This window comes from Nocardia sp. NPDC055053 (assembly GCF_053608285.1).
Genome location: NZ_JBSGVD010000021.1, coordinates 1 through 57,671 on the forward strand (window position 1 = coordinate 1; position 57,671 = coordinate 57,671).

At 69.8% G+C, this 57,671-nt stretch carries 40 protein-coding genes (1 of these 40 running past the window's edge); 17 read left to right on the forward strand and 23 right to left on the reverse strand.

All coding sequences use genetic code 11. The annotated features are described in order from the left end of the window. Window positions 1-37: 37 nt before the first annotated feature. Together ACWF82_RS21650 and ACWF82_RS21655 are read right to left on the reverse strand one after the other, a co-directional pair. The gene (locus tag ACWF82_RS21650; RefSeq protein ID WP_452503713.1) at window positions 38-1,843 is read right to left on the reverse strand and encodes an acetyl/propionyl/methylcrotonyl-CoA carboxylase subunit alpha; all 1,806 of its coding nucleotides are present in this window, start codon (window positions 1,841-1,843) and stop codon (window positions 38-40) included. 188 nt (window positions 1,844-2,031) lie between these two features. Continuing rightward, a complete protein-coding gene (locus ACWF82_RS21655) occupies window positions 2,032-2,922 on the reverse strand; it encodes a sulfurtransferase (protein WP_452503715.1) in 891 nt (296 codons plus the stop codon). Between the two features lie 153 nt (window positions 2,923-3,075). Here ACWF82_RS21655 and ACWF82_RS21660 point away from each other — a divergent pair, with 153 nt between their 5' ends. Next, window positions 3,076-3,849, forward strand: a complete 774-nt coding sequence (locus ACWF82_RS21660; protein ID WP_452503717.1) for a helix-turn-helix transcriptional regulator — start codon at window positions 3,076-3,078, stop codon at window positions 3,847-3,849. Here ACWF82_RS21660 and ACWF82_RS21665 read toward each other — a convergent pair. The 3 genes from ACWF82_RS21665 to ACWF82_RS21675 form a co-directional block, all read right to left on the reverse strand. After that, on the reverse strand, window positions 3,775-4,410 hold the full coding sequence (locus tag ACWF82_RS21665; RefSeq protein WP_452503719.1) for a Maf family protein: 636 nt from the start codon (window positions 4,408-4,410) through the stop codon (window positions 3,775-3,777). The two genes, ACWF82_RS21660 and ACWF82_RS21665, sit on opposite strands and share 75 nt — an antisense overlap. Window positions 4,411-4,414: 4 nt before the next feature. Continuing rightward, window positions 4,415-4,744, reverse strand: coding sequence for an acyl-CoA carboxylase epsilon subunit (locus ACWF82_RS21670; protein ID WP_452503721.1), 330 nt, complete (start codon window positions 4,742-4,744; stop codon window positions 4,415-4,417). 165 nt (window positions 4,745-4,909) lie between these two features. Continuing rightward, window positions 4,910-6,550: an acyl-CoA carboxylase subunit beta gene (locus ACWF82_RS21675; protein ID WP_452503723.1), complete on the reverse strand. Its 1,641-nt coding sequence runs from the start codon at window positions 6,548-6,550 to the stop codon at window positions 4,910-4,912. Window positions 6,551-6,674: 124 nt separating this feature from the next. On the opposite strand from ACWF82_RS21675, the gene ACWF82_RS21680 reads away from it, so the two are divergent. Further along, the gene (locus ACWF82_RS21680) at window positions 6,675-7,469 is read left to right on the forward strand and encodes a biotin--[acetyl-CoA-carboxylase] ligase (protein ID WP_452503724.1); all 795 of its coding nucleotides are present in this window, start codon (window positions 6,675-6,677) and stop codon (window positions 7,467-7,469) included. A gap of 129 nt (window positions 7,470-7,598) precedes the next feature. Here the strand turns inward: ACWF82_RS21680 and ACWF82_RS21685 are convergent, their stop codons facing one another. Continuing rightward, entirely contained in the window at window positions 7,599-8,567 is a 969-nt protein-coding gene (locus ACWF82_RS21685; protein ID WP_452503726.1) for an acyl-ACP desaturase, read from the reverse strand. Between the two features lie 128 nt (window positions 8,568-8,695). Between ACWF82_RS21685 and ACWF82_RS21690 the strand changes: the two genes are divergently transcribed. The 3 genes from ACWF82_RS21690 to ACWF82_RS21700 are packed head-to-tail and all read left to right on the forward strand — an operon-like array spanning window position 8,696 to window position 11,278. Further along, on the forward strand, window positions 8,696-9,226 hold the full coding sequence (locus ACWF82_RS21690) for a PH domain-containing protein (RefSeq protein WP_452503728.1): 531 nt from the start codon (window positions 8,696-8,698) through the stop codon (window positions 9,224-9,226). A gap of 40 nt (window positions 9,227-9,266) precedes the next feature. Next, the gene (locus tag ACWF82_RS21695) at window positions 9,267-9,962 is read left to right on the forward strand and encodes a response regulator transcription factor (protein ID WP_452503729.1); all 696 of its coding nucleotides are present in this window, start codon (window positions 9,267-9,269) and stop codon (window positions 9,960-9,962) included. A gap of 8 nt (window positions 9,963-9,970) precedes the next feature. Then, on the forward strand, window positions 9,971-11,278 hold the full coding sequence (locus ACWF82_RS21700) for a sensor histidine kinase (protein ID WP_452503731.1): 1,308 nt from the start codon (window positions 9,971-9,973) through the stop codon (window positions 11,276-11,278). A gap of 3 nt (window positions 11,279-11,281) precedes the next feature. Here ACWF82_RS21700 and ACWF82_RS21705 read toward each other — a convergent pair whose 3' ends face one another. Beyond that, window positions 11,282-11,830 (reverse strand): GtrA family protein, encoded by a 549-nt coding sequence (locus ACWF82_RS21705; protein WP_452503733.1) that lies wholly within the window; start codon window positions 11,828-11,830, stop codon window positions 11,282-11,284. 39 nt (window positions 11,831-11,869) lie between these two features. Between ACWF82_RS21705 and ACWF82_RS21710 the strand changes: the two genes are divergently transcribed. The 6 genes from ACWF82_RS21710 to ACWF82_RS21735 all read left to right on the forward strand — a co-directional run bounded on the left by ACWF82_RS21710 (window position 11,870) and on the right by ACWF82_RS21735 (window position 30,801). Continuing rightward, complete coding sequence (locus ACWF82_RS21710; protein WP_452503735.1) at window positions 11,870-13,093, forward strand: 5-(carboxyamino)imidazole ribonucleotide synthase; 1,224 nt, start codon at window positions 11,870-11,872, stop codon at window positions 13,091-13,093. A 152-nt stretch (window positions 13,094-13,245) separates the two neighbouring features. Further along, window positions 13,246-13,752, forward strand: a complete 507-nt coding sequence (gene purE / locus ACWF82_RS21715; protein ID WP_452503737.1) for a 5-(carboxyamino)imidazole ribonucleotide mutase — start codon at window positions 13,246-13,248, stop codon at window positions 13,750-13,752. A 43-nt stretch (window positions 13,753-13,795) separates the two neighbouring features. Continuing rightward, window positions 13,796-14,455 (forward strand): TetR family transcriptional regulator, encoded by a 660-nt coding sequence (locus ACWF82_RS21720; RefSeq protein WP_452503739.1) that lies wholly within the window; start codon window positions 13,796-13,798, stop codon window positions 14,453-14,455. Window positions 14,456-14,620: 165 nt separating this feature from the next. Then, the gene (locus ACWF82_RS21725) at window positions 14,621-15,778 is read left to right on the forward strand and encodes an acyl-CoA dehydrogenase (RefSeq protein WP_452503741.1); all 1,158 of its coding nucleotides are present in this window, start codon (window positions 14,621-14,623) and stop codon (window positions 15,776-15,778) included. A 531-nt stretch (window positions 15,779-16,309) separates the two neighbouring features. Further along, the gene (locus tag ACWF82_RS21730; RefSeq protein ID WP_452503743.1) at window positions 16,310-17,029 is read left to right on the forward strand and encodes a DUF6875 domain-containing protein; all 720 of its coding nucleotides are present in this window, start codon (window positions 16,310-16,312) and stop codon (window positions 17,027-17,029) included. Further along, window positions 17,026-30,801 (forward strand): amino acid adenylation domain-containing protein, encoded by a 13,776-nt coding sequence (locus tag ACWF82_RS21735; RefSeq protein WP_452503745.1) that lies wholly within the window; start codon window positions 17,026-17,028, stop codon window positions 30,799-30,801. The genes ACWF82_RS21730 and ACWF82_RS21735 overlap by 4 nt, the downstream gene beginning before the upstream one ends. On the opposite strand, the gene ACWF82_RS21740 is transcribed toward ACWF82_RS21735, so the two are convergent. Together ACWF82_RS21740 and ACWF82_RS21745 are read right to left on the reverse strand one after the other, a co-directional pair. Next, window positions 30,798-31,082 (reverse strand): GNAT family N-acetyltransferase, encoded by a 285-nt coding sequence (locus ACWF82_RS21740; RefSeq protein ID WP_452503747.1) that lies wholly within the window; start codon window positions 31,080-31,082, stop codon window positions 30,798-30,800. The genes ACWF82_RS21735 and ACWF82_RS21740 overlap by 4 nt on opposite strands. A gap of 37 nt (window positions 31,083-31,119) precedes the next feature. Beyond that, the gene (locus ACWF82_RS21745) at window positions 31,120-32,493 is read right to left on the reverse strand and encodes an FAD-binding oxidoreductase (protein WP_452503749.1); all 1,374 of its coding nucleotides are present in this window, start codon (window positions 32,491-32,493) and stop codon (window positions 31,120-31,122) included. Window positions 32,494-32,847: 354 nt separating this feature from the next. Here ACWF82_RS21745 and ACWF82_RS21750 point away from each other — a divergent pair, with 354 nt between their 5' ends. Both ACWF82_RS21750 and ACWF82_RS21755 read left to right on the forward strand, forming a co-directional pair. Next, a complete protein-coding gene (locus ACWF82_RS21750) occupies window positions 32,848-33,177 on the forward strand; it encodes a hypothetical protein (RefSeq protein ID WP_452503750.1) in 330 nt (109 codons plus the stop codon). Between the two features lie 96 nt (window positions 33,178-33,273). Further along, entirely contained in the window at window positions 33,274-33,747 is a 474-nt protein-coding gene (locus ACWF82_RS21755; RefSeq protein ID WP_452503878.1) for a GtrA family protein, read from the forward strand. Here ACWF82_RS21755 and ACWF82_RS21760 read toward each other — a convergent pair. From ACWF82_RS21760 to ACWF82_RS21770, 3 genes are read right to left on the reverse strand one after another with little or no spacing between them, the layout of a single operon-like run. Continuing rightward, a complete protein-coding gene (locus tag ACWF82_RS21760; RefSeq protein ID WP_452503752.1) occupies window positions 33,718-34,389 on the reverse strand; it encodes a Type 1 glutamine amidotransferase-like domain-containing protein in 672 nt (223 codons plus the stop codon). The genes ACWF82_RS21755 and ACWF82_RS21760 overlap by 30 nt on opposite strands. Beyond that, complete coding sequence (locus tag ACWF82_RS21765; RefSeq protein ID WP_452503754.1) at window positions 34,389-35,231, reverse strand: maleylpyruvate isomerase family mycothiol-dependent enzyme; 843 nt, start codon at window positions 35,229-35,231, stop codon at window positions 34,389-34,391. Before ACWF82_RS21765 ends, ACWF82_RS21760 begins: the two co-directional genes overlap by 1 nt. After that, window positions 35,228-35,680, reverse strand: a complete 453-nt coding sequence (locus tag ACWF82_RS21770) for an HIT family protein (protein ID WP_452503756.1) — start codon at window positions 35,678-35,680, stop codon at window positions 35,228-35,230. Before ACWF82_RS21770 ends, ACWF82_RS21765 begins: the two co-directional genes overlap by 4 nt. A 408-nt stretch (window positions 35,681-36,088) precedes the next feature. On the opposite strand from ACWF82_RS21770, the gene ACWF82_RS21775 reads away from it, so the two are divergent. The 3 genes from ACWF82_RS21775 to ACWF82_RS21785 are packed head-to-tail and all read left to right on the forward strand — an operon-like array spanning window position 36,089 to window position 38,948. Next, window positions 36,089-37,207, forward strand: a complete 1,119-nt coding sequence (locus ACWF82_RS21775; protein ID WP_452503758.1) for a Re/Si-specific NAD(P)(+) transhydrogenase subunit alpha — start codon at window positions 36,089-36,091, stop codon at window positions 37,205-37,207. Beyond that, the gene (locus tag ACWF82_RS21780) at window positions 37,207-37,509 is read left to right on the forward strand and encodes an NAD(P) transhydrogenase subunit alpha (protein WP_056818017.1); all 303 of its coding nucleotides are present in this window, start codon (window positions 37,207-37,209) and stop codon (window positions 37,507-37,509) included. Before ACWF82_RS21775 ends, ACWF82_RS21780 begins: the two co-directional genes overlap by 1 nt. 17 nt (window positions 37,510-37,526) lie before the next feature. After that, window positions 37,527-38,948, forward strand: a complete 1,422-nt coding sequence (locus tag ACWF82_RS21785) for an NAD(P)(+) transhydrogenase (Re/Si-specific) subunit beta (protein WP_452503880.1) — start codon at window positions 37,527-37,529, stop codon at window positions 38,946-38,948. Between the two features lie 63 nt (window positions 38,949-39,011). Here the strand turns inward: ACWF82_RS21785 and ACWF82_RS21790 are convergent, their stop codons facing one another. The 6 genes from ACWF82_RS21790 to ACWF82_RS21815 form a co-directional block, all read right to left on the reverse strand. Beyond that, on the reverse strand, window positions 39,012-39,755 hold the full coding sequence (locus tag ACWF82_RS21790) for a hypothetical protein (RefSeq protein ID WP_452503760.1): 744 nt from the start codon (window positions 39,753-39,755) through the stop codon (window positions 39,012-39,014). 170 nt (window positions 39,756-39,925) lie between these two features. Continuing rightward, window positions 39,926-40,924: an ABC transporter substrate-binding protein gene (locus tag ACWF82_RS21795; protein ID WP_452503762.1), complete on the reverse strand. Its 999-nt coding sequence runs from the start codon at window positions 40,922-40,924 to the stop codon at window positions 39,926-39,928. A gap of 35 nt (window positions 40,925-40,959) precedes the next feature. Continuing rightward, window positions 40,960-49,596 carry an amino acid adenylation domain-containing protein gene (locus tag ACWF82_RS21800; protein WP_452503764.1) on the reverse strand — a complete coding sequence of 2,879 codons (8,637 nt, stop codon included), beginning with the start codon at window positions 49,594-49,596 and terminating at the stop codon, window positions 40,960-40,962. A gap of 169 nt (window positions 49,597-49,765) precedes the next feature. Next, entirely contained in the window at window positions 49,766-50,422 is a 657-nt protein-coding gene (locus ACWF82_RS21805; protein WP_452503765.1) for an isochorismatase family protein, read from the reverse strand. Between the two features lie 30 nt (window positions 50,423-50,452). Next, entirely contained in the window at window positions 50,453-51,601 is a 1,149-nt protein-coding gene (locus ACWF82_RS21810) for an isochorismate synthase (RefSeq protein ID WP_452503767.1), read from the reverse strand. Then, a complete protein-coding gene (locus tag ACWF82_RS21815; RefSeq protein ID WP_452503769.1) occupies window positions 51,598-52,470 on the reverse strand; it encodes an SDR family oxidoreductase in 873 nt (290 codons plus the stop codon). The genes ACWF82_RS21810 and ACWF82_RS21815 overlap by 4 nt, the downstream gene beginning before the upstream one ends. 87 nt (window positions 52,471-52,557) lie before the next feature. Between ACWF82_RS21815 and ACWF82_RS21820 the strand changes: the two genes are divergently transcribed. Then, the gene (locus tag ACWF82_RS21820; RefSeq protein WP_452503771.1) at window positions 52,558-54,213 is read left to right on the forward strand and encodes a (2,3-dihydroxybenzoyl)adenylate synthase; all 1,656 of its coding nucleotides are present in this window, start codon (window positions 52,558-52,560) and stop codon (window positions 54,211-54,213) included. Window positions 54,214-54,253: 40 nt separating this feature from the next. Here ACWF82_RS21820 and ACWF82_RS21825 read toward each other — a convergent pair whose 3' ends face one another. The 5 genes in view from ACWF82_RS21825 to ACWF82_RS21845 are tightly spaced (at most 27 nt apart) and all read right to left on the reverse strand, a layout consistent with a single transcriptional unit that may run on beyond the window. Further along, entirely contained in the window at window positions 54,254-54,469 is a 216-nt protein-coding gene (locus ACWF82_RS21825) for a phosphopantetheine-binding protein (protein ID WP_452503773.1), read from the reverse strand. A gap of 5 nt (window positions 54,470-54,474) precedes the next feature. Next, complete coding sequence (locus ACWF82_RS21830) at window positions 54,475-55,314, reverse strand: siderophore-interacting protein (protein ID WP_452503775.1); 840 nt, start codon at window positions 55,312-55,314, stop codon at window positions 54,475-54,477. Next, window positions 55,311-56,537 carry an enterobactin transporter EntS gene (gene entS, locus ACWF82_RS21835; RefSeq protein ID WP_452503777.1) on the reverse strand — a complete coding sequence of 409 codons (1,227 nt, stop codon included), beginning with the start codon at window positions 56,535-56,537 and terminating at the stop codon, window positions 55,311-55,313. Before entS ends, ACWF82_RS21830 begins: the two co-directional genes overlap by 4 nt. Further along, window positions 56,534-57,547, reverse strand: coding sequence for an ABC transporter substrate-binding protein (locus ACWF82_RS21840; RefSeq protein WP_452503778.1), 1,014 nt, complete (start codon window positions 57,545-57,547; stop codon window positions 56,534-56,536). Before ACWF82_RS21840 ends, entS begins: the two co-directional genes overlap by 4 nt. A 27-nt stretch (window positions 57,548-57,574) precedes the next feature. Further along, window positions 57,575-57,671, reverse strand: the 3' portion of a protein-coding gene (locus ACWF82_RS21845; RefSeq protein ID WP_452503780.1) for an ABC transporter ATP-binding protein. It continues 716 nt past the right edge of the window; only the last 97 of its 813 coding nucleotides appear in the window; its start codon lies off the right edge, out of view — the gene reads right to left on this strand; it ends in the stop codon at window positions 57,575-57,577.

Genomic DNA, 57,671 nt, shown 5'->3' on the forward strand with positions numbered 1-57,671 from the left:
GGTCGAGATCGACCGGCGCCCGTCTACGTCGTACTTGCTACTTGATCTCCGCCAGGACGGTGCCCTGGGTGATCGCGGCGCCCGCCTCGACGGCCAGCCCGGTGACGACACCGGCCTTGTGCGCGTTGACCGGGTTCTCCATCTTCATGGCCTCGAGCACCACGATCAGGTCGCCCGCCTCGACGGTCTGGCCCTCTTCGACCGCGACCTTCACGACGGTGCCCTGCATGGGCGCGGTGACCGCGTCACCGGAGGCCGCACCGGCACCGGCGCCGCCACGCTTGCGCGCCTTCGGCTTCTTGCGGATGACGCCGGCGCCGTTACCGGCCGAACCGGCGGCACCGCCACCGAGGGTGAACTGACCGGGCAGCGACACCTCGACGCGACGGCCACCGACCTCGACGACGACCTTCTGCCGGGGCAGGTCCTCCTCGTCGTCCTCGGCGACGCCACCGGCCGTGTACGGCTCGACGGTGTTCTTCCACTCGGTTTCGATCCACTTGGTGTAGACGTCGAACTTCTCGCCGTCACCGATGAATGCCGGATCCTCGACGATCGCGCGGTGGAACGGGATGACCGTCGCCAGGCCCTCGACGTCGAACTCGGCCAGCGCGCGACGCGCACGCTGCAGCGCCTGGTCGCGGTTCTCGCCGGTGACGATCAGCTTGGCCAGCATCGAGTCGAACTGACCGCCGATGACGCTGCCCGCGACGACGCCGGAGTCGACGCGCACACCGGGGCCGGTGGGCTCGCGGTAGACGTTGACCGGGCCGGGCGCGGGCAGGAAGCCGCGACCGGCGTCCTCACCGTTGATCCGGAACTCGAAGGAGTGGCCACGCGGGGTGGGGTCTTCCTTGATCGAGAGCTCTTCGCCGTTGGCGATCGCGAACTGCTGACGCACCAGGTCGATGCCCGCGGTCTCCTCGGTGACCGGGTGCTCGACCTGCAGGCGGGTGTTCACCTCGAGGAACGACACGGTCTCGCCCTGCACCAGGTACTCCACGGTGCCCGCGCCGTAGTAGCCGGCCTCGCGGCAGATGCGCTTGGCGGAGTCGTGGATCTTGGCGCGGACCTCGTCGGACAGGAACGGCGCAGGCGCCTCCTCGACGAGCTTCTGGAAGCGACGCTGCAGCGAGCAGTCGCGGGTACCGGCGACGACGACGTTGCCGTGCTGGTCGGCGATGACCTGGGCCTCGACGTGGCGGGCCTTGTCCAGGTACTGCTCGACGAAGCACTCGCCGCGACCGAAGGCCGCGACGGCCTCACGGGTCGCCGACTCGAACAGCTCGGGGATCTCCTCGATGGTCTGGGCGACCTTCATGCCGCGGCCACCGCCACCGAAAGCGGCCTTGATGGCCACCGGGACGCCGTACTCCTTGGCGAACGCGACGACCTCGTCGGCGTTCTTGACCGGGTCCTTGGTGCCCGCGGCCATCGGCGCCTGCGCGCGCTCGGCGATGTGGCGCGCGGTGACCTTGTCGCCCAGGTCGCGGATGGACTGCGGCGAGGGGCCGATCCAGATGAGCCCGGCGTCGAGGACGGCCTGGGCGAAGTCGGCATTCTCGGAGAGGAAGCCGTAACCCGGGTGGATCGCGTCGGCGCCGGACTTGGCGGCGGCGTCGAGGATCTTGTCGAACACGAGGTACGACTCGGCCGAGGTCTGACCGCCGAGGGCGAACGCCTCGTCGGCGAGCTTCACGAAGGGAGCGTCGGCATCGGGCTCGGCGTACACCGCGACGCTGGTGATCCCCGCGTCCTTGGCAGCCCGGATCACGCGGACCGCGATCTCGCCGCGGTTAGCTACGAGTACCTTCGTGATCCGTGCGCTGGCATGGCTGGGCACTGAGCCTCCTGTGTGCAATCTTTGGTCGCTTCGGGGGACGGGTCGCCGTGTAGGCCCCGTGCCCGGTATCGACAACTTTCGTCTCGGGCGAGTGTAGGCAGTGTGCCAATTCGGCCCGAACTCGGCTAGCCCTACTGTCGAGTAGGTCGCAGGTCACACTACGCGGCGCCCTGTGATGTGAACATGTTTCAAATGATTCGGTTCGGAACACCCGGCTCGGCGCCCTGCGCGATCGGCAACCGCACCGAATTGCCCCATTCGATCCACGAGCCGTCGTAATTGCGCACCGACCTGCGGCCGAGCAGAAATGTCAGAACGAACCAGGTGTGGCTGGAGCGCTCGCCGACCCGGCTGTAGACGACCAGGTCCTCGGCGGGCAGCGCGCCGTAGACCTCGTCGAGTTCGGCCCTCGACCGGAAACGGCCGTCGCTGGTGCAGGCCTGCGTCCACGGAATGTTCACCGCGGTCGGCACGTGCCCGCCGCGCAGCGTGGCGTACTCCTGGTTCAGCGGCTTGTCCTCGAGCTCGCCCGAGTACTCCTGCTCCGAACGCACGTCGACCAGGGGGTCGCCGAGCCGGGCCGCCACCTCGTCGCGGAACGCGCGCGCCTCCGTGTCGTCGCGCTTGACGTCGGGATAGTCGCTGGGCGCCGGGTAGGGCAGGTCGAAGGTGGTGTCGCGTTCCTCGGAGATCCAGGCATCGCGGCCGCCGTCGAGCAGGCGCACGTCCTCGTGCCCGAACAGGGTGAAGATCCAGGCCGTATGCGCGGCCTGGGCGTTGCCGCGATCACCGTAGATCACCACGGTGTCCTCGCGCTGGATACCCTTGGCGCGCATCAGCTCGGTGAAGCGGCGGCCGTCGACATAGTCGCGGGTCACCGGGTCGCTCAGGTCGCCACGCCAATCGATTTTGACCGCACCCGGGACATGGCCGATGTCATAGAGCAGGATGTCATCGTTCGACTCGATGATCTTCACACCGGGCACTCCGATGTTTGCGGACAACCATTCTGTGGTTACCAATCGATGCGGGACTGCGTAGGAACCGAAGGCGGGGTGCGGATCCGGGGCGACGGTCACGGTGTGGTCCTTCACGCGAGAGTATGGGCGGGTGCGACAGTGTGCTGAGGTCGCAGCCGATGGTATGTCTGTGTCGGCACATCACGAATCGACACAATGGTCGAATAAAGCGCAGAGCTGTCCGATAAAGTCTCTGGAGAGGAGGGGTGAGCTATGTCCGATTCTTGGCCGCGACGGCGACTGCTCGCGATCCTACGTGGCGCCACCGAGCCCCTCGACGCCCAGGAACTGGCCAGAATCACCGGACAGCATGTCACCACCGTCCGCTTCCATCTCGATGTGCTCACCCGCGAATCGCTGGTCCGCCAGTTCCAGCAGCCGCCGCGCGGTCGTGGACGCCCGCGGATCGGCTACCGCGCCGTGCAGCGCTCGGTGGGATATCAGGAACTCGCCCAGGTCCTCGCCGACCATCTCGGACCCGACCCGATCACCCGTTCCGCCGCCGCCGTCGCCGCGGGCCGCGCCTGGGGGGCGCGCATGGACATCGGCACGCATCCGGTGGAGACGCTGGCCGATGCCAGGGACATCACCATGTCGCTGATGTCGGAGCTGGGGTTCGCGCCGGAGAAGGACCCGGTCGGGGAGACCTCCGAGCACGTGCAGATCAACCTCACCGCCTGCCCGCTGCGGGAACTGGCCCGCTCGCACTCCGAAGTGGTGTGCGGGGTGCACATGGGGCTCATGCGGGAAGTGCTGGAGCGCAACGGCGCCCGCGGCCGGGTCGACGTGCGCCTGCACCCGTTCGCCGAGCCGGAACTGTGCACGGCCAGGCTGGAACTGACGCTGGGCGCGGAGAACTCCGCGCAGGTGTCCGGATCGCCCGCTACCGCGGAACAGCCGGTGATCGCGCCGTCAGGCCCGCGAATCCCGCCACAGCTGCGTGACACCGACGCCGACGTCTTCGAGCAGCCTGCGCAACAGCGGTAGCCCGATCCCGATGACGCTGGACGGGTCGCCCTCGATCCGGTCCACGAACCAGCCGCCGAGCCCGTCCAACGTGAAAGCGCCCGCGACCTGCAGCGGTTCGCCGGAGGCGATGTAGGCGTCGAGCTCGTCCGGACCGGGTTTCGCGAAGTGCACCGTGGTGCTGCTGCACTCCTCGGACTCGGCGACGATCTCCCCGTCGCGCAGCCGCAGCACGCAATGTCCGGTGATCAGATCGGCGCTGCGGCCCGCCATCCCAGCCCAGCGGGCGCGGGCCACCTCGGGCGTGTGCGGTTTGCCTTGCAGCTGCCCGTCGACGAGCAGCATCGAATCGCAACCGACGACGACACAGTCGGCGGCGAATTCGGGAATCGACGCGGCGACGTCGACGGCCTTGGCGCGGGCCAGGGCGATGACGACGTCGTGCGAGGACGTATCAGGGGGCAGCGCGGCCGACACCGCGTCCTCGTCCACGCCCGAGACGCGCACGACGGGGTCGATACCCGCCGTGCGCAGGATCCCGAGACGGGCGGGGGACGCGGAGGCCAAGACCAGCCGGGTCACCCGATCAGCGCAGGTGCGACAGCAGTGGGTACGCGTACGGCGAGAACGGGGACGTACCCCGGTGCAGCAGCGTCGCTTTGCCCCAGTTGTCGGACGGACCACTCGCGCCGCCCGCGGGGGCGCTCGCGGCCGCCGCGCTCAGCACGGCGACCAGGGCCGCGATATCCGCATCGGTCGGCGAGCCCTTGATGATGCGGAACATCGGCTCACCGAGGCTCTCCGCGGGCTCGTCGGAAACCGCGCTCACAGACAGTTCGACCTCGTCGACGAGTGGTTCGACGGCGAGCTCCAGCTCGGCGGCGGTCAGCACGTCTTCTTCTGCCACAGTTGTCACAGTGCCAGATCCTTCCTGCCTCGTACGGGAGATCTCCCCGGTGCGAAGCTTGGGTACTTCGATGTCTTACAGCGCGGTTGACGCGATCATTCCCGGTAGGCACGCGACGATCAATAGTTGCGTCATAGCAACCAGTGTGCGCGGCCTACCGGGGTTATCGCTCGATCAGAGCGGAATGTTGCCGTGTTTCTTCGGCGGCAGGGTCACCATCTTGCGCTCGAGCAGCCGCAGGGCCGACACGATCTGACCGCGCGTGTGCGACGGCGGGATGACCGCGTCGACGTAGCCGCGCTCGGCCGCCACGTACGGGTTGACGAGGGTGTCCTCGTACTCGTTCTGCAGCTCGAGGCGCAGAGCGTCCACATCGGCGCCGTTCTTGGCGGCCTCCTGCAGCTGCTTGCGGTAGACGAATCCGACGGCGCCGGAAGCGCCCATGACCGCGATCTGGGCGGTCGGCCACGCCAGGTTCACATCGGCACCCATGTGCTTGGAACCCATGACGTCGTAGGCGCCGCCGTAGGCCTTGCGGGTGATGATCGTGATCTTGCCCACAGTGGCCTCACCGTAGGCGTAGAGCAGCTTCGCGCCGCGGCGGATGATGCCGTTGTACTCCTGGCCGGTGCCGGGCAGGAAGCCGGGCACGTCGACCAGGGTGATGATCGGGACGTTGAAGGCGTCGCAGGTGCGCACGAAGCGCGCGGCCTTCTCCGAGGCGTCGATGTCGAGGCAGCCGGCGAACTGGGTCGGCTGGTTGGCGACGATGCCGACGCTGCGGCCGTCGACACGACCGAAACCGCAGATGATGTTCATCGCGCGCTCGGCCTGCACCTCGAGGAACTCGTCGTCGTCGAGCAGACGACGGATGACCTCGTGCATGTCGTAGGGCTGGTTCGGCGAGTCCGGGATGATCGTGTCGAGCTCGATGTCCTCGTCGGTGAGCGAGTCCTCGATCGCGCCGTTGATCGGATCGGTCGGCGCGTGCCGCGGCGCCTCGGCGCGGTTGTTGCTCGGCAGGTAGCTCAGCAGGTCCTTGACGTAGTCGAGGGCGTCCTGCTCGCCGGAGGCCACGTAGTGGGCAACGCCGGACTTGGTCATGTGGGTGTGCGCGCCACCCAGGTCCTCCATGGTGACCTCTTCACCGGTGACGGTCTTGATCACGTCGGGGCCGGTGACGAACATCTGCGAGGTCTGATCGACCATCACCACGAAGTCGGTGAGCGCGGGGGAGTACACGTGGCCACCGGCGGCGGGGCCCATGATCAGCGAGATCTGCGGGATCACGCCGGAGGCCTGCACGTTGCGGTGGAAGATCTCGCCGTAGAGACCGAGGGAGACGACGCCCTCCTGGATGCGCGCGCCCGCGCCCTCGTTGATGCCGACCAGCGGACGGCCGGTCTTGAGCGCCAGGTCCATCACCTTGACGATCTTCTCGCCGTAGACCTCACCGAGCGAGCCGCCGAAGACGGTGACGTCCTGGGAGAAGATGCAGACGTCGCGGCCGTCGATGGTGCCGTAGCCGGTGACGACGCCGTCGCCGAGCGGGCGGTTGTGCTCCAGGCCGAAGTTCACGCTGCGATGCTTGGCGAGGGCGTCGAGCTCGACGAAGGAGCCTTCGTCGAGCAGGGCGAGGATGCGCTCGCGCGCGGTCATCTTGCCCTTGGCGTGCACCTTGTCGACCGCGGCCTCACCCATCGGGTGTTGCGCTTCTTCCAGCCGATTCCGCAGATCAGCCAGCTTCCCGGCGGTGGTGTGGATATCGGGGGAGCCCGCCGATTCCGATGCGGGCTGCTGCTGGACACTCGTCATGGGTTGCGAGTGTAACCAGTGACACCTCGTCGCACTACGGCAGTCTCGCCTACCGGCCAGTACAGAAACCCCAGCTAGGTGCGGCCCACCAGGGGATACGCCCTGGCCTAGTAGCGTGCCGGGAATGAACAGGGCACCCATCGATGCGCGGCGTCTCGACAGCTCCTCGGCCGACGGGCCGCTGTCGTTCTACGAGCGGATCGACGTCGTCGAGTCGACCGGATCGACCAATGCCGACCTCGTCGCCAGGGCCGCCGATTCGACCGCCGACCGGCAGGCGCTGCTCGCCGAGGAACAGGTCAGCGGTCGCGGCAGGCACGCCCGCACGTGGGTGAGCCCGCCGCGCGCGCAGATCTCGCTGTCGATCCTGGTGCGGCTGCCCGACATCGACCCGACCACGCTCGGCTGGCTGCCGCTGCTCACCGGCGTCGCGGTGGTCGACGCGCTGCGCCGCGCGACCGGCGCGGGCGCGGAACTGAAATGGCCCAACGACGTTCTGCTCGGCGGCCGCAAGCTCGCGGGCATCCTGGCCGAGGTCGCCGCGACCGGCGCCGCGCCCGCCGTGGTGGTCGGCATCGGCCTCAATGTCGATCTCGACGAGTCCGAACTGCCTGTCCCGCACGCGACTTCGCTGACGCTGGCCGGTATCGACACCGACCGCACCGGGCTGGTCGCCGCGATCCTGACCGAGTTCGCCGCCCGGTTCAGCGCCTGGCAGCGGGCGGGCTGGGCGACGAGCGAGCTCGCCGCCGCCTACCGCGAGCGCTGCGCGACGATCGGCGTCGACGTGCGGGCCGAACTGCCCGGCGGCCAGGTGCTCACCGGTGTCGCGACCGGCATCGACGACACCGGCAGGCTGCTCATCGGCGACCGGGCCGTCTCGGCGGGCGACGTCTCCCACCTGCGCGGACAGTATTGACGGCGGCTGGCGCCGCGGGTTCGCGGCCCCCTTGTGGCCCATCGGTCAGGCACCGCGGCTTGCTCCTTCGTCGCCTACGCCGCGGCACCTGACCGACGGGCCGGGCCGCGAACGGCCCTTCCGGACTTCTCAGCGGGCGGCGACCCCGACGCCGTTGCGCTCGGCGACCTCGCGTTCGCGCGCCAGCAGCCGATCGCGCTGCTCCTCGAACTTGATGACGTCCTTCTCCAGCTTGTCCAGGAACTGCGCGAGCGCGTCGCGTGCTACTTCGCCCGCGGGCCCGAAGTCGTTGCGGCCGAAGACGTCCCACTGCTTGAGCACCGGCAATACCACCTCGTCGAGATGCTGGCGCAGGTCGTAGATGCCGTGCTTGGCCATCAGTACGCCGTTGCGCCGCCAGTTCGGCATGCCGGCGCCGGGCATCTGGAAGTTGGTGAGCACCTTGGTGATCGCGGGCATCGCCTGATCGGGGACCAGATCGAGCGCCGCCGCGCACAGGTTGCGGTAGAAGATCATGTGCAGGTTCTCGTCGGTGGCGACGCGGGCCAGCATGCGGTCGGCGACCGGGTCGTCGCAGACGCGACCGGTATTGCGGTGGCTGACCCGGGTGGCCAGCTCCTGGAACGTCACATACGCGACATTGACCAGGAATCCGCCCCAGTTCGCCGGCGCGTGCGCGCCCTGGGTCATGTGGATCATCCTGGCCTCTTCCAGGGCGACCGGGTCGACGCCACGGGTGACCACCAGGTAGTCACGGATCACGATGCCGTGGCGGTTCTCCTCGGCGGTCCAGCGACCGACCCAGGTGCCCCAGGCGCCGTCCTGGGAGAAGTTCTCGGCGATCTCACGGTGGTAGGACGGCAGATTGTCCTCGGTGAGCAGATTGGTGATCATCGCGGCCTTGGCGACATCGGTGAGCTTGGATTGTCCTGGCTCCCAATCGATGCCGCCCATCGCGGCGAAATTGCGGCCCTCGTCCCACGGGACGTAATCGTGCGGATTCCAGTCCTTGGCGATGGAAAGGTGCCGGTTGAGATTCTGTTCGGCCACCGGCTCCAGGGCGGTGAGGATCTCGAGCTGAGTCAGAGCTTTGGTCACGCGTGCCTCCACTGTCGGGTGTCGAGCAAGCAGAATTGGGCAAAACCTGGCATCTAGCGTGGAATCCACAGTATCGCCTCGGCCGTGGCATCGGGAAATGCGGCCTCACAACGGGGTATCGTTCGGCCATGGGGTACCCGGAGGACGTTCTCGCGCCCGACGAACAATTGATCCTGCATCGTCACCCGCACTGGAAGATGCTGGTGTGGCCGGTCGTCACACTGATCGGCGGCACCGCGATCGCCGGTTTCCTCGGCGGGCTCGCCTGGCGCAACACCGAGGGTTCGGTGCGCACGGTGCTGCTGCTGCTCATCGGGCTGATCTGGTTCGGACTGATCCTGTGGCGCTGTGTCGGCAAGGTGATCAGCTGGAAGTCCACGCATTTCATCATCACCGACCGGCGCGTGCTGGTGCGCCAGGGCGTGATCACCCACACCGGCATCGACATCCCGCTCAGCCGCATCTCCAGCGTGCAGTTCGAACACGGTGTGTTCGACCGGGTGCTCGGTACCGGCACGCTGATCATCGGCTCGTCGTCGGAGGAACCGCTCGAATACGACGACATCCCGCAGGTGCAGCAGGTGCACGCGCTGCTCTACCACGAGGTGTTCGAGGCGGGCAGCGCTCGCCGTGACCAGTCGTGGGGCGGTTATCGGTGAGCTGTCGGCCCACCGCGACCGAGATCCGTAATCTGAGCACATGACCGCCGTACTGCTCGCCGAAGACGATGAGGCGATCGCCGCGCCGCTCTCGCGCGCCCTGGGCCGCGAGGGTTACACCGTCACCGTCGAGCGGTTCGGCCCCGCGGTGCTGCGCCGCGCCCTCGAGGGCAATCACGACCTGCTGATCCTCGATCTCGGCCTGCCCGGCATGGACGGGCTCGAGGTGTGCAGGCAGGTCAGGGCCAGTGGCGCCGATCTGGCGGTGCTGATGCTCACCGCGCGCACGGACGAGGTGGACTTCGTGGTCGGTCTCGACGCGGGCGCCGACGATTACGTCGGCAAGCCGTTCCGGCTGGCCGAGCTGCTGGCCCGGGTGCGAGCCCTGCTGCGGCGCAGCGGAATCGGTGACGACGCGGTGGAGGTCGGTGGGATCCGGCTCGAGCCGGCGGCGCGGCGTGTGCTGGTCAACGGGGCCGAGGTGAACCTGGCCAACAAGGAGTACGAGCTGCTCAAGGTGCTCATCGACCGGGCCGGACAGGTGGTGCCGCGCGAGACCATCCTGCGTGAGGTGTGGGGCGACGCGGATCTGCGCGGCTCGAAGACTCTCGACATGCACATGTCCTGGTTGCGCCGCAAGATCGGCGACGAGGGGCCGATGGCGGAGCGGCGCATCGTCACGGTGCGCGGTGTCGGGTTCCGGCTCAATACCGACGGCCCGTCGGTCAGAGGCTGACCGGGGCAGTGCGCCGCCGCATCCTGCGCTCGATCCTGACCGTGCTGACCATCACCACGGTGGTGCTCGGCGTTCCGCTGATCTATACGGCGTGGCTGTGGGTCGAGGACATCACCCGCAACGATCTGCAGAGCCGCCTGGAACGGGTCGCCGCCGAGGTGATCGCCCAGGAGCGTGTCGACGGGACCGTGCACGACGGCCTCGACGTGCGCGCCATGCGGGCCCTGGTGCCCGAGGGCGGCAAGCTGACGATCGTCTACCCGGCGCCGCACGACAATGCCGCCCGCACCGATATCGGCGTCGAGTACGTCGAGGATCCGCTGGTCGAATCGCTGTCGATGGGCACATCGGGTTCGCTGCGGCTCGAGGTGCCCGCCGGGCCGATGCACTCCCGGCAGGAGCAGGCCGTTGCCGCGGTCGCGCTGGCCGTGCTCGCCTCGCTCGGCGCCGCGTTCTCGGTCGCGGTGGTGACCGCGCGCCGGGTCGCCGACCCGCTGCGTGACGTGGCCGCCCGCGCCGCCCGGCTGGCGATGGGCGACTTCCGGCCCGACCCGCGCAGGCACGGCATCGCCGAACTCGACCGCGTCTCCGATGTGCTCGACTCGGCGACGGTCGAGATCGCGGGCCGCTTGCAACGCGAACACGCGCTGGTCGCCGACGTCTCACATCAGCTGCGCAGTCGCCTGACCGCGGTGCGCCTGCGCCTGGACGAGCTGTCCACGCACGCCGATCCCGAGGTCGTGCACGAGGCCGAGGAGGCCATGGCCCAGGTCGACCGGCTCACCGAGGCCATCGACGACCTGGTCCGCGCCTCCCGCGACGAGGACGCCGCCGACCGCGATCCCGTCCCGGTGATGGCCGAACTGCGCGGCGTCATGGCCGAGTGGGCCCACCCCTTCACCGAGGAGGGCCGCGAACTGCGCCTGATCGGCGACGAGTCCCTGCGCGCCCCCATCACCGGGTCGCGGCTGCGCGAGGCCGTGACGGTGCTGGTCGACAATGCCCTGATGCACGGCGGCGGCACCTGCACGGTGTCGGTGCGCACGGTGCCGACGATGAGCTCACGCGATCCGCTGATCTGCGTGGAGGTGGCCGACGAGGGGGAGGGCATCCGCGACGAGCTGGCGCCGCACATCTTCGACCGTGGGTTCTCGGCGGGCGGGTCGACCGGTGTCGGTCTGGCCCTGGCACGTGCGCTGGTGGAAGCCGACGGTGGTCGTCTCGAGCTCCAGCGTCGCAGGCCCGCGCTGTTCGCGGTGTTCCTCGGCTCGAAGGTCAACCGGCCGCCGAACGCGACGCTGACCGAGCCGCGCTGACACTCAGCTTTGGCCGAGGGGTTCCTGTTCCTCTTCGATCAGATCCTCGAGCTCGGCGACGATCTCGTTCATCTCGTCGGGGAACACCCAGCGGCGCATCGCCCAGAACCGGAACGCCATCTGCAGCAGGTTGCCGATGATGAACGCGCTGACGAAGTCGGCGACGTTCTCGGCCAGGAAGCTCACGTTCGGCTGCCGCAGATCGAACACGTAGCTCGAGATCCACAGCGGGATATTGCTCAGGATCACGCCGATGCCGCTGACACCGAAGAACAGCAACGCCTCGTGATGTTTCTCTCGCCCGCCGCGATTCTTGAACGACCATTCGCGGTTGAGAATGTAGGAGGCGATCACCGCGACCACGCCGGAAATGATCTTGGCGGTGACCGGTTTCTCGGCCAGCACCGTCCATTTCAGGAGGTAGAACAGGCCGCTGTCGATCACGAACGTCGTTGCGCCGACGATGGCGAACTTGATCAGCTCTTTATGCCGGAACGCTAGCTCGCGCAGGCGCGAGGGAAGGACGCTGACCACGTCGTCGACGATTGACACGAGTTCCGAGTGTACCGGTCGCAAAGATTCGTATTCGACATGACAACATTGCACGACGTGAGTGCACGTTCGTTCGATCCGTCTGCCATGCCCACCGTCACGATGGTCGGTGGTGGCCAGCTCGCGCGTATGACACACCAGGCCGCGGTCGCCCTCGGCCAGCGTCTGCGGGTGCTGGCCGAGCGTCCCGACGATCCCGCCGCGCAGGTCACCCCTGACGTGGTGCTGGGCAGCCACGACGACCTGTCCGCGCTGCGTCGCGCGGCGAACGGGTCGCACGCGCTGACCTTCGACCACGAGCACGTGCCGACGGCACACCTCGAGGTCCTGGTCGCCGAGGGTGTGAACGTGGCGCCGCCGCCGCAGGCTCTGATCTTCGCCCAGGACAAGCTGGCCATGCGCACCAAGCTGTCCGCGCTCGGTCTGCCGGTGCCCGCGTTCGTCGAGGTCACCGCGCCCGCCGACGCGATCGCCTTCGGTGACGAGCACGGCTGGCCGTTCGTCCTCAAGGCGGTCCGCGGCGGCTACGACGGCCGCGGCGTGTGGATGCCCGCCGACGCGGCCGAGGCCGAGCGGCTCGTCACCGACCAGCTCGCGCACGGTGTGCAGCTGCTCGCCGAGGCGAAGGTCGACCTCAAGCGCGAGCTGTCGGCGATGGTGGCGCGCTCGCCGTTCGGGCAGGCCGCGACCTGGCCGGTGGTGGAGACCGTGCAGCGCAACGGTCAGTGCGCGGTCGTCATCGCACCCGCGCCAGACCTGCCCGAGGAGCTGGGCGCGCGCGCCGAGACGATGGCGCTGGAACTGGCCGCCGGGCTGGGTGTCGTCGGCGTGATGGCGGTCGAGCTGTTCGAGACCCACGGCGGCGATGTACTCGTCAACGAGCTCGCGATGCGCCCGCACAACTCCGGTCACTGGGGCATGGACGGCGCCCGCACGGGCCAGTTCGAGCAGCACCTGCGTGCCGTCCTGGACTACCCGCTCGGCGATACCAGCCCGCTGGCTCCGGTGACGGTGATGGCCAACATCCTCGGCGCGGCCGAGGCGCCCGAGATGTCGATGGACGAGCGGCTGCACCACCTGTTCGCCCGCCTGCCACAGGCGAAGGTCCACCTCTACGGCAAGGGCGAGCGGCCCGACCGCAAGATCGGCCACATCAACATCCTCGGCGACGACGTCACCGAGGTGCGGGAGCAGGCCGAACGCGCCGCGCACTGGATGTCGCACGCCGTCTGGACCGACGGCTGGGATCCACACGGGGCCTGAGCCCCCCCACCCCTCCTCATGACCCCCACGTTTTCGGCCGCCTCGCATCCGAGGGGCGAGACGGAACGCCGAAGGCGCAGTATCGCCCCTCGGATGCGAGGTCACGAGGCCGAAAACCCGCGGCGCCAGCCGCCGACAACACAGGAGCGCATGTGACCACCACCGGACCCCAGGTCGGCCTGATCATGGGCAGCGATTCCGACTGGCCGACGATGGAGGCCGCCGCCGAGGCACTGGCCGAGTTCGGCATCCGCTTCGAGGTCGGCGTGGTTTCCGCGCATCGCACCCCGCAGCGCATGCTCGACTACGCCAAGGACGCCGCGGGCCGCGGCCTGCGGGTCATCATCGCCGGCGCGGGCGGCGCAGCCCACCTGCCAGGCATGGTCGCCTCGGCCACCCCCCTCCCGGTCATCGGCGTCCCCGTCCCCCTCAAGTACCTCGACGGCATGGACTCCCTGCTCTCGATCGTCCAGATGCCCGCGGGCGTCCCGGTAGCCACCGTCTCCATCGGCGGCGCCCGCAACGCGGGCCTGCTGGCCGTCCGCATCCTCGCCGCCAACGACCCGTCCCTGCGCACCCGCATGGAACAGTTCCAGGCCGGCCTCGAGCAGATGGTCCTCGACAAGGACGCCGCCCTGCGCACCAAGCTGCTGGGCTAGAACCCGGTCGGGACCTGTCGTGGCCGGTGACTACGGTGGTCGGGTGGCACACGACGACGCGGCGCAGTTCCGGCTCACGGTGGTGGATCAGGCGTTGCGGTTGTTCGCCGAGCGGGGGTACGAGGCGACGACGGTGGACGAGATCGCGGTGGCGGCGGGGATTTCCCGGCGGACCTTCTTCCGGCAGTTCCGGTCCAAGGAGGACGTGATCTTCGCCGATCACGAATTCCAGCTCGCGCTGGCCGAGGATTCGCTGGCGCGGGCCGAGGGCGATCCGTGGGATGCGGTGTGCGAGGCCGTGATCGGGGTGTTCGAGCGGTTCACGCAGTGGCGTGACATCGCCGCGCGCCGGTATCAGGTGGTGCGGCGGGTGCCCGCGTTGCGGGAGCGCGAGATCGTGACGGTGTTCCGGTACGAGCGCCTGTTCACCGATTTCCTGCGCGAGCAGCTGCCCGACGTGCCGGACCTGGCGCGCGTGCAGTTCACCGCGGCGGTCACCGCGACGCACAACTATCTGCTGCGCCGGATGGTGCGCGGCGAGCCGGCGGCCGCCGTCGCCGATCTGCGCACCGAACTGGCCATGATCTCGCGCGGCAGACAGGAGCCGGCGCCCCGCGAGGAGCTGGTTGTCGCGGTCTTCCCGCGAGACATGCCGCCGCGCAAGGTGGCCGACCTGATCACCGCCCAGCTCGGTAACCTGTGAGCGCCGCTTCGGCGGCTCGAGCATGGTGTGACACTGAGTGCCACGGGTATATCCCCATGTAGCGCTAGAGTGCCGGGCGTATAATCAAGTCGGATTGGCACTCGGTGCCGATGCGAGACGCGCTGTTGACCGCAGCGATCACCACCACGACCAGGAGTGTGCCCGATGGCGGGAAACCCGGATTTCAACCTGTTCCAGCTCGAGGACTTCCACGATGAGCTCCGTGCGGCCATCCGCGGCCTCGCCGAGAAGGAGATCGCTCCCTACGCCAAGGACGTCGACGGCAACGCCCGCTTCCCCGAGGAGGCGCTGACCGCCCTCAACGCCGCGGGCTTCAATGCCGTGCACGTGCCCGAGGCCTACGGCGGCCAGGGCGCCGACTCGGTCGCCACCTGCATCGTGATCGAGGAAGTCGCGCGCGTCTGTGGTTCCTCCTCGCTGATCCCCGCCGTCAACAAGCTCGGCACCATGGGCCTGATCCTCAACGGCTCCGAAGAGCTGAAGCACAAGGTCCTCGGCGACCTGGTGAACGGCAAGATGGCCTCCTACGCGCTGTCCGAGCGTGAGGCCGGTTCCGACGCCGCCTCCATGCGCACCCGCGCCAAGGCTGACGGCGACGACTGGATCCTCAACGGCTCCAAGTGCTGGATCACCAACGGCGGCAAGTCCGAGTGGTACACCGTGATGGCCGTGACCGATGCCGACAAGGGCGCCAACGGCATCTCCTCGTTCATGGTCAACAAGGACGACGAGGGCTTCGTCGTCGGCCCGCTCGAGCACAAGCTTGGCATCAAGGGTTCGCCCACCGCCGAGCTGTACTTCGAGAACTGCCGCATCCCCGGCGACCGCATCGTCGGCGAGCCCGGCACCGGCTTCAAGACCGCGCTGCAGACCCTCGACCACACCCGCCCGACCATCGGCGCGCAGGCCGTCGGCCTGGCCCAGGGTGCCCTCGACGCCGCGATCGCCTACACCAAGGACCGCAAGCAGTTCGGCAAGGCCATCGCCGACTTCCAGAACACCCAGTTCATGCTCGCCGACATGGCGATGAAGGTCGAGGCCGCCCGCCTCATGGTCTACACCTCCGCGGCCCGCGCCGAGCGCGGCGAGAAGAACCTCGGCTTCATCTCCGCCGCCGCCAAGTGCTTCGCCTCCGACGTCGCCATGGAAGTCACCACCAACGCCGTCCAGCTCTTCGGTGGCGCAGGCTACACCACCGACTTCCCGGTCGAGCGCATGATGCGCGACGCCAAGATCACCCAGATCTACGAGGGCACCAACCAGATCCAGCGCCTGGTCATGTCCCGCCAGATCCTGCGCTGATCTCCTCGATCTCAGTGCCTTCACGGCCCCTCGATGGACTCATCGAGGGGCCGTTCCTGTGCTGGAGCATCGCCGCGGTGCCGGGTCGGCACCGCTCTTCGCCGGATAGCCGGTTTCGGGCCGATTCCGTGGCGTTACCTCGATTGTGCCCGCTTACCGGGGGAATGACGATCGAAATGTGTCCAAGAATTGGATGGACATCCTGTCGATAAATTCAACCGATATCGGAGGGTTACTTATTCGTAGCTCTGCGGCGATTCGTTTCATCCCTTCAATGCAATATACCAAGACAGGTGGGATCAAACTGAGCCGTCGGGGTGAAGGTATGTGGCCGATGTCGATCCTCCTGACTAGATAAGGGCTGTGACCAGGCCCTTTAGGCGTCTATAGCAGGAGTCGACGACATGTTTCATAGTGCTGAAGCCTGGTGTGTGAGGGCCTGCCACTTCAATTCGAGTGGCCCACTACTCGCGTACTCGCTGCTGTCCCGGGGGGATGCTCTACCTCGTGATCCGGCGAGGTGAGTTGGTGATGACCGACGTAATTTCTGGAACCCGCTCAGGGATGAGCTGGCTCCCGCTGTCCAGCTCGGGGGAGGGCTCCCGGTTCACGCAGGAACTGCTCGACCGGGTCCGCACGTGGGCGCAGGATCACCTCACCCAGCCGCTGGACGCGATCGGCCGTGACGGCCCCGTCTGCCCGTATGTCGGCCCGTCGATGCGCCGTGACCTGATCTGGGTCGGCCGGGTCGCCGGCGCGCAACCGTGGCCCGCGTACGTGCGGCTGGTGCTCTCGGACGCGCTTGAGCTGTTCCCGAAGTTGCCGCCGGACAACGGCGGCTCCGCGGTGCTGCGCTGCCTGGTGACGGCCATGCCCGACCTGCACGACTACACGCTCATCGACGACCTGCACGACGAGCTCAAGACCGAGTTCGTCGAGCGCGGACTGATGCTCGGGCAGTTCTATCCCGGCTGCACCCAGCCTGGCCTGTGGAACAAGCAGTACCACCCGCTCGACGCGCCGATCCCGATGCTGGTGGTGCGCACGATGATGGCCACCGACTTCCCGTTCCTGCTGGAGCGCCCGGAATGGATGTCGGCCTACGTCAAGAAGTTCGCTCCCGGTCTGCCCGCGCATGTCCGCAATGTGGTGGTGGGCAGGCTCATCGCGAGCGCGAACGCTGATGTGCCCGAATATCACCTCGAGGAGCAGGTACCGCAGAAGGTCGGCGCGGGGAGAAATCAGCGATGACTCGCGAATTGTCCACCGCGCCGGCGACCGAGCCGGCAGCGGTCGAGGAGTTTCCGCTCTCACCGGCCCAGCTCGGCCTGTGGTACGCCCAGCAACTCGATCCGGCCGTGCCGCTCTACGAAGCGCAGTACATCGATATGCGCGGCCCGCTCGACATCGACCTGCTCATCGCGGTCTCCCAGCAGGTGAGTCGCGAGTTCGAGTCGGGCCAGCTGCGGCTGGTCGACACCGGCGACGGGCCGTACCAGGTCGTCGACCGGCGGATCGAGCTGGCGGTGTCCTACCTGGACTTCAGCGCCGCCGCCGACCCCGAGTCCGAGGCGATGCGGTGGATGCGCGCCGATGTCGAGGCGCCGATCGATCTGGTCGGTGACCCGATGGGAATGTTCGCGCTGATCCGGATCGAGCCGCGGCGGGTGCTGTGGTACTCGCGCGGCCATCACATCGCGATCGACGGCTACGCCTCCGCGACCGAGCTGTACCGGGCCGCCGAGCTCTACAACGCGGCACTGGCCGGGCAGGATCCGCCGCCGTGCAAGGCCGCGAGCCTGCGCACGGTGTACGACGCGGAGATGCGCTATCGCGACAGCACGCGCTTCACCGCCGACGCCGACTACTGGTCGCAGCGGATCGCGGACATGCCGCAGCGGTGCAGTCTGGTCGACGCCGCCGCGCCGGCGCACGCGCTCGGCCGCGAGCACCGCGCCGAGCTGCCGGACGCGACGAAGGCGCGCCTCGACGCGGCCGCCGCGCGTTTCGATGTCGGGACGCCGGGGCTGGCGATGGCGGCGCTGGCGGTGTACTACGCGCAGGCGACCGGCACCGAGGACGTCGTGCTGAGCCTGCCGGTGTCCGGCCGCACCACCGCGGTGCTGCGCCGATCCGGCGGCATGCTGGCCAATGTGGTGCCGTTGCGGGTGCGGGTCCGGGCCGACAGCACCGTCGCCGACCTGGTCGACGCGATCCGGGTGGAAGTCTCGGGTGCCCTGCGGCATCAGCAGTTCCGGCACGAGGAGATCCGCCACGGCGAGACGAACGGCGACGCGACGGGCGGTCGCGGCCTCGTCGGTCCGGTGGTCAACATCATGCTGTTCCCCACCGACGTCGACTTCACCGATGTCGAGACGAGCCTGCACGTGCTGACCTCGGGCCCGATCGAGGACCTGTTCGTCAACTTCTATCAGCACGGCGCGAACAGCCCCATCCACGTCGACTTCACCGCCAACCCCGACCTCTACGACGCACAGACCCTGGCCCGCCACCACCGCCGCTTCCTGGCACTGTTCGAGGCGATGATCGACGCCGCTCCGAATACCCCGGTGCGTTCGCTCGAGTACTTCCTCCCTGACGAGCTGCCCCTGCGCGCGGGTCTGCGCGGTGCGCCCGCGCCCGCGCCGCGTTTGCTCGCTGACGTGCTCGACGACGGACTCCTGACGGCGGGCCCGCTCGCGACAGCAGTGGTGTCCGGCGGTCGAGAACTCACTTACGGTGCGCTGGACCAGGTTTCGGTCCGACTCGCACGCCGCCTCAGCGCGGCAGGAGCCGGTCCGGAGTCGGCCGTGCTCGTGGCGCTGCCGCGGTCGATGGAGTCGGTGGTGGCGTTCTGGGGCGTCGCCCGATCGGGCGCGGCGTACGTCCCGGTCGGCGTATCGAACCCGGCCGAGCGCTTGGCGACGATGGCAGCGGAATGCGGTGCGCGGCTCGGGATCACGACGCCGCGTCTGCGGGCCGACCTGCCCGATTCGGTCACTTGGATCGTGCTGGACGCCGATGGGCTAGACGCGGACGTCGCCACGGCAGCCGCCGAATCCGCCGCTGACGCTGACGCTGTCGCCGCCGATGCCGCCGCTGACGCTGACGCCGCCGCCGCCGCCGCCGACGCCGCCGCCGCCGACGCTGACGCTGACGCTGACGCTGACGCTGTCGCCGCTGACGCAGACGCGGTCGCCGCCGATGCCGGGCCGATGCCCCGCCCGCGGATCGAGAATCCCGCCTACATCGTGTTCACCTCAGGCTCCACCGGCACGCCCAAGGGCGTCGTGGTGACCCACGCGGGCATCGCCACGCTGACCGCAGCGGTGCGCGACGCTTACCGCGCGGATCGTCGGTCGCGGGTATTGCACTGTCTCAACCCGAGTTTCGACGCGTCCTTGCTCGAGCTGCTGGTCGCTTTCACCGCAGGCGCGACCCTGGTGATCGCCGACGCCGACTCGGTGGCAGGCGCCGACCTCGCCGCGACTATCCGCGAGTCATCGATCACCCACCTGTGCTCCACACCCGCCGTGCTGACGACACTGTCACCCGGCGCGCTCGACGGCGTGCGCGCGGTATCCACCGGTGGCGAGGCCTGCCCGCCGGAAGTGGTGGCCCGCTTCGGACCTGGTCGCACCCTGGTGAATTCGTACGGCCCCTCGGAAACCACTGTGGCAGCGACGTTCACGGCACCCCTCACCCCGCACGTCGAGGTGGGAATCGGCTTTCCGGTACCAGGCGTCACCCTGCACGTCCTCGATCACCGCCTCCGCCCGGTGCCCGTCGGCACCCCGGGCGAGCTGTACATCTCCGGCCCCGGCCTGGCTCGCGGATACGCCGGCCGCCCCGGCGCGACAGCGCAGCGCATGATCGCCAATCCATTCGGCGCGCCCGGAAGCCGTCTGTATCGCACAGGCGACCTGGTCCGCTGGCGTGCGGTCGAGGCGACCGAGGCCATCGAAACCGAGGACGCCCCAGTCCCATCCGCCGATCCCGGGAGTCGACCGGATCGCACCGCTGACCCGCTCAGCGCGGACACAGTCACCGCGACGGAACCGCGCTGCACCGCCGGGTCGTTCGTCCTGGAATTCGTGGGCCGCAGTGACTTCCAGGTGAAACTGCGTGGCATGCGCGTGGAGCCGGGCGAAGTCGACGCCGTGCTGACCACCTGTCCCGGTGTGGAATTCGCGGTGACCGTGGTGCGCAAGGGCGCGTCGGGCCGGGCCATGCTCGCCTCGTACGTGGTGCCGACGCACGAGGCGGCCGAGCTCGATGCCGCTGCGCTGCGGGAGTTCTGCCTGGACCGATTACCCGCGCACCTGGTGCCGGGCACGATCACGATGCTGGACGAGCTGCCGCTGACCGGCAACGGCAAGGTCGATCGGCAAGCACTGCCCGAGCCCGACACCACGCCCGCGACACCCCGGGCGGGAGCATCCGCGGTCGAGCAGGCACTGAGCGCACTGTTCGCCGAGGTGCTCGGTGTGCCGGAGGTCGGCCCCGAGTCGTCGTTCTTCGCGCTGGGCGGCGACTCGATCCTGTCGATCCAGCTGGTGGCGCGCGGACGGTCCGCCGACCTGGTCTTCTCGGCGCGCGACGTGTTCGAGCATCCCACCCCGGCCGGCCTGGCCGCGGTCGTCGGCGCGCCGGGGGAGCGGGCCGTCCTGGGTGAAATGCCCGGCGGCGGTGTTGGTCCGGTGCCGCGAACCCCGATCGTGGACTGGCTCCTGACCCAGCCCGGCTGGCAGCGGTTCGCGCAGACAATGGTGCTGGCGCTGCCGGATGACGTCGACCGCGGCCGCCTGACGCGCACGCTGCAAGCGATCACCGACCACCACGACATGCTGCGCGTGCGCGTCGTCGACGGTGATCAGCTCGAGGTCACCTCGCCCTCGACGATCGACGCGGCCGAAATCGTCGCCCACGTCGTCTGCGCGACGGCCGAGCGGGCGATCGATCCCGACGCCATCGCGCGGGCGACAGCGGCGACGGCCGAGCGGGCGATCGATCCCGACGCCATCGCGCGGGCGACAGCGGCGACAGCCGAGCAAGCGATCGACCCCGACACCATCGAAAGGGCGACAGCAGCCACGGTCGATCGGCTCGACCCCCGCGCCGGGATCGCCCTCGCCGCCACCTGGCTCGACCCCGGCGGTCCCGGCGGACGACTCGTACTCGCCGCGCATCACCTCGCCGTCGACGCCGTGTCCTGGCGCATCCTGATCGCCGACCTGATGACAGCCTGGGCCGAGGTGACCGAAGGCGCGGCCCCGCAACTACCGCCGGTCGGCACCTCCATGCGCACCTGGGCGCACGCGCTCCACACCGCCGCGAGCGCCACAGAATGGACCGACGAGCTGGGCTACTGGCGCGGGGTCCTCGACACCGCACAGCCGCCACTCGGCGCTCGCCCGCTCGATCCGGCCCGCGACGTCGGATCAGCCGTCGACCGCATCGAGATCCGGATCCCCGCGCAGACCAGTGCCCCGCTGCTGCGGCACCTGCCGACCGCGCTGCGCTGCGGTGTCGAGGAGGCGCTGCTGGCAGCCCTGGTCGAAGCGCTGACCGAGCACCGCGGCGCGCCGGGAGCGACGCTGCTCATGCTGGAGCGGCACGGCCGCGACGAGACCGTCGTCCCCGGCGCCGACCTGTCGCGCACGGTCGGCTGGTTCACCAGCCAGTTCCCGATCGCACTCGACCTCGGCGCCGACCCCGAGCCGATGTCCGCGGTCGCCGCGGTGAAGGAGCAGCTGCGCGCGGTGCCGCACGGCGGCTTCGGCTTCGGCCTGCTGCGCCACCTCGGCTCCGACGACCGGCTGCGGTCCGCGCACACCCCGCAGGTCGGGTTCAACTACCTGGGCCAGATCGCGGGCACCGACGCGGGCCTCCCGTGGGTACCGGTCGACGTGACGCACCAGCTCGGCGGTGCGGTCGATGCCGAGCTGCCCGCGTCGGCGGTGATCGCCGTCGACGCGATGACCGTGGACGAGCCAGACGGGCCCGTGGTGCACGCGGTGTGGCGGTTCCCGTCCGAGGTCGTCACCCGCGACGAGGTGGAAGATATCGCACGGCACTGGGTCTCGGCACTGAAGACGATCGCGCACGCCGTCGCCGAGCCGGGCGCGGGCGGACTGACGCCGTCGGATATCGCGCTGGTGCCGGTCACCGCGACGCAGCTCACCGAGTGGCGGCGCCGCTACCACGGCATCGAGGACGTCTGGCCGCTCGCGCCGTTGCAGCAGGGCCTGCTGTTCCACACCCGGCTCGCCGCCGGGCACGCCGACAAGTACGCCGTGCAAGCCGTCTTCGAACTCGACGGCGAGGTCGATCTCGATCGCCTCGAATCCGCCGCGACGACGCTCGCACGCAGGCACCCCGCGCTGCGCACCGCCTTCGTGACGACCGCGGACACGGCGGCACAACTGGTGCTCGACGAGGTCACCGTGCCGTGGCAGGTGATCGAGGCCGACCCTGCCGACTGCGCCGCGATCGCCGCGCGCGAGCTCGCCCGCCCGTTCGACCCCGAACAGCCGCCGCTGCTGCGCTTCCTGTGCGTGCGCTGTGGCCCGCGCGACGTCCGCCTGATCGTCACCAACCATCATCTGGTGCTCGACGGCTGGTCGATGCCGGTGCTGCTGGGCGAACTGCTCGCGCTGTACGACACCGGGGACTGCGAGCTCGGCGAACCGGTGTCGTACCTGCGGTATCTGGAGTGGCTGGGCCGCCAGGACGCGGCAGGCGCGCGCACGGCCTGGTCGGCAGCGCTGGCCGGGCTGACCGGTCCCACGCTGATCACGGCGGTCCGCGCGCCACTCGACCGCGACGGTGAACCCGGCGAGCTGCGCCGGGAGGTGCCGCTGGCCCAGGACATCGCCGCCGCGCTCACCCGGCACCGCACCGAACGCGGCGTCACGATGAACACGGTCGTGCAGACCGCGTGGGCGCTGCTGCTGGCCGAGCTGACCGGGCGCACCGACGTCGTCTTCGGCGCCACCGTGTCGGGTCGTCCGCCGGACCTGCCCGGAGCGGAACGGATCGTCGGCATGCTGGTCAACACCGTCCCGGTGCGGATCGGCCTGGTCCCGGACGAGCCCGTCGGCGAACTGCTGGCCCGGGTCCAGCGCGAGCAGGGCGTTCTCGTCGACCGGAATATCCTGGGACTCAACGAGATCCAGTCGCTCGCCGATGTCGGTCCGTTGTTCGACACCAGCATGGTCTTCGAGTCGTATCCGATGGACGTCGAGGCATTGCGATCGGCCTCCGAGCACGCGCGCCTGCGGATCCGCGACTTCCACGGCCGCGACGGCACACACTATCCGCTGTGCCTGTCCGCGGAGGCGCGCGAGGGACTTCGGCTCCACCTCACCTGCTCGGACCGGTATTTCGACGACGCCGAGGCCACCGTGCTGGCGAATCGGCTCGGCCGCATCGTCGCCCGCCTCGCGGATCCGGCCCTGCCGGTCGCGGCGGTGCGTGGCGTCGACGCGGCCGAGGTCGTCCGGACCGCGCCGCCGTCGGTGCGCCTGCTACCCGAGCTGCTCACCGCCGGGGTACGCACCGGCGGGATCGCCGTCGTCGGGGACGGCGTCGAGCTCGAGTACACCGAGCTCGACGAGCGCTCTAATCGATGGGCGCACACCCTGATCGCCGCGGGCGCCGGTCCCGAAGGTGCTGTGCTGATCGCCGCGCCACGCTCGCCGGAGTGGCTGCTCGCCGCGTGGGCGATCGCCAAGTCCGGTGCGGCGTTCGTCCCGGTCGACGTCGACCATCCGGCCGAGCGCATCGCCACCGTCGCGCACGACTGCCGTGCCCGCCTGGGCATCACGATCGCCGCGCACCGGAAGACGTTGCCCGACACCGTGTCCTGGCTGGTCATCGATGACGAGCCGTCGGCAGGCAGAGTGGCGGCCCGCTCCGCGGGACCGGTGACCGACGCCGAACGGGTCCGTCCACTGCGCCCCGGGCACCCCGCCTATCTGATCTACACCTCCGGCTCGACCGGCACCCCCAAGGGCGTGATGGTGACCCACGCCGGTCTCAGCGGACTGGTCGACGGCGTCTCCGAACGCCTGCGCCCCGCTCCCGGCGACCGACTCCTGCTGTGCATGAACCCCGCTTTCGACGCCTCGATCCTGGTGTGGCTGACCGGCTTTCACGCCGGTGCCACGCTGGTGGTCGCGCCGCAGCGGGCCACGGCGGGCGCACCGCTCGCCGAGGTCATCGCCACCAACGCGGTCACCCACCTGGTCGCCCCGCCCGCGGTCCTCACCACCTTGCCCACCGCCGCCGTCGACGGGGTGTGCACGATCGTGACCGGTGGCGAAGCCTGCCCGCCCGAGCTGGTCGCGCGGCTGAGCGACGGACGGACGATGCTCAACTCCTACGGCCCGGCCGAGTCGACCGTGGCGGTGACAGTGAGCGCCCCGCTGGGCAAGGACGACGCGAGCGATCTCGGTGCGCCGCTGCCGGGTTGCGGCCTCGCGGTCCTGGACCGGTGGCTGCGTCCCGTGCCGCCCGGTGCGGTCGGTGAGCTGTATCTGATGGGCCCCGGCCTGGCTCGCGGCTACGCGGGCGCGGTCGCGCGTACCGCGGAACGCTTCGTGGCCAACCCGTTCGGCGCTCCCGGCGAGCGCATGTACCGCACCGGAGACCTGGTGCGCCGGACATCGGCGACCCGCCTGAGCTACGTCGGGCGCAACGACTCCCAGACCAAGCTGCACGGAATCCGGGTGGAGCCGGGCGAAGTCGACGCGGCGCTGCTCGCGGCTCCCGGTGTCGCGCTGGCCGTCACCGTGCCGCGGCGCGGACCGAAGGGCGAGCAGACCCTGGCCTCGTACGCCGCCCCCGTCGACGGCGTCGAGCTGACCCCGACCGCACTGCGCGAGTTCCTGGTGCGGCGGCTGCCCCGGCACCTGGTGCCCGCGACGGTCACGGTGCTGGGCGCGCTGCCGGTCACCGGCAACGGCAAGGTCGATGTGCGCGCCCTGCCCGAACCGCACCACACGGTGGCGCCCTACGTCGCGCCGGTCGGTGCGGAACGGCTGGTGGCGCAGGCCTACGCCGCGGTGCTCGAGCACCCCGAGGTCGGCGCCGACGACGATTTCTTCGCCCTCGGCGGCGACTCGCTGTCGGCGACGCGGGTGGCCGCCCGGCTCGGCGCCGAACTCGGCGTCGAGGTGCCGGTGCTGCTGCTGTTCGAAGCGCCGACCGTGCACGGCCTGGCCGCCCGGCTCGACAGCGACACCCTGCTCCCCACAGCGCTCGGCGGCCCGAGCGCGGGCCCGCGCCCGGAGCGGATTCCGCTCGCGCCCGCGCAACGGCGCATGTGGTTCGTCAACCAGTACGACCCGTCCTCCGGCGCCTACAACATCCCCGCCGTCCTGCGGCTGACGGGCCGGCTCGACCTCGCCGCGCTGCGGGCGGCACTGACCGATGTGGTGAGCCGCCACGAGGCGCTGCGCACCATGTACCCCGATCACGACGGCATCGGCTACCAGGTCGTCGTCGCGCCGGCGGAACTCGCTGGCCATCTCGAGGCGGTCGACAGCACCGCCGCCGACCTGCCCGCCGCCGTGTTCGAGTGCGTCACTGAGGGTTTCGATGTCGCTGCCGCGGTCCCGCTGCGGGTGAGGCTGTTCCGGCTCGGCACCGAGGAACACGTGCTGGCCGTGGTTGTCCACCACATCAGCGCCGACGGGTACTCGATGGGCACGCTGGCGCGCGACGTGATGTCCGCCTACACCGCCCGCGCGGCAGGCACCGCACCCCGGTGGCCGGAGCACGCGGTGCAGTTCGCGGATTACACCCTCTGGCAACGAGATCGGCTCGGTAGTGCCGACGACCCCGATTCGCTGGCGGCCCGGCAGCTGGCGTACTGGACCGAAACCCTGGCCGGACTGCCGGATCGCCTCGAGCTACCCGCCGACCGGCCGAGGCCCGCCGTCGCGTCACTGCGCGCGGGCACCATCGCGCGCACGCTGGAACCCGACCTGCGGATCGGGCTGGAACACCTTGCCGCGCAGCGACAGTGCTCGCTGTTCATGGTGTTGCACAGCGCCCTTGCCGTCCTGTTCGCCCGGCTCGGCGGCACCCCCGACGTCGCCGTCGGCACCCCGGTCGCCGGCCGCGGTGCCGCCGAACTCGACAATGTGGTCGGCATGTTCGTCAACACCGTCGTGCTGCGCACCGAGGTGCCCGCCGCACTGCCGTTCACCGACCTGCTCGACCGCGTGCGCCGCACCGACCTCGACGCCTTCGCCCACGCCGAGGTCCCCTTCGAACAACTCGTCGACCTGCTCGAACCCACCCGCTCGGCGGCCCGGCACCCACTGATCCAGGCCATGCTGATCTTCCAGAATCTCGGCCACACCGAGATCGCCCTGCCCGGCCTCCACGTCGAGGCGATGGACCTGGACCAGCAGAGCCTGCGGTTCGACCTCAGCGTCACGGTAGGCGACGACGCCGCCGACGGCCTGTCGGTCCGCTTCGGCTACGCCACCGACCTTTTCGACGCGGACACCGCAGCGAGCTTCGCCGACCGCTGGCTCACCCTGTTGCGCGCGGTGGTGGCGAATCCCGATGCGCCGGTGGGCGATATCGATCTGCTCGCTCCACACGAGCGCGCGGTACTGCCCGGCACGGCACTACCCGCCGTCGCCGCACCCGCCGTCCTCCCCGACCTACTTGCCACCGCCGTCACCACGAACCCGAACGGCACCGCGATCGTCGACGGGTCGACCAGACTCACCTACCGCGAACTCGACGAACGCTCGAACCGCCTGGCACGGCAGCTGATCCAAGCCGGAGCAGGCCCGGAGAACCTGGTCGTCATAGCCATCCGCCGCAGCGCCGAACAAGTCCTCGCCGTCTGGGCCGTAGCCAAAACCGGCGCCGCCTTCGTCCCGGTCGACCCCGCCTACCCCACCGAACGCATCGCCCAAATCCTGACCGACTCCGGCGCATCCCTCGGCATCACCACAACCGAGGCCGAATCGATCCGCCCGTGGACCGACGCCGCAGCGGTCGGCGCGGTGCAGGCCGACAGCGCGCCTCCGGACGACCGGTGCGTGCGCTGGTTGCTGCTCGACGATCCAGCCTTCACCACGCACTCTGCGACCTCGGGCACACCGATCGATCCCGGCGAACGCCACGCGACACCGCAACTCGCGCACCCGGCGTATGTCATCTTCACCTCCGGGTCCACCGGCCGCCCCAAGGGCGTGGTCGTCACGCACGCCGGACTGGCGAACCTGGTTGCCGCGCAACGGGAACGGCTGCGCACCACGAGCGAATCGCGGGTGCTGCACGTCGCCTCGCCCAGCTTCGACGCCGCGGTGCTGGAACTACTGCTGGCCGCGGGCGTGGGCGCAACACTGGTGGTCGCCGGACCGACCGCGTTCGGCGGCGCGGAACTGGGTGAGCTGCTGGCCCGCGAACGGGTCACCCACATCGCGCTCACCCCGTCGGCGCTGGCCTCGGTGGATACCGTGGCATACGAGGACCTGCGGGCGATTATCACCGGCGGCGAACCGTGCCCACCGGAACTGGTGCAGCGGTGGGCCGCGCCGGGCCGCGTGCACTTCAACGACTACGGCCCCACCGAGGCCACCATCTGGGCCACCGGGGCGGGCCCGCTCGTTCCCGGTGCCGAGATCACCATCGGCACAGCGGTTCCCGGCCTGGCCGCGCTCGTGCTCGACGAGCGACTTCACCCGGTCCCCGACGGCGTCGCGGGCGAACTGTATCTGGCCGGACCCGCACTCGCCCGCGGCTACCACGGCCGCCCCGACCTCACCACCGCGCGTTTCGTCGCCGACCCGTACGGCGCGCCGGGCGAGCGGATGTATCGCACCGGCGATCTCGTGCGCAGGCGCGCGCCGGGCCTCGAGTACCTGGGCCGCTCCGACCTGCAGGTGAAGCTGCGTGGGCTGCGCATCGAACCGGGCGAGATCGAAGCGGCGTTCACCGCCGATCCCGCGGTGCACCAGGCCGTGGTCACCGTCCACACCGATGCCGCGCTCGGCGAACTGCTCGTCGCCTACCTGGTGCCGGAGGGAACGGCCGAGTTCGACCTTGATGCGGTGAAAGAAGCACTGGCGCAGCGACTTCCGTCCTACATGATGCCCACCGCGATCGTCGTCCTGGACGTCCTGCCGCGCACCGACAACGGCAAACTCGATCTCCGCGCGCTGCCCGCCCCCGACATCAGGTCCGGCCGGTTCCGCGCCCCCGTCACCCCGACCGAACGGACGGTGGCCGACACCTTCGCCGAGCTGCTCGGCGTCCCGGAAGTCGGCCTGGACGACAACTTCTTCGCCCTCGGCGGCAACTCCCTGACCGCGACCAGGATCGCGGCACGCCTCGGCGCAGCCCTCGGCGCCCGCATCCCGGTGCGCGTCGTCTTCGACTCGCCGACGGTGGCCGAACTGGCCGCCGCCGTTCGCACCGCGGCCACCCCACCCGGCCCGCGTCCCGGCCCCCGCCACCGTCCCGAACGAATCCCGCTCTCGGCGGCACAGCGGCGCATGTGGTTCCTCAACCGGTACGACCCCGCCTCACCGGCCCACAACGTCCCGATCGCGCTGGCGGTCGAGGGCGACCTCGACGTGACGGCGCTGCGGGCCGCCCTGATGGACGTGGTGGCCCGTCACGAATCCCTGCGCACCGTGTACCCGGTCGGCGCCGACGGTGAGCCATACCAGGACGTCCGTGCCGAGGCCTCTGTGCCGATCCGGGTGACTCCCATCGATCCGGAACAGATCAGGGACCGGGTCGCCTCCGAGATCGGGCAGGGATTCGACCTCACCACCGAACTACCCCTGCGCGCCCAGCTGTTCCAGATCGATCACGACCGCTGGGTGCTGGTGGCGACCCTGCACCACATCGCCTCCGACGGCTGGTCGGTAGCGCCGCTGACCCGCGACGTGCTGGTGGCCTACGCGGCCCGCCGGACGGGCACAGCACCCACCTGGGCGCCACTGCCACTGCAATACCCCGACTACGCGCTATGGCAGCACGAACTGCTCGGCGACGAGGACGATCCCGGCAGCGTCTCGCACCGGCAACTGGATTACTGGCGCACGACTCTCGCCGGGCTGCCCGAGGTCTCGACGCTGCCCAGCGACCATCCGCGTCCCGCCGTGCTCACCCACCGGGCGGGCCTGACGGAATTCGCCATCGACCCCGCGATCCAGATCCGGCTGCGGGAACTGGCCCGCTGGCACGGTGTCAGCGTGTTCATGGTGGCCCACGCGGCGCTGGCGGTGCTGCTGGCCAGGCTGTCGGACACCACCGACGTGGCCATCGGCTCGGTCATCGCGGGCCGCGGCGACGGCGATCTCGACGACCTCGTCGGCATGTTCGTCAACACGCTGGTGCTGCGCAGCCACGTCCACCCCGAGGCCACCTTCGACACCCTGCTCGCCGCGACCAAGGACGGCGACCTGGACGCGTTCGGCAACGCCGACATCCCCTTCGAACGGCTCGTCGAGGTGCTGGCGCCCACCCGGTCCACCTCCTACCACCCGCTGTTCCAGGTGCTGCTCGTCTTCCAGAACTTCGATCGCGAGGCGGTGGCACTGCCCGGCCTGCGGGTCGACCCGCTCGATATGCCGCCGGTCGGCGCGAAATTCGACCTCGAGTGGATGCTGGCCGAGAACTTCGGCCCCGACGGCGCGCCCGCCGGCATGTCCGGGACGCTCACCTACTCCCGCGACCTGTTCGAGGAAACCACCGCGCGGACACTGGCGCACCGGTTCGTCGATCTGCTCGACGCGCTCACCGCCGACCCGGGCCGCGGCCTCGGCGAACTCGACGTCACCGCGCCGCCGGGAACCATCGCGCATCCCGTCGTGCGCGCGCCGGAACACCGCGCCGACCTGCCCTATCGGCCGCCGGTCACCCCCGTCGAGGCGGCGGTCGTCGCCGCGTTCGAGTCGGTCCTCGGCGTCGAGCGGGTCGGCTTGGACGACAACTTCTTCGAACTCGGCGGCACATCCATGATCGCGGTCCGGCTGGTCGCCCGGATCCGTGACCGGCTCGATGTCGCGATGCCGGTGCAGTGGATGTTCGGCGACCCGACGCCCGGCGCGCTCGCCCAGCGCATCACCACCGGGGACGCGGTCGACCCGGCCCTGCGGACCCTGGTCCCGTTGCGCCCGGGCGGCACCGGCCCCGCGCTGTTCTGCGTGCACCCGGCGATCGGCGTGGCCTGGTGCTACGCCGGTCTGCCCGGCCATCTCGATCCCGGCTTCCCGGTCTACGGCCTGCAATCGCCAGGCATCGCGGCCGAGCAACCCGATCGGCCGCTGCGGGACCGGGTCGTGCACTACGCCGACGAGATCCAGGCGATCCAGCCCGCCGGACCGTACCGGCTGCTCGGCTACTCCGCGGGCGGGCCGATCGCGCACGCCGTCGCGGTCGAACTCCAGCGCCGCGGCGCCGAGGTTGACGCGCTGGCCATCCTCGACGGCCGCGCCGATGTCGACCCGGCCGGAGCCGCCGAACTGCCATCGCCGGAGGTGCTGCTCGCCGAATTCGGCGGCCTCGACCCGGCGCTGCTCGACGGCGACCGGTCGGCCGAACACGCCGCCGAACTCTTGCGCGCCGGTGCCGCCGGCGCTGCTCCCGATCGAATCGCGCCGCCAGCGTCGTCGGCCGATTCCGCGGCGGACCGGTACACCGCCGCACCGCTGCCTGGCGTCGACAATGAGGTCGACGCCGGCCCCGGTAACCCGATGGCGGGTCTGCTCACCGCGACGGATCTGCGGCGGCTCTACGCCGACTACCAGCAGATCGTGCGCGAGGCGGCCGAGTACGAACCCGGGATCTTCGACGGTGACCTGCTGTTCTTCAGCAGCACCACCGCCCGCCCCGGCTACGAAGCCAACGCCGGCACCTGGCGCCCCTACGTCAGCGGCGAGATCATCGACAACCAGACCGGCCACGAACACAACCGGCTCACCGGCCCGGACGCGTTCGCCGTGATCGGCCCGATCCTGACCAGCTATCTGTGTGGTTAGGCCACCAGGTCGGCGTATTCGCGGTGCTCGGCGATGTACTTCTCGACATACCAGCAGGTCGGGATGATGTGGTAGCCGTTGGCGCGGGAATCGCGCAGGGCGAATTCGACGACCTCGGCGGCGACCCCACGGCCACGGAATTCGGGGAAGGTCATGGTGTGGTGGAAGTCGCGGACTTTCGGATCCTCGCGTTCGGCGTAGTCGGCGTAGCCGGCGAGGACGTCGTCGAGGTAGATCTCGAAACGAGTGTCGGCGACGTTGTGCTCGAGCCTGGTGGTCATACCGGATGCTAACCCGGCGGCCGGGCCCGATGTTCCACTAGAGGACCGCGCCGGGATTGAGGATGCCTTCCGGGTCGAGAGCGTCCTTGATGCGGCGGGTCAGCGCCATGACCTCGGGGCCGACCTGGTCGGGCAGCCACGCCTTCTTCAAGCGCCCGACGCCGTGCTCGCCGGTGATCGTGCCGCCGAGCGTGATGGCCAGATCCATGATCTCGCCGAACGCGCGGTGCGCGCGGGCGGTGTTGTCGGGGTCGGTGGGGTCGTGCACGATCAGCGGGTGGGTGTTGCCGTCGCCCGCGTGCGCGATCAGCGACACCAGCACGTCGTTGCGTTCCCCGATGGCGGTGATGCCGGTGATCAGGTCACCGAGCCGGGGCAGCGGGACGCCGACGTCCTCGAGCAGCAGCGGTCCGATCCGTTCCACCGCGGGAATCGCGAATCGCCGTGCGGCCGTGAAGGCTTCGCCCTCGTCGGGATCCTCGGTATCGAAAACCTCTGTCGCCCCTGCCTTCTCGCACAGCGACACCATCAGCTTCGCCTCGTGCGCGGCGAACTCGCCCGGCGCGTCCGAGCGGGCGACCAGCAGCGCGGCGGCGGTGCGGTCCAGCCCCATCCGCATCTCGTCCTCGACGGCGTTGATCGCCACCGTGTCCATGAATTCGAGCATGGCGGGACGCAAGGTCGAGGTGATGGCCAGGATCGCGTCGGTGGCCGCGGTGAGCGAGCCGAAACTCGCGACGACGGTCGCCTGCGGCGGCTGCGCGGGCAGCAGCCGCAGGGTGAGCTCGGTGATCACCCCGAGCGTGCCCTCGCTGCCGACGAACAGCTTGGTCAGCGAGAGCCCGGCCGAGTCCTTCAGCCGCGGCCCGCCGAGGCGCACCACGGTCCCGTCGGCGAGCACCACCTCCATGCCGAGTACGTAGTCGGTGGTGACGCCGTATTTCACACAGCACAGCCCGCCCGCGTTGGTCGCCGCGTTGCCGCCGATCGAGCACATCTCGAACGAGGACGGATCGGGCGGATACCACAGCCCCTCCGCCGCGACGGCCCGCTTGACCTCCGCGTTGAGCAGCCCCGGCTGCACCACGGCGGTCCGGGTGACCGCGTCGACACGGATCTCCCGCATCAGCTCGGTGCTCAGCACGATCCCGCCGTCCACCGCGGTCGCCCCGCCGGACAACCCCGACCCGGCGCCGCGCGGCACGACGGGCACCCGCCGGTCATGCGCCCACCGCAGCGTGGCGACCACATCCGCGGTACCGCGCGCCCGCACCACCGCGAGCGGCGTCCCCGCGTCGGGATCACGCGCCCAGTCCTGCCGGTACCCCGCCAGCAGATCGGGATCGATGACCACCGCCCCCTCGGACACCGCGGAAATCAACGCATCGAGGTCAACCCTGCTCTCGTCCACCTGTCAACGCTAACCCGCGCCACCCGCCTCGCGCGGGCACTCGCGGTGGTCGATTGTTCAGCACGCTCTGGTGGCGGCATCGGCCGGGAAGCGGCCGCCACCAGAGCGTGGTGATCATCTGACCAGTTTCGTGCCGGTGCGATGTGTTGCCGACCGAGTGAATTTCCGCATGACTGTGATCCCGTGCGTTCGGTTGGTGTATACGGCGTCCAACCCGTCACAATGTCCCATAACGGGTGTGGTCGACAGCGATTCGCCCGGCGCGTTTCGAATTCCGCTCTACGGTGCGCCCGCTCGCGCATCGCATCAATCGACGCACCGCGTCGCACCGTATTTCGCCGGGAGGGCCGGAAGATGAAGGAACCGCAGGACCGCGGCGCATTGGTCGGCGCACTGCTGGCCGCCGAGTTCGCCGACGCGGGGATCGATCCCGACGCGATGCACCGGGTCCACGCAGGCGTGCACGAGGAATGGCTGTCGGCGCTGGAAGCGACCGGGATGTTCGGTATTCGCGCGCTGGCCGAGATCGCCGCCGAGTGGGCCGCCGACCCGTGCCTGCTGCGCGACGCCCTCCTGACCGAGGCGGACGAGTTCACCCACCGCCGCTGCCTGGCCACGTGGACCACGCTCGACCGCGGTCCGGCCGAGCCCGTCGCCGCGCAGGCTGTCGCCCTGCCGCACTGAACCGGCCGACTCGCCCGTTTGCCCTGTGCTCACCTCGGCGTCATCTCGCGCTGGCAGGCTGGCCCCGTGGAGCAGCACGCGAGTGTCACCGACTCGATGGCCGACCGGTTCACCCGCTGGTGCGAGGCCGTCGTGGCCCGGCTGCCGTTCGGGCTGAACCGGTATGTGCCCGCGACCTTCCTCGGCTTCGCGCTGATCAACAGCTTCACCTTCGGCGTCGACCTGCTGTTGCTGACGCTGCTGCACGAGGGCCTCGACCTGCCCGTCTGGCTGTCGATCAGCCTGGCCTACATCGTCGCGTTCGGCCTGGCCTTCCTGCTCAACCGCACCTTCAACTTCCACTCGCACGCCCCGATGGGCAAGCAGGCCGCGGTGTACGCGGTCGTGGTGTTGGTCAACTACGTCGCGTTCATCCTCGGCGTCGGCTCCGGGCTGACCGCGCTCGGCGTGGAATACCACGTGGCGCGGCTACTCGCGGGCGCCTGCGAAGCGGTGTACATGTACTGCGCGATGCGCTGGATCGTGTTCCGGCGCAAGCGATCAGCGGATCCGGTCGGCGCCGGTCGATGACCGGCCGCGCAGCACCTCGGTCCGATCGCCGTCCACCAGGACGACATCGTCGTCGGTGAGCGCCCAGTGCGCGACACCCTCGGCCCGGCAGCGCGCCAGCATCTTCACCGCCTCGCCGTCCGGATCGGTGGGCGAGTCGAGATGCACGACCAGCCGCCGATCCACCAATCCCAGTCCGTCCCATCGTGGTTCGGTGCCGGTGGCGGGCAGCACCTCGGCCGGATCGTCCATCGTCTCCAGCCCGTGCAGATCGGGTCCGAGCAGACAGGCGCCCGCGCTGTAGCCCGCGTAGACCAGCGCGTCCTCGCGCAGCAGCGCGGGCAACACGGAATCGGCTCCGCTGCGGGCGAATTGGGCCCGAAGCACGAAGGTGTTCCCGCCGCGCACCCACACCATGTCGAACTCGCGCAAACGCCGCTCGAGCTGCCCCGGCTGCCCGGCATAGTCGCGCAGGTCGACCACCTCGGGCGAATAACCCTGCTGCCGTAGCGGATTCACATCACTGGTGACCGCCGAGGACCAGGCGTCGGGCCACGCGTCGAAGGCATTCGGGATCACCGCAACCCGGCCGGGTGTGCCGGCGAGCCCGGCGAGCCGGTCGGCGAAGGCGCCGAACCGGTAGGACGCCAGGAACAGCCGCATCAGATGGTGAAGGCCAGGTTCTGCACCAGTCGCTCGCCGAGGGCCGTGTCGCCCGAGACGCTGACCGCGTCCCGATGCTCGGCGGCGGTGGTCCGCCCGCCACGCAACCGCGCGAACAACCCGGAATCCATGCTGATCACGGCGGTCGGTTCACCCTCGGCCACGTCGAGCACCGCGCCGCGCCCGTCGACCACCGCGAGGTGGATCTGCCGGGTGACCGGACCGCTGAGGTCGATGGTGATCCGCGAACCGTCCGGCGCCTTCGCGCCCTTCACCACGGCCCGGCCCAGACCGAGGGTGAGTTCGGTGAACGCGGTCTCCGCGCGCGCACCGCCTTCGGCCACCGTGCGGCCGATCCCGTCGGCCAGGTCGAGCTCGTGCATCCAGCAGTCGAACAGCCGCACCCGCATGAACCGCCCGTAGGGAACCTGCCCGACCGGCGAGACTGTCGGCGCCTGCCAGGCCTGCCCGTCCATCGCGGCCAGTGCGGCGCGCCTGCGGTCGGTCACCTCGTCGAACAGGGCGAGCAGGCGCTTGCCGGAGAGCGGACGCAACCGGTCGACCCAGATCTCGTTGAGCACAGCGACCTCGTTGCGCACATGCGGCAGCGTCCGCACGTCGGTCTTGGGGCGCAACGGGTCATGCGGCGGCGGGGTGTCGCCGAGCAGCCACGACTCGGTGCCGATCACGTGCGCGACCACGTCGAACAATGTCCAGCCGGGCAGTGGGGACGGCTTGCGCCACGCCTTCTCGTCGAGGTCGGCGACCAGGATCCCGATGGCCTCCCACTGCTGGGAGAGCAGGTCGGTGAGCTGCTCGCGATCGGGCGTGCGGTCGGTCATCCCTGTGCTCCTTCTGCTTCGCTCTGGTCGAGCGCGGTGATGCCGGCACGGATCGCCGCTGCGGTCGCATTCGGCTCGTGCGGCCTGCGCAGCAGAAAGCCCTTGGCGAAACTGAGTTTGTCACCGTGCTTGCGCGGCACCACGTGCAGGTGGACATGGCCGACGGTCTGGAAGGCCGCTGTGCCGTCGTTGAGGACGAGATTGGCGCCGTCGCTGGCCAAGCCGCTGCGGCGCAGGGCGCGCGCGAGCCGGTGACCGGTGCGGAAGATCGTCGCACCGAGCTCGGGATCGAGATCGTCGAGTTCGGTGGCGTGCTGTTTGGGAACGACCAGCGTGTGCCCGCGGGTGATCGGCCGGATGTCGAGGAACGCGCACACCGCGTCGTCCTCGTAGACCTTGGTCGCCGGTGCGGCACCCGCCACGATCGAGCAGAAGACGCAGTCGTTCACAACATCGACCCTACGGTGTGGCCTAGGTCGCGCAACAGCCCGAACCGCGCACCGGCATGACACGCGTCACGTTCGCCGCGCGAGCCGGTCATTCGACCAGGATTCGGACGTCCAGGTAAGTACCCCACTCGCATGTGCGGTCTTGTCCGGCCCTACCTGCGGCGACGAATCTGATCGTGGACGCGAGCTCGCGTCCGCCGAGCGGAAAGGTCGTCAACTTGGTGAAACGGGTCGGCTCTGTCCGATTTCCCAGTGGACGGTCCAGCTCTCCGATGTGACGGGCATCTCCGCTAGGCTCACCGCGAGCCGAGTACAGTTGCGAGGATTTCAGCCGATCTTACTCGTAGGTAACTTCGGCTGACCCGCTGTTCCCAGGCTCGAAGCCAGCACGAAAAGGAAATCTGACTAGTGGAGACAACGCAAAACGTGGGCGAGGGTTCGCCGCGCGGCGCGCGTGTCGGAGTCGTTCGCGAGTCCGGCGCGGGTGAGCGGCGGGTCGCCTTGGTGCCCAAGATCATCCCCGCCCTGTCCAAGCAGGGTGTCGAGGTGGTCGTGGAAGCCGGTGCCGGCCTCGGCGCGCTCATCCCCGACGCGGCCTATGTCGAGGCGGGCGCGACCATCGGTGATCCGTGGTCGGCCGATGTCGTGGTCAAGGTGGCCCCGCCCAGTGATGCCGAGGTGGGCAAGCTGTCCTCCGGGCAGACCCTGATCGGGTTCCTCGCCCCCCGCAACGCCGAGAACCAGATCGGGGCTTTGCGCTCCGCCGGTGTGCAGGCGTTCGCGGTGGAGGCGATCCCGCGTATCTCGCGCGCGCAGGTGATGGACGCGCTGTCGTCGCAGGCGAATGTCGCCGGGTACAAGGCCGTGCTGCTCGCCGCGTCGGAGTCGACCCGCTTCTTCCCGATGCTGACCACCGCCGCTGGCACCGTGAAGCCGGCCACCGTGCTGGTGCTCGGTGTCGGTGTCGCCGGTCTGCAGGCACTGGCCACGGCCAAGCGTCTTGGTGGCCGCACCACCGGTTACGACGTGCGCCCCGAGGTCGCCGATCAGGTGCGCTCGGTCGGCGCCCAGTGGCTCGATCTCGGCATCGACGCCGCCGGTGAGGGCGGCTACGCCCGCGAGCTCACCGAGGACGAGAAGGCCCAGCAGCAGCAGGCCCTCGAAGACGCCATCAAGGGTTTCGACGTGGTGATCACCACCGCGCTGGTGCCGGGTCGTCCCGCGCCGCGCCTGGTCACCGCCGCCGCCGTCGAGGGCATGAAGCCCGGCAGCGTGATCGTCGACCTGGCCGGTGAGACCGGCGGCAACTGCGAGCTCACCGAGCCCGGTGAGGTCGTGGTCAAGCACGAGGTGACCATCGCCTCGCCGTTGAACCTGCCCGCGACCATGCCCGAGCACGCCAGCGAGTTGTATTCCAAGAACATCGCGGCCCTGCTGGAGCTGATGCTGGTCGACGGCAAGCTCGCGCCCGATTTCGAGGATCAGGTGCTGGCCGATTCCTGTGTGACCCGTGAGGTGGAAGCCTGATGTACACCGAACTTCTCGCGAACATCGCGATCCTGGTCCTGTCCGGGTTCGTCGGATTCGCGGTCATCTCCAAGGTCCCCAACACCCTGCACACCCCGCTGATGTCGGGCACCAACGCCATCCACGGCATCGTCGTGCTCGGCGCGCTGGTGACGCTGGGCAATGTGAAGGACCCGTCCCTGCTGGTGCAGGTGATCCTGTTCGTCGCGGTGGTGTTCGGAACGCTGAACGTCATCGGTGGTTTCGTGGTCACCGACCGCATGCTCGGCATGTTCAAGGGCAAGAAGAAGGCGGCCGAGTGATGCACGCAGTCGACAACATGACCTACCTGGTCAACGGCCTCTACATCGTGGCCTTCTCCATGTTCATCTACGGCCTGATGGGCTTGACCGGCCCCAAGACCGCCGTGCGTGGCAACCAGATCGCCGCGGTCGGCATGGGTATCGCCGTGATCGCCACGCTGATCTCGGTGCGCCACGCGGACATGATCAACTGGATCCTGATCGGCGCGGGCCTGGTCGTCGGTGTGGCACTGGGTGTTCCGCCCGCCGTGCGCACCAAGATGACCGAGATGCCGCAGCTGGTCGCCGCGTTCAACGGTGTCGGTGGTGGCACCGTGGCATTGATCGCGTGGGCGGAGTTCATCGACAGCTCCGGCTTCTCGGCGCTGCACGACGAACCCACCATTCACATCATCATCGGTTCGCTGTTCGCTGCGGTGATCGGTTCCGTCTCGTTCTGGGGCTCGATCATCGCCTTCGCCAAGCTGCAGGAAATCCTGTCCGGCAAGCCGATCGGCATCGGTCGCCTGCAACAGCCGCTGAACCTGCTGCTGCTCGCCGGCGCGATCATCTGCGCCGTGGTGATCGGCCTGGGCGCCGACAACGGTGGCGTCTCGCAGCTGTGGATGATCGGTCTGCTCGTCCTGGCCGGCATCCTCGGCCTGATGGTCGTGCTGCCCATCGGCGGCGCCGACATGCCCGTCGTCATCTCGCTGCTCAACGCGCTGACCGGTCTGTCGGCCGCGGCCGCGGGCCTGGCGCTGAACAACACCGCGATGATCGTCGCGGGCATGATCGTCGGCGCGTCCGGCACCATCTTGACCAACCTGATGGCCAAGGCCATGAACCGCTCCATCCCGGCCATCGTCGCCGGTGGATTCGGTGGCGGCGGTGGCGCGGCCGGTGGCGGCGCCGGTGGCGAGAACAAGCAAGCCAAAGCGACCTCGGCCGCTGACGCCGCGATCCAGATGGCCTACGCCAACCAGGTCATCGTGGTCCCCGGCTACGGTATGGCCGTGGCTCAGGCCCAGCACGCGGTCAAGGAAATGGCGTCGCTGCTCGAGGGCAAGGGTGTCGAGGTCAAATACGCGATCCACCCGGTCGCAGGCCGCATGCCCGGTCACATGAACGTGCTGCTGGCCGAGGCCGAGGTCTCCTACGACGCCATGAAGGAAATGGACGACATCAACGGCGAATTCGGCCGCACCGATGTGGTCCTGGTCATCGGCGCCAACGACGTCACCAACCCGGCCGCCCGCGACGACAAGACCAGCCCGATCTACGGTATGCCGGTCCTCAACGTCGACCAGGCCCAAAGCGTCATCGTGCTGAAGCGGTCGATGAACTCCGGCTTCGCCGGTATCGACAACCCGCTGTTCTACGCCGACCACACCTCCATGCTGTTCGGCGACGCCAAGAAGTCCGTCGGCGCTGTCACCGAGGAACTGAAGGCACTGTAAGCCGCACGCACCAGGGGCCCTTGCCGTTCATCGCGAACGGCAAGGGCCCCTCGCGTTGCCGGTTCAGAACGGCTGGTTGTACTTGCGGGTGCCGGGGAGGTCCAGATAGGGGCACTCGGCGGAGCCGGTGCGCAGGGTCGCGGTGTCGTCGTCGGGGGAGATCCACTGGAGCTTGCCGCTGTCCAGCCAGGGCAGCAGGTCGAAGTCCATGCGGTTCGAGCCCCAGTCGTCGTCCCAGGCGGCGTACCTGCCCGGGGCCTGCTTGACGTCGTAATGGTCACTGCCCCAGACCGGTTCGAGCGCGATGCCGCGCGGCCGGTGGACAGAGCAGTGGTAGGTGATCGGCCAGCCGGTGTGCGGGCCGACGCGCACCTGGGTGATGACGGCACGGATGTCGGGATGACTGAGGACCTGGGGGAACACGTAGGGCACGTCGGGGCCCACGTGGCGATCGAACGGCGCGGGCGCGGGCGGACCGTCGAGCCGCATCGCACCGGCCATCAACAACCAGGTGTGCGGGACCGGGTCCAACCGGCGAACCGGGTTGGACGACATCCAGAACCACCCGTCGACGTCGACGATGTCGAGTGGCCAGTACACCAGCCGACCGGTGAACGGGCACCGCGAGACCACGATGTCCGGCAGCAGTTCCCTGTACCGATCGTGCAGCGCCGTGAAACGTTCGAAGGCGGCCCAGCCCTCCTCGGTGACGCCCAGCTGCTTGTAGCGCGCGGTGAAGTGATTGCCTTCCGCGATCAGGGCCGCTCGCTCCGCGCGGAACGGCTCCACCTCGACCAGCTTGCGCACCGATGACCCCCACTTCCCCGCGACTGTCGCAGAATCGACTGTGCCACAGCCGGAAGCCTCCGCAAACCGTCAGCCGGTGCGTGGCCGCGCGTTCCCCGCGGTGCCGCCGAAACGCGATCACCCCGCCCGCCGATTTCCGGCGAACGGGGTGATGGTGGTGCGTGCCTAGGTCACTTGAAGCGCTGCGCCAGCAGGTCGAGGGTCGCCATGGCTTCCCGGTAGTCCGGGCGCTTGGCAGTCGCGGGCAGCTCGTAGAGCTGGCCCTTCTGGAAGGCAGGCAGCATGGCCATGGCCGGATCCTGCTTCAGCTGGGCGATGTCGCGGCCGCCGTCGAGCTTGATCACGAACAGGACCGGAGCGTCGACGACGGTGCTCACCAGTTCGGGGCTGAAGGTCACCCAGTCGCCTGCCGCGGCCCGGGGCGGGTTGCCCGCCTTCGCTTCGATCTTGTCGTCGATGGTGATGCCGACGTCGGTGAGCAGGGTGGCCAGCGGGGTGTTCGGGGCGAGCAGGATGGGCTTGCTGTCCGCCTGCGACTGCCACACGGCCGCCGCGCCCTGCGGCAGCTTCAGCCCGGATTTCACCTTCGCCACCTTGTCGGTGTACGCGGTGATCATGCCGTCCACCTTCTCGGGACGGTTCACGTAGTTGGCCACCGCCTTCAACTGGTCCTGCCAGTTGGCGAGGTCGGACGCCACCAGCGCGGTGGGGGCGACGGCGGCGAGCTTGTCGTAGTTCTTGATCGTCTGCTGTCCAGGCCAGCCAGGTCCGCCGCCGATGATCAGGTCCGGCTTCTGCGCGGCGATGAACTCCAGGTTCAGGTCGTCACCGGAGGGCACCGCGACGGTGCCCTGCTCCTTGGCGTCCGCGGCCCAGGAGGCGGGGAACTCACCGGGCGCGAGCGTGACGCCGAGGATGCGCGGATCGGCGGCCTTCACCTTGGCGTCCAGGTCGAACAGGTAGCCGGCGAGAGCGCCGTTGAGGACCACGATGCGCTGCGGGGCGGAGGGTACGGTGACCGGGCCCTTGGCGGTTTCCACCTGGCGGGTGCCGGTGTCGGCAGGCTCGTCGGAGGTGGAGGTGCCGCAGCCCACTGCCGTCGCGGTCACCGCGACGATCAGGAGTGCGACGGCGGCACGCATGCGTGCCGTCATTCGGTGCGCTGACATGGGAGTGGTTTCCTTCTTTCTATCCAGGTGGAAGTTCAGGTGCGGATCGCGGGGTCCGCGTCGAGCAACGCGGCGACCTCGATCCAGCCGGTCGGCATCGCGATGTCGTTGTGGGTGTAGGGAAGTCGCCGGACCACCAGCTGTGCGCCCGCGGCCTGCCAGCCGGTCAGCTGCGCGTGCACGCGTTCGGGTTCGAGGCCGTTGTCCGCGCAGTACAGGGCCATCGGGCCGCTGTAGCTGGGTGACTCGGACCGGGTGACCATGCGCAGCAGCTCGGTCGCGGCATTGCGTACCACCGCGGCCAATTCCGGTGCGTACTCGGCGATCTCGGGTAGCAGCGCGTCCATGCCGGAGGGGTCGGCCAGGGTCGCGGCGGCCCGATCGGTCAGGTTCGACAGCGGGTGCGAGTCGAGCAGCCCCACATAGCCGACCTGCTCGCCCTCGGCTTCCAGGATGGCGGCCATCGCGTGGGCGAGATTGCCGCCCAGCGAGTAACCGAGCAGGTGGTACGGGCCCTGCGGCTGGATGCGGCGGACGGCGTCCAGGTAGAACCGGGCCAGATCGTCGAGCGTGCGCGTCTGCTTGTCCGGCTCGGTGAGCTGGGGCATCTGCAGGCCGATGATCGGCCGATCGGCGCGCAGCAGCCGGGCCAGCGGCGCGTATTTCCATGCGGTGCCGCCGATCTGGTGGATGCAGAACAGCGGTGGGACCGATCCCTCGGCGCGCAGCTCCAGCACCGGATCGAGGCGGCGGCCCAGACTGGCGAGACCGCCCACCGGTCGAGGCGCGCTGGGATCGACCGCGCCGATGCGTGCAGCGAGCGTGCGCGGCGTGGTCGCGGAGAAGACATCGTCGAGGACCACCGGCAGGTCGACGCGGGTCAGGCGGCCGACCAGTCGCACCGCGAGCAGCGAGTGCCCGCCCTTGTCGAAGAAGTCGTCGTCCGCGCCGATGTCATCGAGTGACAGGACCGCGATCATGGCCTGGCGGATCGTGTCGAGCAGGCCGGATGCCGTCTCCTGCGCGAGAGCTCCCACCGGCGCACTCGGCGCCTCCGTCGTCCCGGTCGATGTCCGTGCGGGATCGGCGACCCTCGCGGATTCCGGCGCGGGCAGCTCCTGGCGGGCGATCTTCTCGGTCGCGGTGCGTGGAATGTGATCCAGCTCGACGAACGCGGAGGGAATCATGTACGCGGGCAACGCTGTTCGCAGCTGCTCGCGCACCGCGCCGGTGTCGAGGACGATTCCGGACTTGGCGATCAGATAGGCGACCAGGCGCTGATCACCCGGTGTGTCCTCGCGCAGCAGCACCACCGCGTGGGCCACTCCGGCACACGTGAGCAGGGCCGATTCGATATCGCCCAGTTCGATGCGCTGGCCGCGCAGCTTCACCTGGCTGTCGGTGCGGCCGACGTACTCGAGCTCACCGTGCGGATTCAGTTTCACCAGATCGCCGGTGCGGTACATCCTTTCGCCGTTCGCGAACGGGTCGGCCACGAAGGCGGCGGCGCTCAGATCGGGACGGGCCAGATAGCCGCGCGCCAGCCGGACACCGGTCATGTACAGCTCGCCGATGGTTCCCTCGGCGACCGGCCGCAGCTGGTCGTCGAGGATGCGGACGGCATCGGCGGGTGCGCCGACCGGCACCGACGCGATGTCGGCATCGACGGTCTCGTGGAAGGTGAAGCCGATCGCGGCCTCGGTGGGACCGTAGAAGTTGTAGACGGCGGTCCCGGTCAGCGCTCGCATACGGTGTGCCGTCGCGGGCGGCAGCACCTCACCGCCGGTGAGGACACAGCGCAGATCCGCGCACCCCGACAGGTCGGCCTCTTCGGCGAGCACGGTCAGCATGGATGTGGTCATCCACATCGCGGTCACCCGCTCCGTGCTCATGAGCTGAGCCTGATAGTAGGGATCGCGGTGACCGCCCGGCCGGGTCAGCACGATCCGGGCGCCGACATGCAGCGGCAGGAACATCTCCATGAGCGAGGCGTCGAAGATCGGCGGGGTGCGGTAGAGCATCGTGTCGCCCGGTCCGAACCGGCGTTCGCGTTGCAGCCATTCGAAGGTGGAGATGATCGAGGCGTGCGACAGGGTGACGCCCTTGGGCACACCGGTGGAGCCGGAGGTGAACAGCAGGCACGCGGTGTTGGCGGGGCGCAGCGGCGCGAGCCGGTCGGCATCGGTGAGCTCCGCATCGGCGAATCCGCTGGTGTCCGCGTCGTCCAGCGAGTGCAGAACCAGGGCGGGAGCGGCGGTGTCGAGAATCTTCTCGACGCGCTGTGCGGGCTGCTCCGGGTCAACCGGAAGGTACACGCCACCGGCCCGGCAGATGGCGTGCGCCGTGACGACCGAATCGATGGTGCGTGGCATGGCGACGGCCACCACGGTTTCGGCCCCGACGCCGCGCGAGATGAGCCATCGGGCCAGGCGATTCGCCCTGGCATCGAATTCCCGGAAGTCGATCGTGACGCCATCGGCCGTGATAGCCGGTGCCGTCGGGTCGACGGGGGTGCCCCACTCGGCCAGGGTCACACCGCGCGGGTCCGGCTGTGCCGTGGTCGGCGCGGACTTGACGATCGGCGCGACGGTCGCCGCGGCAGTGGACGGCGCGAGCGGCGCGAGGAAGGCCTCGGGGTGGACTTCTGCCGTGCCGGTGACGGCCGCCAGGATCGCGCCGATTCGATCGGAGATCCGGGCGAGCGTGGCGTCGTGGACGGCGGCGCGGTCGTACCAGATCACCAGTTCCAGCCGGTCGCCCGGCGGGGCGATCAACGTCATCGGATAGTGCGTGTTGCCGTGGTTGTGGAACTCGCCGCGGCGCAGCTCGTGCGATTCCGGCTGCCCGGCACCGGAATTCGGGAAGTTCTCGAAGGCGACCAGGGTGTCGAAGAGGGTACCGATCCCCGCGGTCCGTTCGATCTCCGCGAGTCCCGCGTAGTCGAACTCCTGCATGGCGAACTGGTTTTCCTGCAGGTCCGCCCACTGTGCGAGCAGCGCGCGATCAGGGTCGAAGGCGCAACGCACCGGCACGGTGTTGGCGAACAGGCCGACCATGCCCGCCACGCCCGGCAGTTCGGCGGGCCTGCCGGAGACGGTCGCGCCGAACACGACGTCGGTGCGTCCGGTGAGCGCCGCGAGCACCAGCGCCCAGGTGCCCTGCACCAGGGTGTTCATCGTCAGGCCGCGACGGCGGCCGAGCTCGGTCAGCGCCGTGGACAGCGATTCCGGCAGCGGAACCTGCCATTGCCGGAACTCACGCTCGCGGAAAGTGCTGGTGCGCACCAGCGTCGGCTCGGCGAATCCGGCCAGTCGCCGTGACCAGGCAGCGCGGACGGCCGCGCGATCACGGGTGCCGATCCAGGCCAGATAGTCGCTGTAGGAGGCGGGCGAGGGCAGTTCGTCGCCGTGGTAGGCGGACAGTACTTCGCGCAACACGATCGGGGTCGACCAGCCGTCGATCACCAGGTGATGGGTATTGAGCACGAGACGGTGCGCGTCACCCGGCATGCGAATCAGGGTGGCGCGCAACATCGGTGACCGATCCACCGCGAATCGGTGCCGGGTGGCTTCGGTCTCCAGCCGGTCGGCGGCCGCTTGCGCGGCGCGCAGCGGCAACCCGGACAGATCGACCTCACGCCACGGCATACCGACTGCCCGGGGGACCGCCTGCACCGGCTGATCCAGACCCTCGTAGTGGAACGCCGCGGCCATGGTCGGGTGCCTGCCGACGACGGTGTCGAAAGCCGCCGACAACCGTGGACCGTCCAGTGGCCCGTGCAGGTCGACGCGGGCACTCAGGGTGTAGACATCGTCTGCGCCGTCGCGAATCGCGTGGAACAGCAGCCCCTCCTGCAGGGGCGACAGCGGCAGCAGTTCGGCCAGCGGCCCGTGCGCGGCTTCCAGCGCGTCGATGGTCTCCTGGGCGACGGAGATGCCGGGGGCGTCCGACGGCGTGAGCCCACCGGGGAACAGCATCGCGTGCGCGGCGAACGCCTCCAGCGCGAATTCGAAGTGCCGCTGGATGTCCGCGACCTGGTCCGCACCGAGAATCCGGCTCGCCGCGGTCCACTCCATGGCGAGCCGGGGAGCACCCGGTTGCCCGGTGGTGGGTTCGTGCACGAAGACGTTGAGCGCGAGCACTTCCGTGAGCGCCTTTTCCGGCGGTTCCGTCACCGCGAACGGGTCGTGTTCGGGCAGGCTCCAGCCGAGGGCCCCGCCGCCACCGAAGCGGCCGAGGTAGTTGAGCAGCACCTCGGGTGCGCGCCGCCCGGTGAATCGCGGCGCGGTCTCCGGATCGAGCCTGCGCAGCACGCCGTACCCGACGCCGTTGCCGGGCACGGCCCGCTTGGCCTCCTTGACCGCCCGCAACAGCCGACCGGCCGCCGCGCCACCGGCCAAACCGTCGGCGAGCCCGTCCGGGTCGTCGATTCCGGTCGCGGGTGTCCACACCGGGAACTCGCTGGTGAACCAGCCGATGGTCCCTGCGAAATCGGTGTCGGCGCGCAGCGCTTCGCGTCCGTGCCCCTCGACGGTGACGGGCCTGCCCGGTTCGAGCGCCTCGCCGCGCTCGTGCCGCCAGGCGTTGAGAGCCAGCATGAGAGCCGCGAGCAGGACGTCGTCGGTCTTGGCCCGATAGGCCGCGGGCAGCGTCGTCAGCAGCGCTTCGGAAATTTCCGGCGCCGCGAAAGTCCTGGTCTGCTCGGCACTCCCGACGAGATCCACGGCATGGTCGAGCGCCCGATCCCCGAGTGTCGCGACAGCGCCGTCCCCGAGGGCGCGCTCCCAGTGCGCCAGCTCCGGGCGATGATCGCCCGCCGCGCCGGACTCGGCGAGCAGGGTGGCGTATCGCCGCCACGAACTACCCTTCGCGGACAGCTGCGCTGGGCGCCCGTCCCGTCCCGCCGCACATGCCTCATACAGCTCGGGCACCAGGATCCGCCACGAAACGCCGTCCACGACCAGGTGATTGGCTACCAGGACCAGACGGTCGGCCGCCCCTGGCGCGGTGCGCACCAACGCGGCGCGAATCTCGACACCCGCGGCCGGATCCAATTCCGCCGCCAGCCCGGATGCCACCGACCCGATCAGCGCGTCCACGTTCTCGGCCGATTCGTCGAACGAGAGCTCCCGGACCAGGTCCGACGCGCGCACCGTGCCGACGCCCGCGACCACAAGCCGGGGACCGGTGTCCGCATCGTCGAGGATCAGGCGCAGGGCGTCGTGGCGGTCGAGCAGCGTTTGCAGGCCGGTGGTCAGGTGGTCGAGGGTGAGGTCCTCGTGCAGGGTCAGGGCGGTCCACTGGGCGTATCCGGCGACGGCCTCGCGGCTCGGGTTCGCCGCGAGGAGGGCGCCGACCATGGGCGGGATCGGGACCTGGCCGGTCGCCTCGTCCGGGGCCGGGGTGCCGGCCTGCTGGTCGGTCACCTGGGCCGCGGCGGCGATCGTCGCCAGATCGCGCTGAGCCAGCAGTGTTTTCGGCTGGACCTCCCAGCCCAGCGCGCGCAGGCGGCTGCTCACACCGATGGCGGTGATGCTGTCGCCGCCGAGTCCGAAGAAGTCGTCGGTGGCGTTGACCTGTGGCACGCCGAGGACTTCGGCGACCACACCGCAGAGGGCGCGTTCCTGCTCGGTACGGGGTGGGCGGCCGGTCGAGGTCAGCTGGGGTGCGGGCAGGGCCGCGCGATCGAGCTTGCCGTTGACGGTGGTGGGCAGGGCGTCGAGCACCACGAGTGCCGAGGGCACCAGGTGGTCGGGTACCAGGGTGGTCAGCCGGTGACGCAGCTGGTCGGCGTCGAGGGTGCGGCCCGCCTCGGGGACCAGATAGCCCACCAAGCGGGTGCTGTCGCCGGACTTGCGGATGGTGGCGGCCGCGGCGGCCACGCCGGGCAGTGCGCCGAGCGACGCTTCGACCTCGCCCAGTTCGACGCGATAGCCGCGCACCTTGATCTGCGCGTCGGCGCGTCCGAGGTAGTCGTAGCCGTGGCCGGGTAGCCAGCGCGCGCGGTCGCCGGTGCGGTACATGCGCTCGCCCGCCGCGAACGGATCGGCGACGAATCGCTCGGCCGTCACGGCGACGCGTCCGAGGTAGCCGCGCGCCAATTGCGGTCCGGCCAAGTACAGTTCGCCGATCTCGCCATCCGGGACCAGTTGCAGCGCGCCGTCGAGCAGATAGGCGCGGGTGCCGTCGAGCGGACCGCCCACATGCGGTTGCGCGCCGGTGACCGGCGCACTGAGCGCGTCGACGGTCGCCTCCGTCGGGCCGTACATGTTGCGGGCGGCCACCTTCGACGCGACGATGACCGACCACAGGGCGGGCGGGGTCGCCTCGCCGCCGAGCAGCAGCAGCTCGGGACGGTGCGCGCTGCCGAGCAGCCCGTTGTCGATCAGGGCGGTCGCCATCGACGGGGTGGTGTCGACGACATCGATGCGATCGGCGCCGAATGCGGCGATCTGCGCGGCCGCGTCCTTCTGGATGTCGGTGTCGTACAGATGGATCCGGTGCCCACACCACAGCCACATCAGCTGATCCAGCGCCGCGTCGAAGGCGAAGGAATAGGTGTGCGCGACGTGCAGCTGCCGCCCGCCCGCGCGCTCGGCGGTCTCGGCGTAGACGGTCGATCGGTGGTGGTGCAGCAGCTGGGCCATCGCACCGCAGGAGATCTGCACGCCCTTGGGCTTTCCGGTGGATCCCGAGGTGTACACGACGTAGGCCAGATGCGCGGCCGAGCGCGGCGCGGCGAGTTCGGCGGCGGTCAGCGGGCCGCTCGCGAAGCCCGCGATGGCTTCCCGAATCGCGCTGTCCGACAGCCGGATCAACGCACCCGAGCCGTGCGCGCGCTTCGCGTCACCGGTCGGGACCGGCGCCGCCGGCCGATCGGCGGACATCGCGTCCGCAGGCTCGCCGGTGATCGGGATCAGCGCCTCGGAGCGTCCGGCGAACACCGTCTCGGCGACCGTGTCGTCGGTGAGGATCAGCACCGGTGCGGCGTCGTCGACGATGTCGGCGAGGCGCTGGGCGGGATGCCCGATATCGAGGATCAGATACGCCGCGCCCGCGTGCCGCACCGCCAGCAGGGCGACCACCAGATCCACGGTGCGCGGCAGGGCGATGCCGACGATGTCCTCGGGGCCGACACCCCGGCCGCGCAGGTACCGCGCCAACCGGTGCGCCTGGGCACCCAGGTCGGCAGCGGTGAGCCGGTGGGCACTGTCGACGAGCACGATGTCGTCCGGTCGCGCCGCGACCATGCGGTCGAAGACCTCGACCGCGTCCTCGGGGTGACCGGGCAGGGCGGCGCCGTCGCGATCTGCGCCGATCTCGTTCTGGTACAGGGTGATCGCGCCGATCGGCTTGTCCGCCGTGTCGACCAGTTCGGTGATCAGCGCGACCAGCGCGTCCATCCGCCGTCGTGCCGTCGCGGCGTCCAGCGATCGGGCGTCGACCTCGAATCCGAGCTGGATCCGGTCCTCCGACAGCGGGGTGACGGTCAGGCCGAGGTCCTCCGGCGGGCCACCGGCGACATTGCGCAGCGTGCCGGTGGCACCGTCGAAATCGAGGGCGAAGTCGAAGGCCTTGAGGTTGATGCCGATGCCGTGCAGCAGCGCTCCGGTCTGCGCGCCGCCGAATTCGCGGGCCAGGTCCTCACCGCGGAATCGCTGGTGGGCGCGCACCTCCCGCAGCGCGTCGGCCACCCGCTTGCCGAGCTCGCCGAGGCGATCGGCGCTGGAGACCGAAATCCGCAGCGGCAGTACGTTGACCGCCATGGACGGGGTGGTGAGGGCGGTCTTGCCGACGCGCGCCATCACCGGCAGCGCGATGACCACATCGGTCTCGCCGAGCAACCGGTGCACGAATCCCACGTATCCGGCGACGAGCACATCGGCCCAGGTGATGCCTGCCGTCGTGGCCGCCGCCTTGACGCGTGCCACCAGCTCGGCGTCGAGGACGGCGCGCGCCTCGTGGGTCTGCTCGACCACGCCCTCGGGTGCGCGGCCGCGACCGTCCAGCGGTGGCAGCGGAGTGAGCCGGTCGCGCCAGTAGTCGCGGTCGTGCTGATGTGCCTGGCTCGCACGGTATTCCAGATCTTCGGCCACGAGTGTCTCGATCGAGCCCCACCGCAGGCGCGGCACGTCACCGCCGCGGCGCAGCGCGGTGTAGTGGGCCGCGACCCGGCGCGACACCATGGCCGCGCTGTAGCCGTCGATGATCAGGTGGTGGTAGAGCTGGATGCACCACACGTCGTTGTCGGTGAGGCGCAGCAGTGTGTAGGTGTAGAGCTGCCGGTCGACCATGGCCCGGCAGTAGGTGGCGGAGCGTTCCCGCTCGGCCGCGACCAGCCGGTGCGCGGCCGCGACCGGATCGGCTTCGCCGCGCAGATCGACCAGCGGCCGCAGTTCGGGTTCCACATCGGTGATCCGCTGGCGCGGGCCGTCGGGTGTCTCGGCGAATCGCAGTCGCATCGTGTCGGTTTCGGCGATGGTGCGGCGAATCGCGGTGTCCAGCAGCGCCACATCGATGGCGTCGGTCCCGGCGATCTCGAGGACCTCGCCGACCATGTAGCTGAGCGAGTCGGGGTCGAGGCGCTGGGCGTTCCAGATGCCCAGTTGTGCTCCGGTGAGCGGTAATCCGGGATAGTCGGCGCTTACGTCGTCCCGATCCACCGAGCTCACAGCAACTCCTTCGTCAACATTCTCGACCCCCGCTCGTACCGCCGGGCTCGGTGCGAGCACGGCAGGACGCGGGCGGAGGGTAGGTTAGCCTAAGTTTGTTTTGAAATGCGGATTGTGGCCCGCGTCACCGGATCCGCGGCGAGCGGAGTCGCCGGTGACGCGGGTCCGGTCAGGCGTCCGCTTCGATCCGGGCCGTGTTCAGCTGGCGCAGCAGATCTTCGGTGCCGGTGACGGCACCGCATCGCCGGGCGACATAGTTCAGCGCCATCACGTGTTCGTCGCGGCTGAAATCCGCGGTGGCGTCGTGGACGAGGAAGGGGCGCACGTCGCCCATGAACGCCTCGGCGGCACTGAGCATGCAGCCCATGTGGGTGTAGACGCCGGTGATCAGGAGCTGATCACGCTGGTAGTAGCCGAGCAGTTCGCGCAGGTCGGTGCGCTGGAACGCCGAGTAGCGCCACTTGGTGACCTGGATGTCCTGCGGTTCGGGGGCGATCGCGTTGACGACCTTGGTGTCCTCGCCCTCGGCCATCCCGCTGCCCCAGAAGTCGGCGAGGATGCCGCGCCGGGACGGGTGCTGATTGCCCGGCTGCATCGTGTAGATCACCGGGATGTCGAGCTCGTGGCAGCGATCCCGCAGCCGGGCGATGTTCGCGATCAGGGTGCGGGCGGGATCGCGATTCATGTCGTAGGCGTCGAGGAAGTACTGCTGCATGTCGTGGATCAGCAGCGCGCAGCGCCCGGGTTCGGCGGTCCAGTCCACCTGGTCGGCGGTGAACTCGTCGGCGCCGGGCATCGGATACGGGGCGATCGGGGGGATAGGCATGACGATCTCTCGTTCGGGTGGAAGTCGGTGTCAGCCGACGGTGACGGGCAGATCCGCGATACCGAGCGGACCGAGGATGCGCTGGAATTTGCCGGTGGTCTCGGCCAATTCGGCGGCCGGATCGGACGCGGCGACGATCCCGCCGCCCGCGTGGGCGAGCAGCGTGGTGCCGTCCCCGGACAGCTCGGCGCAGCGGATGCTCACCATCCACTCGCCGTTACCGTCGGCATCGCACCAGCCGACCGCGCCCGCGTAGAAGCCGCGCTCGCCTTCGAGTTCGGCGATCAGGCCCGCCGCGGCGCCGGTCGGCGTGCCGCAGATCGCGGGGGTGGGGTGCAGCGCGACCGCGAGTTCCAGCGCGGTCGGCCCGGCCAGCGGCACGGTCGCCGAGATCGGGGTGCCGAGATGCCACATCGCCGGCGTCGAGGTGAGTTCCGGTGCGGGCGTGTCGACTTCGGCACACCGGTCGCTCAGGACGGCGGCGACCTGGTCGACGACGTAGCGGTGTTCGGCGTGGTCCTTGGCCGAGGTGAGCAGGGCGTCGGCGGCACCGCGGTCCGCCTCGGGGTCGTCGAGAATGCGGCGGGCCGAGCCGGCCAGCGGATGGCTCAGCACCTCGTTGCCGGTGCGGCGCACCAGGATCTCCGGACTGGAGCCGACGAGATGGCGACCGGGATATCGCCCACCGGCGGCGGAGAGGTCGACCAGGAAACCGTTCGACAGCGGGTCGGAGGCGACCATCAGGTCCAGGATGTCGAGCGCCCGGACCGGCGTCGCCGAGACAGCGCGAAGTGCCCTGGCCAGCACGACTTTACGCACCGGATGCGCCGGACTGCCGAGCAGCCCGACGGCCGTGGCGACGCGGCGCTGGTGTTCCTCCGGGGCGGGCACGGCTTCGTCGATCTCGAACCGGGGCACCCTGACATGCGGCCGGGGCAGGTGCGGCGAATCGGTGACGGTGACCGAATCCGGCGCCCACAGCGCCGTCGGCGCGCCGGGGGTGAAGGGCAGTGCGCCGACGATGTGGCTGATCCGCCCACTGCGCAGCGCGGTTACCGCGTCGTGCGCCGAACGGAAAGTCGTCCCGCCCGCGGACGCGGACACGGTCCGCTGCGGACGGGACAGGACAAAGGCGGGGTCTGAACTGTCGGTACTGATGGTGATCACCCTTTCGGTCACATATCTAGCGTTGCGCCACCGTCGACCCGCAGGTCATGCATGGTGATGTGGCGGGCGCCGTCGGACGCCAGGAAGTGGACGGCCGACGCGATGTCGGCGGGAGCGGCGATGCGGCGCAACGGGATTCCGAGCCGGTAGGCGGCGGGATCGCCGTCGAGCAGCGCGGTCTCGGCGGCATCGTCGAGTGGTGTGCCGCCGAACATGTCGCGCAGCATGGCCGTGTCGGTGGAACCGGGGGACACCAGATTGACCCGCACACCCATCGGTGCCACCTGCAGGGCCAGCGATCGGGTGAACGCGGTGGCGGCGGCCTTGGCGGCGCCGTAGGCGGCCATGCCGACCCGGGGTGTGGCCGCGGCGTTGGAGGAGACCACGACGATGGATCCGCGTCCCGCGGCGGCCATCTCGGTGGCGGCGCGCTGGGTGACGAGCATGGTTCCGGTGGCGTTCACGGTGAGACAGCGGGTCCAGTCCGCCGGGCCGAGCTCGAGTGGGGTACCGCCGACCATGACGCCCGCGGCGTGCACCAGCACCTCGACGGTGCCGTGCTCGGCGGTGAGCCGGTCGAAGGCCGCGCGCACGGCGTCGGCGTCGGTGATGTCGACGGTGACGCCGTGGACCGCGGCACCGCGATCGGATACTGTTGCCGCCCTGGCACTTCCGGCGCCGCGGTGGGTGGCATCATCGAGCAGGCCGGAGTGCGCCGGTGTCGCGGCGATGGCCGCGGCGGTCTCGTGCACCGCCGGATCGAGGTCCCACAGTGAGACCACGCGGTCCTCGGCCGCGAATCGCGCGGCGATCGCGGCTCCGATACCCCCGGCCGCGCCGGTGACGACGACGATCCGCGCACAGGAATCACCATTAGACATGAGGTTAGCCTAACCTGAATCTGCCGTCGGTTGGTTAGCTTCCCTCAGAACCTCCGACCGCCACACCGCAATGCCCGCTGGAAAGAGGTGCTCGACTTGACCGAACCCGTACTGCCCGGCTTCACCCCGTGGCCCGCTGACCTGGCGCAACGCTACCGAGGCGAGAACCTTTGGGCAGGTGAGACATTCGGCGACGTGCTCGCCGCGCGCGCCACCGTCGCTCCGGATCGGATCGCGGTCATCGACACCGTCAACAGCTGGACCTACGCCGAACTCCACCACCGGTCGCGCTCGCTCGCCACCGGCCTGGCCCGCCTCGGGATCACCCGGGGCGACCGGGTGCTGGTGCAGCTGCCCAACCGCGCCGAATTCGTCGAGGTGATCTTCGCGCTGTTCGAACTCGGCGCGCTGCCGGTGTTCTGCCTGCCCGCGCACCGCGCCGCCGAGCTGGTCCCGATCGCCGAGGCCGCCGCCGCGACCGCCATGATCACCAGCGCGACCCATCAGCGCTTCGACTACGCCGCCCTGGCCGAGTCGGTGCGCGCCGAGGTGCCCAGCCTGCGGCACGTCCTGCTCGTCCTCGACGAGGGACAGACGGCGCCGGACGGCACCCGTGACATCGGCGAATTCCGTGACGAGCCGACGGATCTGCCGGGACCGAAGTCCGACGACGTCGCGTTCCTGCAACTGTCCGGCGGCAGCACCGGCATCCCGAAGCTCATCGCCCGCACCCACGACGACTACCTCTACAGCGTGCGCCGCAGCGCCGAGATCTGCGAACTCGACAGCGGCACGGTCTATCTCGCGACACTGCCGGTCGCGCACAACTTCCCGATGAGCTCGCCGGGCATTCTCGGCGCGCTGTGGGCCGGTGGCGCGGTGGCGATGACGCCCGATCCGACGCCCGCGACGACCTTCCCCCTGATCGAGCGGTTCGGCGTCACCATCACCGGCCTGGTGCCGCCCTTGGCGCGGCTGTGGACCGAGCGCGCGGAAGCGGGTGAGACGCCCGATCTGTCCAGTCTGCGGGTGCTCCAGGTGGGTGGCGCGCGCTGCCAGGACGAACTGGCCCGCCGGATCGGGCCCGCGCTCGGTGTCACCCTGCAGCAGGTGTTCGGGATGGCCGAGGGGCTGGTCTGCTACACCCGGCTCGACGATCCGATCGACGTGGTGGTGAGTACCCAGGGGCGGCCGATGTCGGAGTTCGACCAGATCGCGGTGGTCGACGACAACGGCGCCGAGGTGGCGCCGGGCGCGCAAGGCAATCTGATCACCCAGGGCCCGTACACGATTCGCGGCTACTACGACAATCCCGAGGCCGATGCCCGCAGCTTCACCGCCGACGGCTGGTACCGCACCGGCGATATCGTCTCGGTGCGGCCCGACGGCAATCTGGTGGTCGCGGGCCGGGCCGGTGACTGGGTGAACCGCGGCGGGGAGAAGGTGTCGGCCGAGGAGCTCGAGGCACATCTGCTCGAGCACCCCGACGTGCGCGACGCGGTGATCGTCGGCACCCCCGATCCCGTTCTCGGCCAGCGCATCTGCGCGTTCGTCCAGCCTGTCGACCCGGCGCAGCGGCCCACCCTGACGGCGGTGCGCTCGTTCGTGCGCGGGCGCGGGGTCGCGGCCTGGAAGATGCCCGATTCGGTGGTCGTTGTCGAACAGTTCCCCGAGACCGGTGTCGGCAAGACCAGCCGCAAGGAGCTGCGGCAGTTGCTGGCCGAGGGCGCGCACGGGAACTGAACCCGCCAGGGGTGGCGTGCCGGGCACGCCACCCCGTGGCTCAGGCCAGCAGTTCGATCCAGGATCCGAGGACGGGATCGCCTGCGAGCGTGGGGAAGTCGATGTCCTCATGGCCAGCCGACCGCCATTTCTCCACCAGCGACATGATGCGCACCGAATCGAGCCCGGCATCGAGCAGATCGGTCTGGGCGGTCAGTTCGGCCGGGTCGACACCCAGCGCGGTCGCCACGTCACCGATCACCTGTTCGTCGGTCATGTCTGTCATTCCTCTCGATCGAAATCGGCCACGCCGCGCTTCCAGTACCCGGCGATGAGTGAGTCCTTGGGGCCGATGCCAAGGTCGTTGCGGATGATCTTGCGGACCCCGCGCAGGCAGCCCGCCTCGCCCGCCACCCACGCGTAGACGCGATGTCCGGCGGGCACTTCCACCTCGCGCACGGCCTGCTCGAGGATGTCGCTGGTGCCCGGCTCCAGCTCGCCGCGATGCAGCCAGCGCACCTGGACACCCGCGGGCCCGTCCAGCGGGATCTCCTCGTCGGGCCCGGCCACCTCGATCAACGCCCAGCCGGTGGTGTCGCGCGGCATGCGCTCGAGCCAGCGGGCGATGGCGGGCACTGCGGTGATGTCACCGGCGAGCAGATAGGCGTCGTAGGTCTCCGGGATGGCGACGCCGCCGGGCGGACCGGCGATGTGCACCTTGGTGCCCGGGGTGACCGAGGCGGCCCAGTCGGAGGCGAGGCCGCCGGGATGGATGACGAAATCGATGTCGAGTTCGCCGTCTTCGACGCTGTGGCGGCGCACGGTGTACTCGCGCGAGATCGGTCGCGGGTTACCCCACTCGAGCATCGTGCCCTCGAGCTTGGGCAGCCGCAGCACCCCGTCCTCGCCCGGGAAGATCAGGCGCACATGCTCATCCGGTACGTAGCTGTGGAACTTCGCGATGTCCGGGCCGCCGAAGGTGATCCGCCGCAGCGCCGCGCCGACGGGCGCGACCCGCAACACCTCCACTTCCTGGAGGCCGATCGGGTAGGGCACCTTGGCGTAGTGGTCCCCGGCGAGCACCTCGGCGATGTTCGCGAGGTAGGCAGTGCGATCCTTCACCGTTGTTCCTTTCTGTGCAGCGGCCCGGCGACGAGCGCCATCAGACCGGTGAGTACCAGGACAGCGACGCCGTAGAGCACGAGCGCGCGTCCGGGATCGAACATCTGGCCGACGACACCGGCCACCATCGAGCCGACCGCGGTACCGGCGACCGACTGCACCATCAGCAGACCCGACATGCGCCCACGCATGTGGTCGGGCGTCGCCTGCTGCAGCATCGCGTAGCGCAGCACCATGTTCACCGCCCTGGCCAGGCCGAACCCGGCCAGTCCGAGGAACACCAGCGCCGCGTGCGACCACAGCCCGGCCGCGATCACGCCGATCGGCATCAGCGCCAGCGTGAGCAGCAGTGCCCGTCCGGTATTGACGCGCGACATCCAGCCGCTGGTGAGCGTGCCGAGCACCGCACCGGCACCGGGCGCCGCGTAGAGCAGGCCGAGAGTGCCCGCGCCCGCGCCGAGTTCGACATCGGCGAAGGCGGGCAGCAGCACCAGCGGTCCGCTGACGAGCATCCCGATCAGGCCGGTCAGCAGGATGAGCCGGATCGATTCGTGCCGCACCGCGAAGGAGATGCCCGCCGCCAGCTCGCGCACCGGGTTCTCCAGGTCACGCTCCGGCGGCGGCGAAGGCCCGATCGCGGTGATCAACCCGACGGTCGCGGTGGTCGCGAGGGCACAGAGGAAATAGGCCGTGGCCACACCGGTTTTCGCGACGAGCAGACCGGCGATCGCCGGGGTGAGCATCGTGCCGAGGTCGGTGGTCAGCGAGACAAGCGCGCCGGCGGCCGCCACCTTCTCCCGGCCGACCAGCACCGGGACCATGGCCATCAGCGCCGAACCGCTCACCCCGCCCGCGAGGCCGTCGATGACGGAGGCGAGATAGATGGCGGACAGGAACGGATCCGGCAGCACGGCGTTCACCCCGAGCAGCAGGAATCCGACGCCCGCGGCACTGCGCGACCATTGGATCACCGTGCGGCGGTCGTACCGGTCGGCGACCACACCGCCGGCGAGACTGCCGAGGAACAGGGCCGCCGCGGTCGTGGTGGCGACCCCGGCGACCTGCACACTGGATCCGGTCAGCTCGTAGACCTGCAGCGGCAGGGCCACCATGAGCAGCCCGATGCCGAGCACCGACACCAGCCGCGCCGCGAACGCGCACCGGAACGGGCGCGAGGCCCGCAGCGGGCTGAGGTCGATGAGCAGTCCCCCTCGAGCGGTCACTTGAAGCGTTCCACGAGCAGATCGAGGGTGGTCATGACGGTGCGGTAGTCGGGTCGCGAGCTGGTGGCCGGCAGTTCGAAGACCTTGTTCCCCACGAACGCGGGCAGTGTGGCGTACATCGGGTCGGCGCGCAGTTCCTCGAGCGAACGGCCGCCGCTGAGCGGGATGGTGAACAGCACGGGCGCGTCGATCACCGTGTTCAGCAGTTCGGGACTGAAGCTGATGAAGTCGGCGCTCTGCTCCTTGGCTGGGTTACCCGCCTTGGCCTCCACCGCCGTGTCCAGGGTGAAACCGACCTCGGAGAGCAGGGTGGGCAGCGCGGCGCCCGGCACGAAGAGGGTCGGCTTCTGGCTCTTGATCGACTGCATGACCGCGGTCGCGCCGGCTGGCGCCTTGATCTTGCTCTTGGCCTCGGCCAGCTTGGCCTGGTAGTTCGCGATCAGGGTGTCGACCTTGGCAGGCTTGTTGACCGTGGCGGCGATGAAGCGCAGCTGGTCCTGCCAGTAGGTGGTCTCGGTCGGCAACAGCACGGTCGGGGCGATGGCGCTGAGCTGGTCGTAGGCATTGACCGACTGCTGGCCCGGGTAGCCCTGGCCGCCGCCGATGATCAGATCGGGGCGCTGGGCGGCGATGAACTCGAGGTTGATGTTCTCGCCGGACGGCACGGCCTGCGTGCCCTGCTTCTTCGCGTCCTCGGCCCAGCCGGTGGGGAACTCGCCCGGCTTGTTCGGGACACCGAGCAGGCGCGGATCGGCCGCGACGACCGTGGCCTCGAGGTCGTAGAGATAGCCGGCCAGATTGCCGTTGAGCACGACGACGCGCTGCGGGTCGGCGGGCACCTTGACGGGGCCCTTCGCCGACGGCACTTCACGCGGGCCCGCGTCGGCGGCGTCGGAGGACGAGTTACCGCACGCGGTGAGCATCGCGACCAGCGCGAGAACCAGGAGCGCGAGGACAGCGCGGAGACGGCCCGATAAGTGGTTGCTGAACATGGACGGGGAATTCCTCATTTCTTGCGATGGTGGCGCAGCGCCGGCTCAGTGGACCTGCGCGGCGTTCTCCGCCAGTGGAATCACCAGTGGCGTACCGGTTTCCGGGTCGTCGACGATGCGGCACCGCAGCGAGAACACCTCG

Bases quoted from the DNA above. Each gene is read 5' to 3' on its own strand.
- ACWF82_RS21660 (WP_452503717.1), top strand. From the start codon at position 3,076: ATGTCCGATTCTTGGCCGCGACGGCGACTGCTCGCGATCCTACGTGGC.
- ACWF82_RS21675 (WP_452503723.1), bottom strand. From the start codon at position 6,550: ATGACGAGTGTCCAGCAGCAGCCCGCATCGGAATCGGCGGGCTCCCCC.
- ACWF82_RS21680 (WP_452503724.1), top strand. From the start codon at position 6,675: ATGAACAGGGCACCCATCGATGCGCGGCGTCTCGACAGCTCCTCGGCC.
- ACWF82_RS21690 (WP_452503728.1), top strand. From the start codon at position 8,696: ATGGGGTACCCGGAGGACGTTCTCGCGCCCGACGAACAATTGATCCTG.
- ACWF82_RS21695 (WP_452503729.1), top strand. From the start codon at position 9,267: ATGACCGCCGTACTGCTCGCCGAAGACGATGAGGCGATCGCCGCGCCG.
- ACWF82_RS21710 (WP_452503735.1), top strand. From the start codon at position 11,870: ATGACAACATTGCACGACGTGAGTGCACGTTCGTTCGATCCGTCTGCC.
- ACWF82_RS21725 (WP_452503741.1), top strand. From the start codon at position 14,621: ATGGCGGGAAACCCGGATTTCAACCTGTTCCAGCTCGAGGACTTCCAC.
- ACWF82_RS21730 (WP_452503743.1), top strand. From the start codon at position 16,310: ATGACCGACGTAATTTCTGGAACCCGCTCAGGGATGAGCTGGCTCCCG.
- ACWF82_RS21735 (WP_452503745.1), top strand. From the start codon at position 17,026: ATGACTCGCGAATTGTCCACCGCGCCGGCGACCGAGCCGGCAGCGGTC.
- ACWF82_RS21740 (WP_452503747.1), bottom strand. From the start codon at position 31,082: ATGACCACCAGGCTCGAGCACAACGTCGCCGACACTCGTTTCGAGATC.
- ACWF82_RS21750 (WP_452503750.1), top strand. From the start codon at position 32,848: ATGAAGGAACCGCAGGACCGCGGCGCATTGGTCGGCGCACTGCTGGCC.
- ACWF82_RS21755 (WP_452503878.1), top strand. From the start codon at position 33,274: ATGGCCGACCGGTTCACCCGCTGGTGCGAGGCCGTCGTGGCCCGGCTG.
- ACWF82_RS21760 (WP_452503752.1), bottom strand. From the start codon at position 34,389: ATGCGGCTGTTCCTGGCGTCCTACCGGTTCGGCGCCTTCGCCGACCGG.
- ACWF82_RS21765 (WP_452503754.1), bottom strand. From the start codon at position 35,231: ATGACCGACCGCACGCCCGATCGCGAGCAGCTCACCGACCTGCTCTCC.
- ACWF82_RS21780 (WP_056818017.1), top strand. From the start codon at position 37,207: ATGTACACCGAACTTCTCGCGAACATCGCGATCCTGGTCCTGTCCGGG.
- ACWF82_RS21785 (WP_452503880.1), top strand. From the start codon at position 37,527: ATGACCTACCTGGTCAACGGCCTCTACATCGTGGCCTTCTCCATGTTC.
- ACWF82_RS21795 (WP_452503762.1), bottom strand. From the start codon at position 40,924: ATGTCAGCGCACCGAATGACGGCACGCATGCGTGCCGCCGTCGCACTC.
- ACWF82_RS21805 (WP_452503765.1), bottom strand. From the start codon at position 50,422: ATGCCTATCCCCCCGATCGCCCCGTATCCGATGCCCGGCGCCGACGAG.
- ACWF82_RS21815 (WP_452503769.1), bottom strand. From the start codon at position 52,470: ATGTCTAATGGTGATTCCTGTGCGCGGATCGTCGTCGTCACCGGCGCG.
- ACWF82_RS21825 (WP_452503773.1), bottom strand. From the start codon at position 54,469: ATGACCGACGAACAGGTGATCGGTGACGTGGCGACCGCGCTGGGTGTC.
- ACWF82_RS21840 (WP_452503778.1), bottom strand. From the start codon at position 57,547: ATGAGGAATTCCCCGTCCATGTTCAGCAACCACTTATCGGGCCGTCTC.